General features: G+C 65.1%; 55 protein-coding genes and 4 tRNA genes (2 of these 59 only partly in view). 39 read left to right on the top strand and 20 right to left on the bottom strand.

Annotated features, from left to right (window positions below; all coding sequences use genetic code 11):
- Positions 1-617: the 5' end (the start) of a multicopper oxidase family protein gene (locus ABLE91_RS19905; protein ID WP_348933636.1), read on the bottom strand. 652 nt of this gene lie to the left of the window's left edge; only the first 617 of its 1,269 coding nucleotides appear in the window; it begins with the start codon at positions 615-617; its stop codon lies off the left edge, out of view.
- A gap of 278 nt (positions 618-895) precedes the next feature.
- On the opposite strand from ABLE91_RS19905, the gene ABLE91_RS19910 reads away from it, so the two are divergent.
- The 9 genes from ABLE91_RS19910 (at position 896) to ABLE91_RS19950 (ending at position 9,479) form a co-directional block, all read left to right on the top strand.
- Positions 896-980, top strand: a tRNA-Leu gene (locus tag ABLE91_RS19910).
- A gap of 99 nt (positions 981-1,079) precedes the next feature.
- Positions 1,080-2,429 (top strand): trigger factor, encoded by a 1,350-nt coding sequence (tig, locus tag ABLE91_RS19915; RefSeq protein ID WP_348933637.1) that lies wholly within the window; start codon positions 1,080-1,082, stop codon positions 2,427-2,429.
- A gap of 74 nt (positions 2,430-2,503) precedes the next feature.
- Positions 2,504-3,136, top strand: a complete 633-nt coding sequence (locus ABLE91_RS19920; RefSeq protein WP_348933638.1) for an ATP-dependent Clp protease proteolytic subunit — start codon at positions 2,504-2,506, stop codon at positions 3,134-3,136.
- A gap of 411 nt (positions 3,137-3,547) precedes the next feature.
- Complete coding sequence (gene clpX / locus ABLE91_RS19925; RefSeq protein ID WP_348933639.1) at positions 3,548-4,816, top strand: ATP-dependent Clp protease ATP-binding subunit ClpX; 1,269 nt, start codon at positions 3,548-3,550, stop codon at positions 4,814-4,816.
- 309 nt (positions 4,817-5,125) lie between these two features.
- On the top strand, positions 5,126-7,543 hold the full coding sequence (lon, locus tag ABLE91_RS19930; RefSeq protein ID WP_348933641.1) for an endopeptidase La: 2,418 nt from the start codon (positions 5,126-5,128) through the stop codon (positions 7,541-7,543).
- 209 nt (positions 7,544-7,752) lie between these two features.
- On the top strand, positions 7,753-8,031 hold the full coding sequence (locus ABLE91_RS19935; RefSeq protein WP_348933643.1) for an HU family DNA-binding protein: 279 nt from the start codon (positions 7,753-7,755) through the stop codon (positions 8,029-8,031).
- A gap of 222 nt (positions 8,032-8,253) precedes the next feature.
- A tRNA-Val gene (locus ABLE91_RS19940) sits at positions 8,254-8,329 on the top strand.
- A 149-nt stretch (positions 8,330-8,478) separates the two neighbouring features.
- A tRNA-Asp gene (locus ABLE91_RS19945) sits at positions 8,479-8,555 on the top strand.
- Between the two features lie 510 nt (positions 8,556-9,065).
- On the top strand, positions 9,066-9,479 hold the full coding sequence (locus ABLE91_RS19950) for a DUF3597 domain-containing protein (protein WP_348933644.1): 414 nt from the start codon (positions 9,066-9,068) through the stop codon (positions 9,477-9,479).
- Between the two features lie 248 nt (positions 9,480-9,727).
- Here ABLE91_RS19950 and ABLE91_RS19955 read toward each other — a convergent pair whose 3' ends face one another.
- From ABLE91_RS19955 to ABLE91_RS19980, 6 genes are all read right to left on the bottom strand, one after another.
- Positions 9,728-10,123 carry an RcnB family protein gene (locus ABLE91_RS19955; RefSeq protein ID WP_348933646.1) on the bottom strand — a complete coding sequence of 132 codons (396 nt, stop codon included), beginning with the start codon at positions 10,121-10,123 and terminating at the stop codon, positions 9,728-9,730.
- A gap of 148 nt (positions 10,124-10,271) precedes the next feature.
- Positions 10,272-11,357, bottom strand: a complete 1,086-nt coding sequence (gene goxB / locus ABLE91_RS19960; protein ID WP_348933648.1) for a glycine oxidase maturase GoxB — start codon at positions 11,355-11,357, stop codon at positions 10,272-10,274.
- Between the two features lie 6 nt (positions 11,358-11,363).
- Positions 11,364-13,361, bottom strand: a complete 1,998-nt coding sequence (goxA, locus tag ABLE91_RS19965) for a CTQ-dependent glycine oxidase GoxA (RefSeq protein ID WP_348933649.1) — start codon at positions 13,359-13,361, stop codon at positions 11,364-11,366.
- A gap of 147 nt (positions 13,362-13,508) precedes the next feature.
- On the bottom strand, positions 13,509-13,811 hold the full coding sequence (locus ABLE91_RS19970; protein WP_348933650.1) for a con-10 family general stress protein: 303 nt from the start codon (positions 13,809-13,811) through the stop codon (positions 13,509-13,511).
- 135 nt (positions 13,812-13,946) lie between these two features.
- A complete protein-coding gene (locus ABLE91_RS19975) occupies positions 13,947-14,093 on the bottom strand; it encodes a hypothetical protein (protein WP_348933652.1) in 147 nt (48 codons plus the stop codon).
- A gap of 60 nt (positions 14,094-14,153) precedes the next feature.
- Positions 14,154-15,245 carry an alpha-hydroxy acid oxidase gene (locus ABLE91_RS19980; RefSeq protein ID WP_348933654.1) on the bottom strand — a complete coding sequence of 364 codons (1,092 nt, stop codon included), beginning with the start codon at positions 15,243-15,245 and terminating at the stop codon, positions 14,154-14,156.
- 456 nt (positions 15,246-15,701) lie between these two features.
- Between ABLE91_RS19980 and ABLE91_RS19985 the strand changes: the two genes are divergently transcribed.
- Positions 15,702-16,412 (top strand): UdgX family uracil-DNA binding protein, encoded by a 711-nt coding sequence (locus tag ABLE91_RS19985; protein WP_348933656.1) that lies wholly within the window; start codon positions 15,702-15,704, stop codon positions 16,410-16,412.
- A gap of 18 nt (positions 16,413-16,430) precedes the next feature.
- Here ABLE91_RS19985 and ABLE91_RS19990 read toward each other — a convergent pair.
- Both ABLE91_RS19990 and ABLE91_RS19995 read right to left on the bottom strand, forming a co-directional pair.
- Positions 16,431-16,507: transfer RNA gene (locus ABLE91_RS19990), tRNA-His, on the bottom strand.
- Positions 16,508-16,620: 113 nt separating this feature from the next.
- Entirely contained in the window at positions 16,621-17,076 is a 456-nt protein-coding gene (locus ABLE91_RS19995; RefSeq protein WP_348933658.1) for a GNAT family N-acetyltransferase, read from the bottom strand.
- Positions 17,077-17,177: 101 nt separating this feature from the next.
- Between ABLE91_RS19995 and ABLE91_RS20000 the strand changes: the two genes are divergently transcribed.
- The gene (locus ABLE91_RS20000; RefSeq protein ID WP_348933659.1) at positions 17,178-18,137 is read left to right on the top strand and encodes an AEC family transporter; all 960 of its coding nucleotides are present in this window, start codon (positions 17,178-17,180) and stop codon (positions 18,135-18,137) included.
- A gap of 4 nt (positions 18,138-18,141) precedes the next feature.
- Here the strand turns inward: ABLE91_RS20000 and ABLE91_RS20005 are convergent, their stop codons facing one another.
- Entirely contained in the window at positions 18,142-19,320 is a 1,179-nt protein-coding gene (locus tag ABLE91_RS20005; RefSeq protein ID WP_348933661.1) for a UbiH/UbiF family hydroxylase, read from the bottom strand.
- A 179-nt stretch (positions 19,321-19,499) separates the two neighbouring features.
- Between ABLE91_RS20005 and ABLE91_RS20010 the strand changes: the two genes are divergently transcribed.
- From ABLE91_RS20010 to recO, 9 genes are all read left to right on the top strand, one after another.
- A complete protein-coding gene (locus ABLE91_RS20010; protein ID WP_348933663.1) occupies positions 19,500-20,474 on the top strand; it encodes a quinone oxidoreductase family protein in 975 nt (324 codons plus the stop codon).
- Between the two features lie 128 nt (positions 20,475-20,602).
- Complete coding sequence (locus ABLE91_RS20015; protein ID WP_348933664.1) at positions 20,603-22,813, top strand: RelA/SpoT family protein; 2,211 nt, start codon at positions 20,603-20,605, stop codon at positions 22,811-22,813.
- 18 nt (positions 22,814-22,831) lie between these two features.
- Positions 22,832-23,605, top strand: coding sequence for a pyridoxine 5'-phosphate synthase (locus ABLE91_RS20020; RefSeq protein WP_348933666.1), 774 nt, complete (start codon positions 22,832-22,834; stop codon positions 23,603-23,605).
- Positions 23,602-24,048, top strand: coding sequence for a holo-ACP synthase (gene acpS, locus ABLE91_RS20025; protein WP_348933668.1), 447 nt, complete (start codon positions 23,602-23,604; stop codon positions 24,046-24,048). The genes ABLE91_RS20020 and acpS overlap by 4 nt, the downstream gene beginning before the upstream one ends.
- Complete coding sequence (locus ABLE91_RS20030; protein WP_348933669.1) at positions 24,035-24,910, top strand: hypothetical protein; 876 nt, start codon at positions 24,035-24,037, stop codon at positions 24,908-24,910. Before acpS ends, ABLE91_RS20030 begins: the two co-directional genes overlap by 14 nt.
- A 198-nt stretch (positions 24,911-25,108) precedes the next feature.
- Complete coding sequence (gene lepB / locus ABLE91_RS20035) at positions 25,109-25,861, top strand: signal peptidase I (protein WP_348933670.1); 753 nt, start codon at positions 25,109-25,111, stop codon at positions 25,859-25,861.
- Complete coding sequence (rnc, locus tag ABLE91_RS20040) at positions 25,858-26,568, top strand: ribonuclease III (protein ID WP_348933672.1); 711 nt, start codon at positions 25,858-25,860, stop codon at positions 26,566-26,568. Before lepB ends, rnc begins: the two co-directional genes overlap by 4 nt.
- Entirely contained in the window at positions 26,565-27,683 is a 1,119-nt protein-coding gene (gene era, locus ABLE91_RS20045) for a GTPase Era (RefSeq protein ID WP_348933674.1), read from the top strand. Before rnc ends, era begins: the two co-directional genes overlap by 4 nt.
- A 7-nt stretch (positions 27,684-27,690) precedes the next feature.
- A complete protein-coding gene (gene recO / locus ABLE91_RS20050; RefSeq protein ID WP_348933675.1) occupies positions 27,691-28,416 on the top strand; it encodes a DNA repair protein RecO in 726 nt (241 codons plus the stop codon).
- Here recO and ABLE91_RS20055 read toward each other — a convergent pair.
- Complete coding sequence (locus tag ABLE91_RS20055) at positions 28,410-28,697, bottom strand: hypothetical protein (RefSeq protein WP_348933677.1); 288 nt, start codon at positions 28,695-28,697, stop codon at positions 28,410-28,412. The genes recO and ABLE91_RS20055 overlap by 7 nt on opposite strands.
- Before the next feature lie 376 nt (positions 28,698-29,073).
- Between ABLE91_RS20055 and parC the strand changes: the two genes are divergently transcribed.
- On the top strand, positions 29,074-31,311 hold the full coding sequence (parC, locus tag ABLE91_RS20060; protein WP_348933678.1) for a DNA topoisomerase IV subunit A: 2,238 nt from the start codon (positions 29,074-29,076) through the stop codon (positions 31,309-31,311).
- Positions 31,312-31,320: 9 nt separating this feature from the next.
- Positions 31,321-33,114: a chloride channel protein gene (locus tag ABLE91_RS20065; protein ID WP_348933680.1), complete on the top strand. Its 1,794-nt coding sequence runs from the start codon at positions 31,321-31,323 to the stop codon at positions 33,112-33,114.
- 5 nt (positions 33,115-33,119) lie between these two features.
- Here ABLE91_RS20065 and ABLE91_RS20070 read toward each other — a convergent pair whose 3' ends face one another.
- A complete protein-coding gene (locus ABLE91_RS20070) occupies positions 33,120-34,004 on the bottom strand; it encodes a DMT family transporter (RefSeq protein WP_348933682.1) in 885 nt (294 codons plus the stop codon).
- A gap of 120 nt (positions 34,005-34,124) precedes the next feature.
- On the opposite strand from ABLE91_RS20070, the gene ABLE91_RS20075 reads away from it, so the two are divergent.
- A complete protein-coding gene (locus ABLE91_RS20075; RefSeq protein ID WP_348933683.1) occupies positions 34,125-34,883 on the top strand; it encodes an ArsR/SmtB family transcription factor in 759 nt (252 codons plus the stop codon).
- Here ABLE91_RS20075 and ABLE91_RS20080 read toward each other — a convergent pair.
- The 6 genes from ABLE91_RS20080 to tolA form a co-directional block, all read right to left on the bottom strand.
- Positions 34,831-35,499, bottom strand: a complete 669-nt coding sequence (locus tag ABLE91_RS20080) for a MarC family protein (RefSeq protein ID WP_348933684.1) — start codon at positions 35,497-35,499, stop codon at positions 34,831-34,833. The genes ABLE91_RS20075 and ABLE91_RS20080 overlap by 53 nt on opposite strands.
- Entirely contained in the window at positions 35,496-36,287 is a 792-nt protein-coding gene (locus tag ABLE91_RS20085) for an arginyltransferase (RefSeq protein WP_348933686.1), read from the bottom strand. Before ABLE91_RS20085 ends, ABLE91_RS20080 begins: the two co-directional genes overlap by 4 nt.
- A gap of 91 nt (positions 36,288-36,378) precedes the next feature.
- Positions 36,379-36,918 (bottom strand): RDD family protein, encoded by a 540-nt coding sequence (locus ABLE91_RS20090; RefSeq protein WP_348933688.1) that lies wholly within the window; start codon positions 36,916-36,918, stop codon positions 36,379-36,381.
- 64 nt (positions 36,919-36,982) lie between these two features.
- Positions 36,983-38,227 carry a threonine ammonia-lyase gene (locus ABLE91_RS20095; RefSeq protein WP_348933689.1) on the bottom strand — a complete coding sequence of 415 codons (1,245 nt, stop codon included), beginning with the start codon at positions 38,225-38,227 and terminating at the stop codon, positions 36,983-36,985.
- Positions 38,224-39,276 (bottom strand): porphobilinogen synthase, encoded by a 1,053-nt coding sequence (gene hemB, locus ABLE91_RS20100; RefSeq protein ID WP_348933691.1) that lies wholly within the window; start codon positions 39,274-39,276, stop codon positions 38,224-38,226. Before hemB ends, ABLE91_RS20095 begins: the two co-directional genes overlap by 4 nt.
- Before the next feature lie 217 nt (positions 39,277-39,493).
- A complete protein-coding gene (gene tolA / locus ABLE91_RS20105; RefSeq protein WP_348933693.1) occupies positions 39,494-40,045 on the bottom strand; it encodes a cell envelope integrity protein TolA in 552 nt (183 codons plus the stop codon).
- A 113-nt stretch (positions 40,046-40,158) separates the two neighbouring features.
- On the opposite strand from tolA, the gene ABLE91_RS20110 reads away from it, so the two are divergent.
- The 7 genes from ABLE91_RS20110 to ABLE91_RS20140 all read left to right on the top strand — a co-directional run bounded on the left by ABLE91_RS20110 (position 40,159) and on the right by ABLE91_RS20140 (position 45,076).
- On the top strand, positions 40,159-41,268 hold the full coding sequence (locus ABLE91_RS20110; protein WP_348933694.1) for a trypsin-like serine protease: 1,110 nt from the start codon (positions 40,159-40,161) through the stop codon (positions 41,266-41,268).
- 141 nt (positions 41,269-41,409) lie between these two features.
- Positions 41,410-41,595, top strand: a complete 186-nt coding sequence (locus ABLE91_RS20115) for a hypothetical protein (RefSeq protein WP_348933696.1) — start codon at positions 41,410-41,412, stop codon at positions 41,593-41,595.
- Positions 41,596-41,717: 122 nt separating this feature from the next.
- Positions 41,718-42,080, top strand: coding sequence for a hypothetical protein (locus tag ABLE91_RS20120; RefSeq protein ID WP_348933697.1), 363 nt, complete (start codon positions 41,718-41,720; stop codon positions 42,078-42,080).
- Positions 42,081-42,232: 152 nt separating this feature from the next.
- Positions 42,233-43,315, top strand: coding sequence for an enoyl-CoA hydratase/isomerase family protein (locus tag ABLE91_RS20125; RefSeq protein ID WP_348933699.1), 1,083 nt, complete (start codon positions 42,233-42,235; stop codon positions 43,313-43,315).
- A complete protein-coding gene (locus tag ABLE91_RS20130; RefSeq protein ID WP_348933701.1) occupies positions 43,312-43,743 on the top strand; it encodes a DUF6163 family protein in 432 nt (143 codons plus the stop codon). Before ABLE91_RS20125 ends, ABLE91_RS20130 begins: the two co-directional genes overlap by 4 nt.
- A gap of 28 nt (positions 43,744-43,771) precedes the next feature.
- The gene (locus tag ABLE91_RS20135) at positions 43,772-44,440 is read left to right on the top strand and encodes an O-methyltransferase (protein WP_348933702.1); all 669 of its coding nucleotides are present in this window, start codon (positions 43,772-43,774) and stop codon (positions 44,438-44,440) included.
- Between the two features lie 81 nt (positions 44,441-44,521).
- Positions 44,522-45,076, top strand: a complete 555-nt coding sequence (locus ABLE91_RS20140; protein WP_348933703.1) for a DUF4142 domain-containing protein — start codon at positions 44,522-44,524, stop codon at positions 45,074-45,076.
- Between the two features lie 12 nt (positions 45,077-45,088).
- Here ABLE91_RS20140 and ABLE91_RS20145 read toward each other — a convergent pair whose 3' ends face one another.
- Together ABLE91_RS20145 and ABLE91_RS20150 are read right to left on the bottom strand one after the other, a co-directional pair.
- Entirely contained in the window at positions 45,089-45,304 is a 216-nt protein-coding gene (locus ABLE91_RS20145) for a hypothetical protein (protein ID WP_348933705.1), read from the bottom strand.
- A gap of 126 nt (positions 45,305-45,430) precedes the next feature.
- Positions 45,431-45,703, bottom strand: a complete 273-nt coding sequence (locus ABLE91_RS20150) for a transcriptional regulator (protein ID WP_348933706.1) — start codon at positions 45,701-45,703, stop codon at positions 45,431-45,433.
- A 146-nt stretch (positions 45,704-45,849) separates the two neighbouring features.
- On the opposite strand from ABLE91_RS20150, the gene ABLE91_RS20155 reads away from it, so the two are divergent.
- The 9 genes from ABLE91_RS20155 to ABLE91_RS20195 all read left to right on the top strand — a co-directional run.
- Entirely contained in the window at positions 45,850-46,380 is a 531-nt protein-coding gene (locus ABLE91_RS20155; RefSeq protein WP_348933708.1) for a D-glycero-alpha-D-manno-heptose-1,7-bisphosphate 7-phosphatase, read from the top strand.
- A complete protein-coding gene (locus tag ABLE91_RS20160) occupies positions 46,370-47,545 on the top strand; it encodes an AGE family epimerase/isomerase (RefSeq protein WP_348933709.1) in 1,176 nt (391 codons plus the stop codon). Before ABLE91_RS20155 ends, ABLE91_RS20160 begins: the two co-directional genes overlap by 11 nt.
- Positions 47,546-48,299: 754 nt before the next feature.
- Positions 48,300-50,489 (top strand): class I SAM-dependent methyltransferase, encoded by a 2,190-nt coding sequence (locus tag ABLE91_RS20165; RefSeq protein WP_348933710.1) that lies wholly within the window; start codon positions 48,300-48,302, stop codon positions 50,487-50,489.
- A gap of 115 nt (positions 50,490-50,604) precedes the next feature.
- Positions 50,605-51,792, top strand: coding sequence for a glycosyltransferase family 2 protein (locus ABLE91_RS20170; RefSeq protein ID WP_348933712.1), 1,188 nt, complete (start codon positions 50,605-50,607; stop codon positions 51,790-51,792).
- A 324-nt stretch (positions 51,793-52,116) separates the two neighbouring features.
- A complete protein-coding gene (locus tag ABLE91_RS20175) occupies positions 52,117-53,076 on the top strand; it encodes an NAD-dependent epimerase/dehydratase family protein (RefSeq protein ID WP_348933713.1) in 960 nt (319 codons plus the stop codon).
- Positions 53,077-54,375, top strand: a complete 1,299-nt coding sequence (locus ABLE91_RS20180; RefSeq protein WP_348933715.1) for a UDP-glucose dehydrogenase family protein — start codon at positions 53,077-53,079, stop codon at positions 54,373-54,375.
- A gap of 1 nt (position 54,376) precedes the next feature.
- A complete protein-coding gene (locus ABLE91_RS20185; RefSeq protein WP_348933716.1) occupies positions 54,377-55,249 on the top strand; it encodes an SDR family NAD(P)-dependent oxidoreductase in 873 nt (290 codons plus the stop codon).
- Positions 55,246-56,238, top strand: a complete 993-nt coding sequence (locus ABLE91_RS20190) for a Gfo/Idh/MocA family protein (RefSeq protein WP_348933718.1) — start codon at positions 55,246-55,248, stop codon at positions 56,236-56,238. The genes ABLE91_RS20185 and ABLE91_RS20190 overlap by 4 nt, the downstream gene beginning before the upstream one ends.
- Positions 56,222-56,510, top strand: the start of a protein-coding gene (locus ABLE91_RS20195; RefSeq protein WP_348933720.1) for a GHMP family kinase ATP-binding protein. Its footprint extends 695 nt past the window's final position; the window shows 289 of its 984 coding nt (coding positions 1-289); the start codon lies at positions 56,222-56,224; the stop codon falls past the right edge of the window. Before ABLE91_RS20190 ends, ABLE91_RS20195 begins: the two co-directional genes overlap by 17 nt.

Raw genomic sequence — 56,510 nt, forward strand, 5'->3', positions numbered from 1 at the left:
CTGAGCCGCGAGCGGCCGCCGGCCGGGGCCTCGAAGGTGGGGGACACGGCGCCGTTCACGGTGAGCAGCGGCACCTTCATGGTGGGGTCCGGCGCCCAGGACTGGATCAGCAGCACATGGTCAGAGGCATAAGGCGAGGTGCCCGGCTCCTCCACCACCAGCGCGCCGGCGAGCGCCCGCTGGGCCAGCTCGGGCTGGAAGGCGCGGTAGAGATAGGTGCCGGCATCCGGCGGGGCGAAGGAGATGTCCGTGCTCGCGCCCTTGGCGATGGCCTCTCCGGTGAGGCCCGGCACGCCGTCGAGTGCGTTCGGCACGCGCACGCCCTGCCAGTTGATGGAGAGCGGCGTCTCCAGCGTGTTCTCCACCGTCACCGCCAGCTTGTCGCCGTGCTTCACTCGCAGCACCGGGCCGGGCAGGAGGTTCTGGAACAGAGCGAGAGGCGTCGAGCCGCCAAGCTCGATGCGCTCCATGGTCGCCACGCGCAGGCGCGTCACCTGGGCGGTGGCGGGCGCGGCGGGGGTCGCCTGGGCAAAGGCAAGGCGCGGCAGCACGCTGCCGAACGCGAGGGCGGCGGTTCCGGTGAGGACCGAACGGCGGGAGGGGCCACGAACGCGCAAGAGTGCTCTCCTCGGCATGACTGGAGCGTGGCGACCTTGTCCCGCCGACGCGCAAAGGGCAAGACGCATTTACCTCTTTACCCCTGCGACCCTAAGCGGCCTGCTTCCTTCTCTTGCAAACCCGCAGGGAAGCAGAATTCCCCAAGGAAATGGATGCCGGCTCTTTAACCCGCTTTTTCTTGCTGCGCGCCAAACCCGGCGTGATATAAGCCCCAACCCGGTCGGTGCCGATTCAAATGAAGCGCGCACCCGGTGAGCCGTGCCTAGAGCCGGACGGCGCGGGCGTGGCGGAACTGGTAGACGCGCGGGATTTAGGTTCCCGTGACGAAAGTCGTGGGGGTTCGAAACCCTCCGCCCGCACCATGCAGCCCGATTCGAGGCGGCGTCCCGCGTCTCCCGACGAGGCGTGCCCTATTTTTACGTCAAAGAGCCGCCCCGGCGGAGATGAACGAAGGCAAGACGATGCAGGTGACTGAAACGCAGGTGGACGGCCTCAAGCACGCGTATCGCGTGGTGCTCCCGGCCTCCGAGCTCGACGCCAAGGCCAATGACCGGCTGATCGAGCTGAAGGATCGCGTCCAGCTCAAGGGTTTCCGTCCCGGCAAGGTTCCGGTGGCCCATCTGAAGCGGGTCTACGGCAAGTCGGTGATGGCGGAAGTCATCGAGCAGGCCGTGACCGAGGCCAACGGCAAGATCGTCGAGGAGCGCGGTCTGCGCCTCGCGCTCCAGCCGCGCGTCGAGCTGCCGCAGGACGAGACCGAGGTGCTCCGCATCATCGAGGGCTCCGGCGATCTCACCTACACGGTCGAGCTGGAAGTGCTGCCGAAGATCGAGCTCGGCAACTTCAAGGACATCTCCATCGAGAAGCAGGTGGTTGAGGTGGCCGACGCGGAGGTCGAGGAGACCCTGACCCGCCTCGCCGACGCCAACCGTCCCTTCGCGGTCAAGGACGCTGCGGCCGAGAGCGGCGACCGCGTCACCGTGGACTTCGTGGGCTCCATCGACGGCGTGGCCTTCGAAGGCGGCACGGGCGAGAACATCCAGGTGGTGCTCGGCTCCAACAGCTTCATTCCCGGCTTCGAGGATCAGCTTGCCGGCGTCACGGCCGGCGACAAGCGCACCGTGAAGGTGACGTTCCCCGAGGCCTATGCCGCCCGTGAGCTGGCCGGCAAGGATGCCTCCTTCGAGGTGGCCGTCTCGCTGGTGGAGGCCCCCGGCGCCTTCACGCCCGATGACGAGTTCGCCAAGTCCCTCGGCCAGGAGAGCCTGGAGAAGCTCAAGGAGCAGATCCGCACCCGCCTGTCCCAGGAGCACAGCGGCGTGAGCCGCCAGAAGGTGAAGCGCGCGCTTCTCGACGCGCTCGACGGCATGCACAAGTTCGACGTGCCCCCGACCCTGGTGTCCCAGGAGTTCGACGGCGTGTGGGGCCAGGTGCAGCAGGATCTCACCGCGCAGAACCGCACCTTCGCTGACGAAGGCACCACCGAGGACGAAGCGCGCGCCGATTACCAGAAGATCGCCGAGCGCCGCGTGCGCCTCGGGCTGGTGCTTGCGGAGATCGGGGAGCGCAACAATATACAGGTCAGCGACGACGAAGTGACGCGCGCGGTGGTGGAGCGGGCGCGGCAATTCCCGGGTCAAGAGCAGCAGGTTTGGGACTATTATCGCCGTAACCCCCAGGCGATGGCGTCCGTCCGGGCCCCTCTCTTCGAAGAGAAGGTCGTCGACTTCCTCCTGGAGCTTGCGAGCGTGACCGAAAAGCCGGTCTCGCGCGAGGAGCTCTACAAGGAGGATGAGGAAAAGGCGGCCTGATCCCAGGCCGCTTGCCTCCACTGTGACGAAAAGCGCGCGGCGTGCCTTCGGGGCGTCCGCGCCGAGGACCCAAGATGCGCGATCCCGTTGATACCTACATGAACTACCTCGTGCCCATGGTGGTCGAGCAGACCAACCGGGGCGAGCGCGCGTACGACATCTATTCGCGCCTGCTGAAGGAGCGCATCATCTTCCTCACCGGGCCGGTGGAGGATGGCATGTCCACGCTGGCGGTGGCCCAGCTTCTGTTTCTTGAGGCGGAGAACCCCAAGAAAGAGATTTCGATGTACATCAACTCCCCCGGGGGCGTGGTGACGTCGGGCCTCGCCATCTACGACACCATGCAGTTCATCCGTCCCCCGGTGTCCACGCTCTGCATCGGCCAGGCGGCCTCCATGGGCTCGCTTCTGCTGACCGCTGGCGAAAAGGGACTGCGTTTCGCGCTTCCGAATGCGCGAATCATGGTCCATCAGCCCTCCGGCGGGTTCCAGGGCCAGGTCACGGACATCATGCTCCATGCCAAGGAGATCATGAGCCTGAAGCAGCGGCTGAATGAAATTTATGTGAAGCACACCGGCCAGCCGATCGGTAAGATCGAGGAAGCCCTTGAGCGCGATAATTTCATGACTGCCAGCGCTGCGCAGGACTTTGGTCTCCTCGATTCCGTGATCGATCAGCGTCCTGTCGAGGAGGCAGCGAAGGTCTGACCTTCCGATTTTGCACGGCGGGAATGCCGCAGGGCCCTTGCGTGCAGTGCAAGATCGCGCTTGCATGGAAACATGAGCCGGCTTGCACTGCATTCCGCTCGGCGGATACGTCCGCTTCATCACGAAGCTGCGCGGTCTTTTGAACCCGCGCAGGGGTTTCCCGCGTTGCTTATGCAGGGACCGGGCGCATCTTGCGGCGGTCTCGGCATTGAGCGGAGTGCGATCCTCGGGTAAGCCGGATGGGCATAATCCATGCATATGCCTTGATTGGAGTGTCGGAGGATGATTGGCTGAGTTCCGGCCGTGGGGTCGGACCGGGAGGATGAGACGGTAACGCCGTCGCACCTTTCGCATTGGGTTCCTCGGTTCGGGCACGTCCGGTGCGCGGAGGGGGGCCGGAGGAAAATGAAGATGAGCAAGACCGGCGGCAGCGACAGCAAGAACACGCTCTACTGCTCGTTCTGCGGCAAAAGCCAGCATGAGGTCCGCAAGCTCATCGCGGGACCTACGGTCTTTATTTGCGACGAGTGCGTCGAGCTGTGCATGGATATCATCCGTGAGGAATCCAAGTCCTCGCTGGTGAAGTCGCGGGACGGCATCCCGACCCCGAAGGAGATCCGCAAGGTCCTCGATGACTATGTCATCGGCCAGGACCACGCGAAAAAAGTGCTCTCGGTGGCGGTGCACAACCATTACAAGCGCCTTAACCACGCCAGCAAGCACGGCGACGTGGAACTGGCGAAGTCCAACATCATGCTGATCGGGCCTACCGGCTCGGGCAAGACGCTGCTGGCCCAGACGCTGGCGCGCATCCTTGATGTGCCCTTCACCATGGCCGACGCCACGACGCTCACGGAAGCGGGCTATGTGGGCGAGGACGTGGAGAACATCATCCTCAAGCTGCTCCAGGCGGCCGACTACAATGTCGAGCGGGCGCAGCGCGGGATCGTGTACATCGACGAGATCGACAAGATCAGCCGCAAGTCGGACAACCCCTCCATCACCCGCGACGTGTCGGGCGAGGGCGTCCAGCAGGCGCTGCTGAAGATCATGGAAGGCACCGTGGCGTCCGTGCCGCCCCAGGGCGGCCGCAAGCACCCCCAGCAGGAATTCCTGCAGGTGGACACCACGAATATCCTGTTCATCTGCGGCGGCGCCTTCGCCGGCCTCGACAAGATCATCGCGGCCCGTGGCAAGGGCGGCACCTCCATCGGCTTCGCCGCCAAGGTGGCGTCCGTCGAGGACCGCCGGCCGGGCGAGGTGTTCCGCGAAGTGGAGCCCGAGGATCTGTTGAAATACGGCCTGATCCCCGAATTCATCGGCCGCCTGCCGGTGCTGGCGACGCTGGGCGACCTCGACGAGGCCGCGCTCAAGCAGATCCTCTCCGAACCGAAGAACGCGCTGGTGAAGCAGTATCAGCGCCTGTTCGAGATGGAGAGCGTGGACCTCACCATCCACGAGGAGGCGCTGGGCGCCATTGCCCGCAAGGCCATCGAGCGCAAGACCGGCGCCCGCGGCCTGCGCTCCATCATGGAAGGCATCCTGCTGGACACCATGTTCGACCTTCCCGGCCTGGAAGGCGTCGAAGAGGTGGTGATCAGCAAGGAAGTGGTCGAGCAGAACGCCCGGCCGCTCTATATCTACGCCGATCGGGTCGGCGACGCGGGCGCCAGTGCGTGACCCCGCGCGCCCCACACCCCGTCTCAGCGCGGCAAGCGCTGAAGCGGGGGTGGGGCTCGTCCGCACGGCCAAGACGACCATCGCCAAGACGGCCGGCGGCATTGCCCCGTGGACAGCGCTGCAGCGCACCTTGAAACCCGCCCCGGCGCTTTCCATTTATGTTTTGAAGAATCCGGTCTCCGGGCTCGGTGCTCGTGCCTCTCGCGGCCGTCCAGCCGCTCCAGCATTGAAATCCCGCTCCCGTCCCGGCTGCGCTCCGCAGGCGGACATGCGTTCGCCTGCGCCTGCGCCAATAGAAAGGATTGGGTCATGACGAGCCAGAAGCCGCGCCCACCGCTGGTCCCGGGTGTCTCCCAGACGTTCCCGGTTCTGCCTTTGCGGGACATCGTCGTCTTCCCGCATATGATCGTTCCCCTGTTCGTGGGTCGCGAGAAGTCCATTCGCGCCCTTGAAGAGGTGATGCGCGGCGACACGTACATCCTCCTGGCGACCCAGGAGAACGCCTCGGACGATGATCCGGCTCCCGACGCTATCTACCGCGTCGGCACGCTGGCGACCGTCCTGCAGCTCCTGAAGCTGCCCGACGGCACCGTGAAGGTGCTGGTGGAAGGCGTCACCCGTGCCCAGGTGGTCCAGTACACCGACCGCTCGGACCTCTACGAGGCCGAGGCGATCACGCTCGATGACGAGGTCGGCGACCGGGTCGAGGCGGAAGCCATGGCTCGCTCGGTGGTCAACGAGTTCGAGAATTATGTGAAGCTCAACAAGAAGGTGTCCCCCGAGGTGGTGGGTGTCGTCGGCCAGATCGACGACCATTCCAAGCTCGCGGACACCATCGCCTCGCACCTCGCCGTGAAGATCCCGGACAAGCAGGGCGTGCTGGAGACCATCAAGGTCGCCGACCGGCTCGAGAAGGTGCTGGGCCTCATGGAGAGCGAGATCTCCGTGCTCCAAGTGGAGAAGCGCATCCGCACGCGGGTGAAGCGCCAGATGGAGAAGACCCAGCGCGAGTACTATCTCAACGAGCAGATGAAGGCGATCCAGAAGGAGTTGGGCGACGAGGACGGTCGCGACGATCTCCAGGAGCTGGAAGACCGCATCAAGCGCACCAAGCTGTCGAAGGAAGCGCGGGAGAAGGCGACGCACGAGCTGAAGAAGCTCCGCCAGATGTCGCCCATGTCCGCCGAGGCGACGGTGGTGCGCAACTATCTGGACTGGCTGCTCTCCATCCCGTGGGGTGTGAAGAGCAAGGTCAAGAAGGACCTCGACTTCGCCCAGTCGATCCTCGACAGCGACCACTATGGCCTCGACAAGGTCAAGGAGCGCATCGTCGAGTATCTGGCCGTGCAGAGCCGCGCCAACAAGCTCACGGGCCCGATCCTGTGCCTCGTCGGCCCTCCGGGCGTCGGCAAGACCTCGCTCGGCAAGTCCATCGCCAAGGCGACGGGCCGCGAGTTCGTGCGCGTGTCGCTGGGCGGCGTCCGGGATGAGGCCGAGATCCGTGGTCACAGGCGGACCTATATCGGCTCCATGCCGGGCAAGGTCATCCAGTCCATGCGCAAGGCGAAGAAGGCCAACCCCCTCTTCCTCCTGGACGAGATCGACAAGATGGGCGCGGACTTCCGGGGCGACCCCTCGGCGGCGCTGCTGGAGGTGCTGGACCCGGAGCAGAACGGGACCTTCAACGACCACTATCTGGAGGTCGACTATGACCTCTCGAGCGTGATGTTCGTGACCACCGCCAATACGCTGAACGTTCCGCCGGCGCTTCTCGACCGCATGGAAGTGATCCGCATCGCCGGATACACCGAGGACGAGAAGGCGGAGATCGCGCGCAAGCACCTCATCCCCAATGCGGTGCAGAAGCACGGTTTGCAGCCGAAGGAGTGGTCCATCGACGATGGCGCGCTCATGACGCTGATCCGCCGCTACACCCGCGAGGCGGGCGTGCGCAACCTGGAGCGCGAGATCTCCAACCTCGTCCGCAAGGCGGTGAAGGAGCTTGTGGTTTCCAAGCGCAAGTCCGTGAAGGTCACCGAGAAGAATCTCGAGGACTTCCTCGGTGTGCCGCGCTTCCGCTATGGCGAGATCGAGGGCGAGGACCTGGTCGGCGTCGTCACGGGCCTTGCCTGGACCGAGGTGGGCGGCGAGCTGCTGACCATCGAAGGCGTCATGATGCCCGGCAAGGGCAAGATGACCGTCACCGGCAACCTGCGGGACGTGATGAAGGAGAGCATCTCCGCGGCGGCGTCCTACGTCCGCTCGCGGGCGGTGGACTTCGGCATCGAGCCGCCCCTGTTCGAGCGGCGCGACATCCACGTCCACGTTCCCGAGGGGGCGACCCCGAAGGACGGGCCGTCGGCGGGTGTCGCCATGGCCACCACCATCGTCTCCGTGCTCACGGGCATCCCCGTGCGCCGCGACGTGGCGATGACCGGCGAGATCACCCTGCGCGGGCGTGTGCTGCCCATCGGCGGCCTCAAGGAGAAGCTCCTTGCGGCCCTGCGCGGCGGCATCAAGCTCGTCCTCATTCCCGAGGAGAACGCCAAGGACCTGGCGGACATCCCGGCGAATGTGAAGAACGCGCTGGAGATCGTTCCGGTGTCTCGCATGGATGAGGTTCTCGCCCATGCGCTGGTGCGGCGTCCCGAACCCATCGAATGGGTCGAAAGACCTGTGGAAGCCGTGGTTCCGGGCGACGATGCGGCAGGTATGGTCGCACACTGAGCTTTTTCAACGGCTTAACGCTCGCAAGGGCGGCGCGAAACCCGCGCCGCCCTTTTTCTTGGGTTAAAGTCAAGCGCCCGAAATCGTGTATTTATGCGGGTTTGGAGCGGATCTCGCTTGCAAAAGCCGCATTTTCCGTAAATTTTCCCGCCGATCGTTTTGGGCGACGCCTTTTACGATTCGAGGACAACAACGGAAGGAACGGTCACATGACCACCAAGAACGAACTGATCGCCGCGGTGGCCGACGAGGCCAAGCTCACGAAGGCGGCTGCGCAGGCCGCGGTGGACGCGACGTTCGAGATCATCGCCGACGCCCTGAAGAAGGGCCAGGAAGTGAAGCTCATCGGCTTCGGCAGCTTCTCCGTGGTCACCCGCGCCGCTCGTGAGGGCCGCAATCCCCGCACCGGCAAGCCGGTGAAGATCAGCGCGTCCAAGGCGCCGAAGTTCACGCCCGGCAAGGGCCTGAAGGAAGCCGTCAACGGCTGATGTGACTTTCCCGTAAGGGCGCGCGCGGCCGCATCGGCCTGCGGCGCCCCCGGGTTCCGGCGAGGCCGGGTCTGTATGGCCCGCGCCCGCCGCGCCGCCCTTCTGGGCGGCTTTCTCTTATCTGGCGCCTAGTTGCCCGCTCTGCGTCGCCGCGCTGTCTGGCGGGCGGTCGCGGGCTCGCGTCTTGCGTCGACGCAGCACGACGCTTATTGCTCCGCGGATGGGCGGTTAGCTCAGTTGGTAGAGCATCTCGTTTACACCGAGAGGGTCGGCGGTTCGAGCCCGTCACCGCCCACCATTTTCCTCCGACAGCCCTGCAATCTACGCCTTTTGACGCGATGTTTTGCACAGGGCATGTCAATGCGGCGACGGTCGCTTGACTTGCAGGGAAGTGGCCTTTATCACCCGCCATCTCGACGCGCCGCCTCACCGGGCACAGCGCGCTTCGGGGGTGTAGCTCAGTTGGTTAGAGCGCCGGCCTGTCACGCCGGAGGTCGCGGGTTCGAGCCCCGTCACTCCCGCCACTTTCCCTGATTTCCTCAGCATTGCGATGGCGCCGCCCAGGGCGTGCAGCGTCTCCGGCAGGTCTCCTGGCGAGGCCGCGGTGCGGGACAGCGCGCCCCTGATGCAGCTGAGGGATCGGGAGAGACTATCCGCCATTCTGCGGAGCATTTCGGCAATCACCATGACTGGATGCCGGTAGGCGCGTCCTGGCGGGGGCTCAGAGGCCGAACCGATTGGGGAAGCTATTGCTCAGCCCGAAAAGGAAAGGGGGCTGAGCGACACGCAATTGTCACTCTGCCCCCCACCCATCGGGCGAATGTCGGATAGTCCCCACGGGTGTACCGATCATCCATGTTTTCTGACGCATGGGCATCCCCCAGATGGGGGATACGACGACGCGCGATCGAGCATCCGTCCTTTGCGTCGAATCACGCGGCGCGCGGAGTGTCCGCCGAGCGCTGACGGTCATGAGACCGAACTTTTTCCACGCGCGCGGGTTCCTGCTCCGTCACAGATCGTGGGAGGACAGGATGAGTGTGTTCGGACGGATCATGTCGACCATATTCGGCCAAAGTGCCAACGCCGCGACGCCGGCAGCCGGGACCGAGGCACAGGCGCCTGCGGGCGGGGCCACAGCGGGCGCGGCATCGTCAGCGCCTTCCGCACCGGCCGGCGGAAAGGCGGACGCTGTGGACGTCGCGGCGGTCCTGGATGGCCTTGCCGCGAAGAACAAGGAGAAGCTCGACTGGAAGCACTCCATCGTCGACCTAATGAAGCTCCTCGACATTGATTCCTCGCTGGCCGCCCGCAAGGAGCTGGCGAAGGAGCTCAACTATTCCGGCGACACCGGCGACAGCGCCACGATGAACGTATGGCTCCACAAGCAGGTGCTGCGGAAGTTGGCGGAGAATGGCGGGAAGGTACCGGCGGATCTCAAGGATTAACCGCCGCCGCCGGGATGCCGAAGCGTCGCTCCACGGCACAATGCGGTGGGGCGGCTGATCCTCGGGCTTTGAAGAGGGGGGTGGGCTGAGCGGCGTTGCAGAACCGCTCAGCCCGGTGCCCGGGGGCGGGGGGCTGGTGCCTCGGGCTGGCTAAATCATCGCAAGATTCGGCGCACAGCATAGAGGGCCATAGGGAGCGTGCTCTAAAGCGGGATCGGTCATACCGCTTTAGAGGTAACCGCCGGCCTTCAGTGAATGCCGCTCAGGATGCTGGAGATGATGCCGCTGGTGATGCCCACCATCATGTAGTTGTCGCCGTCGCGCACCCAGTGATAGCCGCGTGGCGGCGGCTTGAGCTTGTAGCGACGGTAATCATTGACGACTTGCCCGCGCCCGTGCGGCAGGTGCCCACCCTTCTTGCGCCAGGCATAGGGATTGGCCTGCGCACCCGGCGGGCGCGGCTGGACATACCCGTTGGGGCCGCGGGGGCCGGGCGGATTGTATTGGCCTGGCGGGTTGTGTGGGCCGGGTTGATTGTACTGACCGGGATGCCCGTATGGCGTTTGCGCCTGTGCGCTCGACAGGGATGCAAGGGGCGAAGCGGCCAGGAGAAGGGCCGCGATAACAACGCTACGACACCGCATCAAATGCCTTTCAAAGGGGGAAGGTGCCGGATTCATGGTTCCGGCCTAGGTGCAACACCCCCGCGCGCGTGCGGTTCCGTCCCCGGCAATAAGAGGGTTGAGAAAGCGTAGCGGAACCTTGGCCTTTGCGGCGGGCCCGGCCGTATCGTCAGCGCTGCCGGCGGGCCCAGAAGGGTGCCTGAGGCCAGCGGCGCTCGGCACCGTAGATGCGGGCGCGCTGGAGGAGGAAGTCGGTGACGGCGCCGGCAAGGGTTTCGGAATAGGTTCGCAATGGAGCCTCATCTCCGCCCAGCGCCGCGATGGCGCCCAGAGCGGCCTTGCGGCCGGTCCAGAGGGCGGTCGCGATGCCATGGGAGGAGAGGGGGTCGAAGGCGCAGGCGGCGTCTCCTGCCGCGGCCCAGGCCTCTCCTGCCGCGGGCGCGAGCCACGTGGTCGCCGCACTGGCGAGGCGGGGCGGGGCCGCCATCTCGAACGTGGCGCTCTCCAGCCAGCGGCGGATGAAACGCGTCTCGTCCGCCAGCTCTTGCCACAGGCCGACGTCGCGCGAGAGCCCACGCGGCAGCAGATCGGGGTCTGAGAAGAAGGCAAGGCTCAGCCGCTCGTCCGGGAGGAGGGAGGCATACCACCATCCATTCTCTACGGCTTCGATGAGCGTCGCGGCCGTGGGCTCCACCTCGGAATCGCTGCGGGACAGGAACCCATAGGCGGCGACCAGCCGGTCGGCGCGGAACGGGCGCGCATGGCGGCGGGCGATGATGGCAGCGCGGCCAGTGCAGCCGATCACGAAATCCGCTGCGAGGCGGGTGCCATCGGAGAGCGTCATCGCCCAGCCGTTTCCCGAGGCGGGCACGGCGGATACGACACTGGCGCGGAGCCAGGGAATGCCGGCGTCTTCCACGCGCCCGGCGAGCCCTTTCTCAAAGGCGGGGCGATCAAGGACGAACCCGCCGCCCTCCGGATGCATCATGGCGTGGCGCTGGGCGAGGACGGGGAGGCCCCAGGCCGCATGGGTGACGAGGTTCGGGCGATGCGGCCCTGCCTTCACCAGCTCAGTGAGGCCGAGTTCGGCCATGACGCCGCCCGCCGAGACGGACAGGGATTCGCCCGGCCTGTCCCCGCCCGTGGGCGGAGGGCCGAGCAGCACCACGGATGCGCCGGCCTGCGCGGCCGTGAGGGCCGCGGCAGTCCCGGCGATGCCTGCGCCTGCGATGGCGAGGCGCACGCGCTCCACCATCGCCGATCAGGGCTTGGGCGGCGGGATGATGCCGAGGAAGGGCGGGGAGTTGAGGGTGAGGTCCATGGAGCCCCGGCCGACCTCCACATAGAGCTTGGCGGGGATTTCCTTCGGCTTCCCGGCATCCTTGGGGCCGGGGCGGCTCACCACGAAGCCCATGCGCTCCCAGAGATAGATCATGCGGTTGAGGCCGTCCGTATAGCTGGCATTGGCGTGATAGCCGATGCCCGCCGCGCCGCGCGACCACGCAACCCTGGCGCCGAAGAACTTGATGCGCTCCGCCGGGTCGAGGCTCGCATCCATGAGGGCGTTGTAGTTCATCTCCGGCAGCACATCGATGGGCAGCAGAGCCGGCCACCAGGTGGCGTTCAGGAAGTCGTGGGCGAACAGCACCTGCTGGCAGCTGAAGGCGTCGCATTGCCAGGGCAGGCCCATCCAGCGGGTGAGGTCGCCGGGCATCTGCGGGCCGACTGCAGCGGGCGTCTTTTCGAAGCCGCCGAACGCCTTTTCGGGCGTGAGCAGCAGCCCCATATCCTGCACGAGGGTGGGGTCCCGGTCCTCGGCCTTGCGGATGCGGTAGGCGCCGCGGAACAGCTCCTTGTGGCGGAGCGTCCAGGTGAGTTCGACGCCGGGATGGAAGGCGCCGCCGGAGCAGGCCGAAAGCGCCGCCCGGTTGAGGGCCTCAGGCTGCTGGGCCAGCGGGATCTCCTCGAAGCCGATGGCCGGCTCGGGCGCTTCGGGGTTGAGATCGGCGATGAACGCGCCGTCCGCCCACGCCTTCAGGATCGCATACTGGTGCTTGGGAATGCGGAACCAGCGCAAGGGCGAGGCGGTATAATTGATGCCGTCGCCCAGCATGAGCGGCACCTTGAATTGCTGGTCCTGGTCCGTGGCGGGATTCTTGTCGGGGTCGCGGAAGGCGGCGAACACCTTCTGGCGAAGCGCCTTGTTGGCCGGGGAGGGGTCCGCGAGCTTCGCCATATAAGCGGGATTGCTGAGGTCGCCCATATCCGCATATTGCCGGCTCATGGCGGAGGCGGCCGCCACCCAGTCCATCAGATCGAGGCTGCGGAAGAGGGGATAGACGTCGCGCCGGAACGAATAAGGCGGCTTCACCTCGGGAAGCCAGCCCGCATCGATCGCCACGTCGGTCATCACGTCGTAGAGCGTGATGAAGGCGGGAATCTCCGGCGCGAAGTCGGGGCCGCAGCAGGCGACCCAGGCATTCTCGGCCTCCACCGTCCGGCCGTCCTTGAAGGTGATGCGCGCATCCACCGGGCCGTCGCACCAATCGTCGTGCCAGCCATCATTGTCGGAGAAATTGGTGATGGGATTGTTCGGGATGGCGGACTTCGCCACGCCGTCGCCGGGGAATACGACAAGGCGCCCGGCATCGTCCGTTCCGAGGGCGGCGAGCTTCACCCGCTCGCGCTTCCAGAACTGCCCCACCATGGCATAAGCGGGATTGTTGCCGCTGAGATTGATGCCGCGCCCGGAAACCTTATGGACGCCGGTGTCGATCACCAGCATCTCCCCGCGTGCCTTCCAGTCGCTGATGGCCTGGTTGCGCAGCGTCCCGGGAAGGCCGGGGGCAAGCTCGCCATTGTCGAGGGGATTGTTGAACCCGTACCAGGCGCCCTTGGTGTTCGCCACGCGCACGGACCATTCGATGTTGGCCTCCGCGCTCGTCACCTCGCGCAGCACCTCGCCGGCGGCGTTGAACGCATAGACGCGGAAGCGCTGCGCCTGCTTCTTGATGTGCTCGTCGCTGCCCTTGTAACTGCCGTCGGGAATCGGCGGCAGGCCAGGCACTTCCGGCGCGTAGAAGAATTCCGGGCTGCCGCCGACGCGGCAGATGCCGAGTGCGGGATAGATGGCGAGGCGGGCGACGGTCTGGTCGGTTGGGGGCTTTGCCGGTGCCCCCTGGGCGAAGGCGGCGCGCGCCATGAGAGGAGCAGCAAGGCCAAGTGCGCCAACCCCGGCCAGAAAATCCCGACGACGCATCAGACAATCCCCCAATTAAAAAACGGGGGGACCCTATCCCACCTGCGCGCGGGGTGTCATCCGCGCGCGAAAGCGCAGCGCATGAAAAAAAGCCCCTCTCCGAGGAGAGGGGCTTCCCGTGCCGGTTAAGCACCAGTTTGGTGGGCCTTAGCGCTGGCCGCCTTTGCGGCCGGCGTCCGAGGCCAAGTTATGGTCCTGCGAGAAGGAGCGCTTCTCATCCGGGGTGCTACGCCCGCCCTCACGGCCGGATTCCGCGGCGCGCTGGGGGTTCTGGGCGAAATTTCCGCCGCCCTGCTGGCGGTTGTCGGTACCGGACTGGCCCTGCTGGCCCTGGGTGCCCTGTTGGCTGCCGTGCTGCTGCTGGCCACCCTTGCGGCCGGCTTCAGATGCACGCTCACGATCCTGGGCAAAATTCCCAGATCCACCACGATTGTTATCGGGGTTGGCCATGGGTTTCTCCTTGGTAGGTGTTGCCGTCCCAGCCATATGAACAGAACGACAGCCTGCGAAGGCCGTTCCAACTTAGCCATTAATTAGTTGATGACGCAGGGGAATCTGGCGCGGCTGAATGGTGCGTGGGTGCCCTCAGCGACCTGGCGGGTCCACTTTCATGCCATTGGGGCCGACTTCGATCTGGAGCGTGTTCCGGTCCCGCTCCAGGGCCTGATAGGCAAGGACGCCGCCGCCCACGAGGAGCACGGCGATGATGGTGTAGAGAGCGGCCTTGGGCATGCTGAAGCCTCCGTTTGCTGTCCTGAGAACGCAAGCGTGGCTGAAAGGGTTCCGCTAAGGTCAGGGACGCCAGAGGACGGTGTCGTCGATCTCCTCGAGCTGTGCCCGCCCGGTGATGGCCATGGCCACCTCCAGTTCCGCCCGCAGCAGATGGATCGCATGGGCGACGCCCGCCGCGCCCGCCACCGCCAGCGCGTGCATGTAGGGCCGGCCGACCATGACGGCGGACGCGCCGAGCGCGAGCGCCTTGAGGATGTCGGTGCCCCGGCGGATGCCGCCGTCCAGGAGGATGGGCACCTGTCCTTCCACGGTGTCAGCGATGCGGGGGAGCGCCTCGATGGTGGCGGGCAGGGTGTCCAGCACCCGGCCGCCATGGTTGGAGACCACGAGGCCCCGCACGCCTTCCGCCACCGCCTTGTGCGCATCAGTGGGCGAGAGGACGCCCTTCAGAATGATGGGGAGGTCGCAGATGCCGCGTAGCCATTCGATGTCCGCCCAGGTGGCGATGCCGGCGAGGAAGCCGGAAAAAAGCGGGCTCTCGCCGATGGCCCCGGCAGCGACATTCGGTGATGCCATGCCCTTCAGGTTCACCGCCTCGACGCCGTGCGGCAGACGGAAGCCGGCCCGCTGCTCGCGGTTGCGCAGGCTCGCCGGGGCATCGACGGTGACCACCAGCGCGCTGTAGCCGGCGGCCTTGGCGCGGGCCACGAGCTCGGCAGTGAAGCCCCGGTCCGGCTGGATATAGAGCTGGAACCAGAGCGGCGACTTGGCCGCGCGGGCGATGTCTTCCAGGGCAACGCTCGCCTGGGTGCTCACCACCATTGCGGCGCGGGCGGCGCCTGCGCCGTGCACGGTGGCCAGCTCGCCGTCGGGATGGGCCAGCTTGTGGTACGCCACCGGCGCCAGGAGGATGGGATGGTCGAGCTCAAGACCCAGAAGGTGGGTGCGGGTGCTGGCCTCGCTCATGTCCCGGAGCACCGCGCTTGAAAGGCGCAGCCGGTCGAAGGCGGCCCTGTTCTCGGTCAGCGTGATCTCGTCTGCGGCAGCGCCCTCCAGATAGGCGCGGGCGTTGGGCGACAGGCGCTGTTCTGCGAGGTGCTCATAGTCACACAGGGCGACGGGGGGCGGGGGAGAAGAAACAGGGTGGGTCACGCTATCACCAATGGCAATTCTGCCGGCCAGCTCAGCAGGAATGGAGAGCTAAAGCGGCGGTTGAACAAACTCCAAGAGGCAATGCCTGCCGTCGTCAAATTCCGAACGGCTCCAAGACCATTCGTCGCAGAGAATATAGCCGTGTGGGCTGCTTCCACCACCGCCCCCGCGGGTATGTGGTCAAACGTTGGGCAGCGCAACTTCCAAAGCTGGCGCAGCCCTCAGGAATCAAACGGGCGGTCCCTCCCTCCTGCAGGACCGGCCTGCGAGGAACATCGGTGAGGGCAGGACGTTCGGAGAAGGTGGGGCTCAAGGCACGGAGAAACCCGACCATGACTGACATCCGCAATGCCCGCGTCCTGATCCTCGCCGCGAACGGCTTCGAGCAGAAGGAGCCGGAGTTGCCGCGCGGCGAACTGCGCAAGGCCGGCGCGTGGGTTGTGGTCGCCTGAACCCGTGGCAAAGGCAGCGCGCTTTTCTCAGCAACTCTCCGGCCCGCTCCGCGCGGTGGCGGCCGAGGCGGCGGGGTGCGAGCGCTGCCCGCTCTACAGGGATGCGACCCAGACGGTGTTCGGGGAGGGACCTTCGGACGCCCGGATCATGCTCGTGGGCGAGCAGCCGGGCGATAAGGAAGACCTTGAAGGTCGCCCGTTCGTCGGCCCGGCCGGCCGCCTCCTGGACCAAGCGCTGGCGGAAGCCGGCCTCGACCGACAGCAGGCCTATGTCACCAATGCGGTGAAGCACTTCAAGCACCAGCCGCGCGGCAAGCGGCGCATCCATAAACGGCCCGACCGGGGGGAGATTCAGGCCTGCCACTGGTGGCTCGATCAGGAGCTGGCTTTGGTGCGGCCCTCTCTGGTGATCGCGCTCGGAGCAACGGCGGCGCAGGCGCTGGCGGGGCGCAAGGTGGTCTTGTCGCGGGAGCGGGGGCTGGAGGTGGAATATCCGGGCGGCCTGAGAGGCATGTCCACGGTCCATCCCTCCTCCATCCTGCGGGTGCCGGACGCGGAGGCGCGCCATGCGGCCTTCTCTGCCCTGGTGGAAGACCTGCGCACGGCAGTGCGTCCGGCGCAGGAGGCGCCGCGCGTGACGCCGATTCCCATGACCGCGGCGTCGCCTCGTGGAGCTGCGCGCACCAAGGCAAAGCGTGGCACGAAAGCGGCATGACCATCAGGCTGTGTGGAATGGTACAGCTGGGTGGGCTCGAACCACCGACCTCCGGTTCCACAGACCGGCGCTCTAACCAACTGAGCTACAGCTGCATAGGCTTGCGGGCGCCAAGGCGCCGAAGCGAGGCGCGGAACCTACGCTGATGGGGTTTGCGATTCAAGGGCGTGTTGTGGATTTCCGTAAAGGTGGCCGAGCACCGTGCCCGCTACCGCAGAAAATGGCGGTATTGAACAAAGCCGGAGCGCTGCGCCACCTGATCATAGAGCCCCATGGCGGATGTGTTCGTCTCGTGCGTCAGCCAGTAGACCCGTGAGCAGCCATTTCGCTCCGCCGCCTCATACACATGGCCGATGAGCGCGCGCCCGATGCCGGCGCCGCGAATGGCGGGGTCCACGAACAGATCCTGGAGATAGCAATAATCGCCAACGGTCCAGCAGGACCGATGCTGGATCGCATGCACGAGGCCCACGGCCTTCGCGCCACTCCACGCCAGCGCGCCCCACATGGGCTCAGCAGCGTCCAGCAGGCGCGCCCACATCACCTCGGACACCGCGGCGGGAATGTCCACTTCGTAAAAGGCCTGGTATCCCCGCCAGAGCGGCAGCCAGGCTTCATGCTGGCCGGCCTCCAAAGGGCGAATCTCGATCTCGGCGGCGGTCATGGGAAATCCTTGCGGTTCCTAGTGCTGCGGGCAGCTTCCAAGGAGGTGGTGAAAACTTTTCCGTTCACTTAATGAGGGGGCATACATCCCCGCGGTTCTTCATGTCCGACCTCATTGGCCTCGCCTTTCCCTTTTTCGGCCTCATCTTCCTCGGCTACGGCTGCGGGCGCTTCGTGCACCTGCCGGAGGCGGGGCTTTCCTGGCTGTCCTTCTTCATCATCTATCTGGCGCTGCCGGCGCTGTTCTACCGCATCGTGGCGCAGACGCCGTTCTCGGAACTGGTCAATCCCGGCTTCATCCTGGCGGCGGTGGTTTCCACCTTCTGCACGGCCATGCTGGCGCTTGCCCTGAGCCTGTGGCTGCGGCGGGGGAATCTCAGCGAGGCGGCCATCGCCACCACGGTCGGGGCCTATGCGAATGTCGGCTATATGGGGCCGGGCCTGACGCTGGCGGCCCTTGGCCAGGAGGCGGCGACGCCGGCGGCGCTCATCTTCGCCTGCGACAGCATCTTCTTCTTCACCCTCGTGCCGCTGCTGGTGGCGGTGCATTCGGGCAAGGGGTCGCTCCGCGCGACGCTGCATCTGGTGGTGAAGCGGGTGCTGACCCACCCTTTCAATATCGCGACCCTGCTGGGCATCCTTTCGGCCTGGCTCGAATTCCGCGCGCCCGGCGCGGTGGAGCGCATGCTGGATTTCCTGAAGAACGCCGCCGCGCCCTGCGCCCTGTTCGCGCTGGGGGTCACGGTGGCGCTGCGGCCACTGGGCAAGGCGCCGCCGGAACTGGCGCCGCTGCTGGCGCTGAAGCTCCTGGCCCACCCCGTGATCGCACTCATCTGCCTCACCACCCTCGCCAGCGTCTCGCGCAGCTGGGTGGAGACGGGGGTGCTGATGGCCTCGCTGCCGCCGGCGCTGAACTGCTTCGTTCTGGCGCGGCAATACAATGTCTATGTGGAACAGGCCTCGGCCGCCGTGCTGCTCGGCACGACCGCCTCGGTGGTGACGGTGACAGGCGTGCTCTATCTGCTCCAGCAGCACATGCTGCCGCTGGGCGGCCTCTGGTGAAGGCTCACGCCGCCCTCAGGCCCGCCCCCAGCCGCATGAGCCCCCGGCGCAAGGGGCCGACGCGGTCCATCAGATAGAGGCCGAGGCCGCGCAGGCTCTGCACCGGCACGAGGTCGGAGAGCAGCGAGCGGTTCAGCACGTCCACGGCCGCCATGCGGGTGTCGATGTCGCGCCGGCGATCGGAGGCGTAGCGCGACAGCAGGCTCTCGCTGCCGGGATCCTCCCCGAGGCTCACCGCGTCGCCCGCAAGGTTCAGGATCGCCGCCGCATCCCGCAGGCCGAGATTGAGCCCCTGTGCGCCGATGGGCGGCATCACATGGGCCGCCTCCGCCACCAGCGCCAGACGAGGGGCGACAAGGTGTTCCGCCGTCTCCGCCGCCAACGGGAAGGCGCCGCGTCCTTCCTCCAGCTCGAAAGCGCCGAGGAGGGAGAAGGCGCGCCGTTCCAGCTCGCGGGCGAGGGCAGGCGGGTCGAGGCCCAGAAGCCGCACTGCGTCGCGCTCGCTCACCACGCAGACGATGGAGGCGCGCTTGCCGGGCAGGGGAACGAGGGTGAAGGGGCCGGTCTCGGTGTGGAATTCGGTGGAGATGTCCTCATGCGGCCGGGTGTGGCGCACGGTGAAGGTGAGGGCCACCTGCGGATAGGCGCGCGAGCGCATGCGGATGCCCGCCGCCTCGCGCATGCGGGAGTTGCGCCCGTCGGCTGCGATGGCGAGCCGTGCCGTGACGGCGGCGCCATCATCCAAAGAGAGGGTGAGGTGCCCGGCATCGGCCGAATGGCCCGTCACCGAGGCGCGGGCCACATGGAGGCTGGGCAAAGCGAGGGCCGCGTCCATCAGCTCGCCGCGCAGGGCCTCATTCTCGATATTGTAGCCGAAGGCGTCGAGGCAGATCTCGCTGGCGCGGAACTTGACCTCGGGTGCGCGCACCAGGCGGTGGGTGGCATCGACGATGCGCAGGTCGCGCAGCGGCGCCGTATGTGGCGCGAGGCGCTCCCACACATCGAGGCTTGCGAGGAAGCGGACGGAGCCTTCCATCAAGGCGGTGGTGCGGTGGTCGCGCGCCCGCTCAGGGCCAGTGATGAGGGTGGTCCGCACCCCGCGCCGCGCCAGCCCCAATGCAACCGCAAGGCCGGCGGGACCCGCGCCCACCACGGCGACGTCGCATTCGATAGACTCACCCACGCGCGTCTCTCCGCCATTCTCCATCGACGCACCTATCATAAGGCCATGCGTCGAGGGCGAAAACTCCTGACGGCTTTTTGTACCGCCGCCGCTTGCCGGCCCGCTGCCAGCCCCTATCATCCCGGCCCAGCGAGCGGCTGTCCTGAGGGTGGCGCCGCAAAGGGCGGGAGGCGATGCACATGGTGGGAATGGTCCGCATTCACAAATACGGGGGACCGGAGGTCCTGACCTATGAGGACGTGGACCTTCCCCCGCCGGGGCATGGCGAAGTGCAGATCCGGCATACCGCCATCGGGCTCAACTTCGTCGACACCTATTTCCGCTCCGGCCTCTACAAGGGGCCGGTGCTTCCCTTCGTGCCGGGCAATGAGGGCGCGGGCGTCGTGGTGGCCGTGGGCGACCATGTGAACGACTTCCACGTGGGCGACCGCATCGCCTACGCCACCATCACCGGCTCCTATTGCGAGGCGCGCAACATTCCGGTGGGCGGGCTGGTGCACCTGCCGGCCTCCATCGACGACCGCACGGCGGCGGCGATGATGCTGAAGGGCATGACCGCGCAATATCTGGTGCGCAAGACTTATGAGGTGAAGCCCGGCGACACGGTGCTGATCCAGGCGGCGGCCGGCGGGGTGGGGCTCCTGCTCTCCCAATGGTGTCATGCGCTCGGTGCGAAGGTCATCGGCACGGCCGGCAGCAAGGACAAGGCCGAGCTCGCCTATGCCAATGGCTGCGACGAGGTGATCCTCTATCGCGAGGAGGATTTCGTGCACCGGGTGAAGGAGATCACCAAGGGCAAGGGGTGCGACGTGGTCTATGACGGCGTCGGGCAGGACACTTATCCCGGCTCGCTGGATTGCCTGAAGCCGCGTGGACTCTGGGTCTCGTTCGGCAACGCCTCGGGCGCCATCAAGGATTTCAACCTGCTCCTGCTGTCGCAGAAGGGCTCGCTCTACGCCACGCGCCCGACGCTCAACACCCACATCGCCACCAAGGAAGACCTCTACGCCACCGCCAACGATCTGTTCGAGGCGGTGCTGAAAGGGGCGCTGAAAATCCCCATCCACCAGACCTACGCCTTGAGGGATGTGCAGAAGGCCCATCGCGACCTGGAAGGCCGGGCCACAACGGGCTCCACCCTGCTTCTTCCTTGAGGCAGCTATGCATTTGGGCGTGAAGGCAATTTCAGCCTTGCGCCCATGCGGCAGGCGGGCGATATCCTGGGAATGGAATTTCCCAGGAGGCGCCATGCCTCCGCCTGTTTGCGACGGTCCGTTCGGCCATGATGCGCCAGTACGAGCTCGTCGACCGCGTCCGCCGGTACAATCCTGAGACCGACGAGGCGCTGCTCGACCGCGCTTATGTCTACGCCATGAGGGCGCACGGCACGCAATTGCGCGCGTCCGGCGACCCCTATTTCTCGCACCCACTCGAAGTCGCGGCCATCCTCACGGACCTGGAGCTGGACGACGCCACCATCGTGGCGGCCCTGCTGCACGACACCATCGAGGATACGGGCGCCACCAAGGCCGAGATCGAGCGCCTGTTCGGCAAGCAGATCGCCGAGCTGGTGGAGGGCCTCACCAAGATCAAGAAGCTGGACCTCGTCTCCAAGCAGGCGAAGCAGGCGGAAAACCTCCGCAAGCTGCTGCTCGCCATCGCCGACGATGTCCGCGTGCTGTTGGTGAAGCTCGCCGACCGCCTCCACAACATGCGCACGCTGAAATACGTGCCGCAGGAGAAGCGGGACCGGGTCGCCCAGGAAACCCTGGATATCTATTCCCCGCTGGCCGCCCGCATGGGCATGCAGGACATGCGCGAGGAACTGGAGGACCTGTCCTTCCGCCAGCTCTCCCCGGAAGCCTATGCCTCCATCACCACCCGCGTGGCGGAGCTGCGGGAGCGCAACGGGCCGCTGGTGGAGGAGATCGAGCACGAACTCCAGGCGGAACTGAATTCGCGGGACATCAAGGCCATCGTGAAGGGGCGCGAGAAGCGGCCTTATTCCATCTGGGGCAAGATGGAGCGCAAGGCCATCGGCTTCGAGCAGCTCTCCGACCTCTACGGTTTCCGCGTGATCGTGAAATCGGTGGAGGACTGCTACCGGGCGCTCGGCATCGTCCATACCAAGTGGCCCATCGTGCCGGGCCGCTTCAAGGACTATATCTCGACCCCCAAGCCCAACGATTACCGCTCCCTGCACACCACCGTCATCGGCCCCCGGCGCCAGCGGGTGGAATTGCAGATCCGCACCCAGGACATGGACGATATCGCCGAGTTCGGCATCGCCGCCCATGCGCTCTACAAGGACGCCTCGGGCGAGCAGACCATCGTCCTTTCCAATGAGAGCCGCGCCTATGGCTGGCTGCGCAAGACCATCGAGAACCTCTCCCAGGGGCTCAGCCCCGAGGAGTTCCTGGAGCACACCAAGCTCGAACTGTTCCACGACCAGGTCTTCTGCTTCACCCCCAAGGGCCGGCTGATCGCCCTGCCGCGGCGGGCCACGCCCATCGACTTCGCCTATGCGGTCCATACGGACGTCGGCAACACGGCGGTGGGCTGCAAGATCAACGGCACCATCGCGCCCCTCGTCTCCGAGCTGAAGAATGGCGACGAGGTGGAGATCATCACCTCCAAGGCCCAGACTCCGCCCGGCGCCTGGGAGACCATCGCGGTCACCGGCAAGGCGCGGGCGGCGGTGCGGCGCGCGACGCGGGCGGCGGTCCGGGCGCAATATGCCGGCCTCGGGCGCAAGATCGCCGAGCGGGCCTTCGCGCGCGCCGGCAAGCTGTTCTCAGAGGAGGCCCTCGCCAAGGGCATACCGCGCCTTGCGCGCTCGACCCTGGACGATGTCTTCTCCGCCGTGGGGCGGGGCGAGATCAAGGCGGACGACCTCGTGCGCGCGGTCCATCCCGACTGGACCGCCCAGCGGGCGGACGAGCGGGGCAGCTCCAACAAGGCGCCCAACGGGGAAGGCTGGTTCGAGCTGAAGAAGGGGCAGAACCTCAAGTTCAAGATCCCCGACATCCCCGACGATGCCAGCGCCATTCCCATCCGGGGCATCAAGGGCGATCTGCCGGTGCGCTTCGCCCCGAAGGGCGGCGCCGTGCCGGGCGACCGCATCGTCGGCATTTTGACGCCGGGGGAGGGGATCACCATCTATCCCATCCAGTCCCGCGATCTCCAGAAGTTCGAGGAGACGCCCGAGCGCTGGCTGGACGTGCGGTGGGATGTGGATGAGCTGAGCGAGGGCCGGTTCCCCGCCCAGATCGTGGTGACGGCGGTGAACGAGCCGGGCTCGCTGGCCCAGGTCGCCGCCGCCATTGCCGAGCGGAACGGCAATATCGAGGGCCTGGAGATGCGTTCGCGCTCCCCGGACTTCACGGAAATGGTCATCGATCTCGGCGTGTTCGACTTGCGCCACCTGAACGGCATTCTTTCGGACCTGAGGGCCCGCGCGGTGGTATCCAGCGTCGAGCGGTCGAACGGCTAAGACAAGAGGAGAGCGATCATGCGCAGCGCGGCGCCGGTGCGGCTCGGAGTGAACATCGATCACGTGGCCACCGTGCGCAACGCACGCGGCGGCGTGCATCCCGATCCGGTGCGCGCGGCGCTCCTTGCCATGGCGGCGGGAGCGGACGGCATCACCGCCCATCTGCGCGAGGACCGGCGCCACATCCGCGATGCCGACATGGCGCGGATCAAGGCGGAAGTGGCCCTGCCGCTCAATTTCGAGATGGCGGCCACCGACGAGATGGTGGCCATCGCCCTGAAGACGCAGCCCCATGCCTGCTGCCTCGTGCCGGAGCGGCGCGAGGAGCGCACCACCGAGGGTGGGCTCGATGCGGCTGGTCAGGCCGCCGAACTCGGTCCGAAGATCGCCATCTTGCGGGACGCCGGCATCCGCGTCTCCCTCTTCATCGCGCCGGACCTGCGCCAGATCGAGGCGGCGCAGGCGCTCTCCGCCGATATCGTGGAACTGCATACGGGGGCCTGGTGCGACCACCGCGCGGCGGGCGAGGCAGCGGAGGCAGAGGCGGAATTCCTGCGGCTCCAGGCGGGTGCGACGCTGGCGGCGACCCTCGGCCTTGAGGTCCATGCCGGCCATGGCCTCGACTACGCCACAGCCGAGATGATCGCCGGGTTCGAGGAGATCGCGGAGCTCAATATCGGCCACTTCATGATCGGCGAGGCGATCTTCTCTGGCCTCGATGCGGTGGTTCAGCGGATGCGCGCATGCATCGCCAAGGGCCGCGCCGATCCCCGCCTGGAGCATGTGGCGTGATCGTCGGGCTGGGCACCGATTTCTGCGATGCGCGCCGAATCGCCAAGTCCATCGAGCGGTTCGGCGACCGCTTCCTCGAGCGTGTCTTCACCCCCGGCGAGCGGGCCAAGGCGGACCGGCGCATGCGCCGGGCCGAGACCTATGCCAAGCGCTTCGCCGCCAAGGAAGCCTGCTCCAAGGCTCTGGGCACGGGGCTGAGCCACGGTGTGTTCTGGCGCGACATGGAGGTGGTGAACCTGCCTTCGGGGAAGCCGACATTGCAGCTCACAGGCGGCGCTGCGGCGCGGCTCAAGGCCATGGTTCCGCCTGGATATCAGGCGTATATCGAGCTCAGCCTCACCGACGAGGGACCGCTTTGCGCCGCCTATGTGATCATCAGCGCGGAGCCGGGTCCCCGGGAATCGGGGCTGCCCATGGGAGCCAGTACGGGTGAGTCGACCTAAATTTCGCGACGTGCTTCTTGCCGGTTCGGTCCAGCAAAGCCTTTTCCATATGCGCTACAAGCTGCTGGATGCCGTCCATTACCGGCGCCGCAGCCCCGATCAGGCACGCGTGGTCAAGGAGATCCGCGGGCTGAATGCGCCGCTTGTGGCCTTCACCGTGGCCTTCAACGTGCCGTCCGCCATCGCTTTGCTGTCCGATGCCATGGCGAGGTTCTTGCCCGACACACCGCTGGTGGTCTGCGACAATTCCGACGATCCGGACGCCCCTGCGAAGATCAGGGCCTTCTGCGAGCAGGCGGGCCGCATCTATTGCCGCCTGCCGCGCGCGCCGCTGGTGAAGCGCTTCTCCTCGCGCTCCCACGCCACCGCGCTCAACTGGATCCTGCGCAATTTGGTCCTGCCGTCGGGCGTCCGGCGTTTCGCGACGCTCGATCACGACCTCATTCCTCTGGCGCCGGACGACATGATGGCGCGCCTCGCCGGCCAGCCCTGCTACGGTTACGTCCAGCGGCACGACCGGTCGCGGGCATGGTATCTCTGGCCGGGCTATTCGCTGTTCGACCTCGACCGCATTCCCGTGTCGAAGGTGAATTTCGGCACCGACCGCATGCTCGGCCTCGACACTGGCGGGCGCATGTGGACCACCCTTTACCGCCACATGGATGAGGCGGCCTTCATCCCCGCCGAGGTCCGCTCCGGTTTCGTGCCGGGCTATGAGCATGTGCGGGCGCACCTGATCTTGGACAAATGGTTCCATGTGGGCCAGGTGAGCTATCGTGACGGCAATCTCAACGCCCTCGGCGTCATGCGTGCGCGTTTCGACGTGGACCCGGACGGGCTGCTCGAAGCGACACGGGTGTAACGCGGGAATGCCGGAAGGGCAGGTTATCGCCGTGGTGGGCAAGGTGGGCCTTGCGTTGCCGGGGCAGCGTGAAGCGTCTATAGAAACCCGGCTGCACGGACTGAATTGGCACGTTGTCCTTGGGGCGCGATGCGGCGGTGCGGCCGTCTGTGGCGACAAGACTCAGGCATCGACGCCTGGACACTTACCGGAAACTCAATGACAGCGACCAGCGACTCCAAGAAGGAAGGCGGTTTTATTGAAACCGTTCGCGTGATCGTCCATGCGCTCCTCATCGCGCTGGTGATCCGCACCCTCCTGTTCCAGCCCTTCAACATTCCCTCCGGGTCCATGAAGGACACGCTGCTGATCGGCGACTACCTGTTCGTCTCCAAATTCAGCTACGGCTATTCGCGCTATTCCATTCCCTTCTCGCCGAACCTGTTCACCGGCCGCATCTTCGGCTCCGAGCCGACGCGCGGCGACGTGGTGGTGTTCAAGCTGCCGAAGGACAACGAGACCGATTACATCAAGCGCGTGGTCGGCATGCCCGGCGACAAGATCCAGATGATCGAGGGCGTGCTCAACATCAACGGCGTTCCGGTGAAGCGCGAGCGCCTCTCCGACGTGACCGAGGATGACGGCTCGGGCCGCATGGTGCCAGTGAAGCGCTGGAAGGAGACCTTGCCCAACGGCGTCTCCTACGAGACGCTCGATATCGTCGACAACGGCTTCTACGACAACACCCAGGTGTATAACGTCCCCCCCGGCCATTATTTCATGATGGGCGACAACCGGGACAATTCAGCCGACAGCCGCGTGCTGAGCCAGGTGGGCTATGTTCCCTTTGAGAATTTGATCGGCAAGGCGCAGATCATCTTCTTCTCGGTGGATGAGCACGCCGCCGCCTGGCAGGTGTGGATGTGGCCCTGGACCGTGCGCTGGGCCCGCCTGTTCACGATGGTCCGATGAGCCTTGAGGGTGACGATCTGGCCGGGCTCGAAGCGCGCATCGGCTATGTTTTCGCGGACAAGGCGCTGATCGATCTGGCGCTGACCCATATCAGCGCGGTGAAGGGCGAGGCGCCGCGCCTGCGCTCCTACCAGCGTCTGGAATTCCTTGGCGACCACGTGCTCGGCAGCATCGTCTCGCACATGCTGTTCGACGCCTTCCCGCAGGCGGAAGAGGGTGAGCTGTCCCGCCGCCTTGCCGATCTCGTGCGCGAGGAAGCGTGCGCGGAGGTGGCGGAGGATATGGGGCTCGGCGCCTGCATGCGCCTTGGTCCCGGCGAGGCCCAATCCGGCGCGCGCAAGCGGCGCGCCATTCTGGCCGATGTCGCAGAGGCCGTGGTGGCGGCGGCCTATCTCGATGGCGGTTACGAGGCGGCGCACAAGCTCGTGGACCGGTTCTGGCGCGCCCGGCTGGAAGCGCCCCGGCGGCCTTTGCGGGACCCCAAGACCGTGCTCCAGGAATGGGCGCAGGCGCGCGGGCTGCCCCCGCCGGCCTATCGGGAGGTGTCGCGCAGCGGCCCCGACCATGCGCCCCGCTTCCTTGTTGCTGTAGAATTGCCCGGGCTTCAGACGGCGGAGGCGCCCGGCGCCTCCAAGCAGGAAGCCCAGAAGGCGGCGGCCGCCGCATTTCTCGCTCGCGAGGGCGTTGCGGAAGGGAGCGAGGCATGAGCGAGGATCAAGAGATCGAGGACCTGAAAATCGAAGACGTGAACAGCGAGGATCTGGAGATCGACGGACGGAAGGACGAGGACGTCGACGGGCGGGAGCCCGAGGATGACGCGTTCGACGACGAAGACCTCGATGATGATGATTCCGACGAGGACGATGCGGAAGACGACGACGCGGAAGAGGATGCGCCCCAGGCGCTGACGCCCGCCGTGCCGCAGGAAACCCGCTGCGGCTTCGTCGCGCTCCTCGGCGCGCCCAATGCGGGCAAGTCCACGCTGACCAATGCGCTGGTGGGCACCAAGGTCTCCATCGTCTCCCACAAAGTGCAGACCACGCGTGCCATCGTGCGCGGCATCCTCATCGACGGCGCCGCGCAGATCATCCTGGTGGACACGCCCGGCATCTTCTCGCCGCGCCGGCGGCTGGAGCGGGCCATGGTCTCCACCGCCTGGACCAGTGCCTCGGACGCCGACCTCGTCGCTTTGTTGGTGGACGCTAAGCGCGGCATCGACCCCGACATCGAGGCCCTGCTGGGGCCGCTCGCCCAGGTGAAGCGCCCGCGCGCGCTCATCCTCAACAAGATCGATCTGATCCGCCGCGATACCCTCCTCGCCCTGACCACCGAGCTGACGACCCGGCTGCCCTTCGAGCAGGTGTTCATGGTCTCGGCCCTCACCGGGGACGGCGTGGACGATTTGAAGGGCTGGCTCGCCGAGAACATGCCCGCCGGCCCCTGGCTCTATCCCGAGGACCAGATCACCGATGCCCCCATGCGCATGCTGGCGGCGGAGGTAACGCGGGAGAAGCTGTTCGTGCGCCTGCACGACGAGCTGCCCTACCGTTCCACCGTCGAGACGGACTCCTGGAAGGAGCTGCGCGACGGCTCGGTGCGCATCGAGCAGACCATCTATGTGGAACGCGAGAGCCAGAGGAAGATCGTGCTCGGCAAGGCGGGCTCCACCATCAAGGCCATCTCCACGGAGGCCCGGGCGGAAATCGCCGAGATCACCGAGCAGAAAATCCATCTGTTCCTGTTCGTGAAGGTGCGCGAGAACTGGGCGGACGACCCGGAGCGCTATCGCGAGATGGGCCTGGAATTCCCGAAGGGGGGCTGACGCCACCGTGGAATGGACCGACGAAGGCATCGTCACCGGCGTGCGGCGGCACGGCGAGGGCAGCGCCATCGTCGAGGTGATGACCTATGCGCGGGGGCGGCATCAGGGCCTGGTCCGCGGCGGACAATCCCGTCGGCAGGCCCCCATCCTCCAGCCCGGCAACAAGCTGCTTGTCACGTGGCGGGCGCGGCTGGACGACCATCTCGGCAATTTCACCGTGGAGCCGCTGAAGCTGCGGGCTGAGGCGCTCATGCGCCTGTCCCATGGCGCCTATGGCATGAGCCACATCACCAGCCTGATCCATCTTCTGCCCGAGCGTGATCCCCATCCCGGCCTGTTCGGCATTCTCGACGCCATCCTCGAGGCGTTCGAGGAGCCCACGTCCGCCGCCATCCTGCTGGCGCGGTTCGAGGTGGCGATGCTGGCGGAACTGGGATTCGGGCTGGAACTGGATTCATGCGCCTCGACCGGCCGGCGGGATGACCTGATCTATGTCTCGCCCAAGAGCGGGCGGGCGGTCTCGGCCTCGGCGGGAGCGCCTTTTGCGGAGCGGCTTTTGCCGCTGCCGACCTTCCTTCTGGCCAGTCAGGTGACGCCCACCATGGCGGAGGTCGAACAGGCCTTCGGGCTGACGGGCTATTTCCTCACCCGCCGTATCCTGGAACCGCGCGGGCTGGTCCTTTCGGATGCCCGCGCGGCCTTCATCGCTTCTATGCGACGCTGGGATCAGTAGAAACCGATGCCAACGCGCGGGGGACCGCCGTAACCATACCGCGGGCCGGGAGCGCCATAACCGTAGCGGGGGCCAGGAGCGCCATAACCATAGCCCGGACCGGGACGCGGGCCGTTGCCGTAATAGCCGCGGCCGCGCGGCGGGCCGACCCAGACATTGTTACACCGGGTCACCACCACCGGCCCGCGTCGCACCGGCCCGCACACGCGGCGCCAGGCCACGTCCTGCGCCTGCGTCGAAACTTCCGAGCCCTTCAGCGGGTTGGTAGTGGAAAGGGGCATGGCGCTCGCCTGCGTCGCCAAGGACGCAACGCCAAGCGCAGCCGCACCGCACATAGCAACAACAAGTCGTTTCATATCGCCTACTCCTAGAGAGCCTGCATTGGCGCCGTTCAGCACCTGGCTGTAAGGTGAAACGTCCGAATGTCGCTGTTGTGTTCCATGAAAAATCAAAACATGAATTCGCGGTATGGTTACAGGTGTTGAATTACTGCACGATTGAACGTGCATTCATACTCTTAAACGAATCACTGCATTTTCTTCATTCTTGCGGCAGAGGTGCGGCCGATCCGGGACAAAGCTGTGCAAGATATGCTCGAGCCGCTGCGTCATCCGCACTGCGCCTTGTGCCGCGCGGTGCATCGCGCTACTGCGAACCATGGCCGCACGCACGATTCCGCCCGGCGACGGTGCCATTGAGCCCGTCGAGCTGAAGACCGCGCTCGAAGAGCGCTATCTGGCCTATGCCTTGTCCACCATCACGCAACGGGCGCTCCCCGATGCGCGCGACGGGCTGAAGCCGGTGCATCGCCGCATCCTGCACGCCATGCGGCAGTTGCGGCTCGATCCGGGACAGGGCTTCAAGAAATGCGCCCGCGTGGTGGGCGACGTCATCGGCAAGTTCCACCCCCATGGCGACCAGGCGGTCTATGACGCGCTGGTGCGCCTCGCCCAGGATTTCGCCCAGCGTTATCCGCTGGTGGACGGGCAGGGCAATTTCGGCAATGTGGACGGCGATAACGCCGCCGCCATGCGCTACACCGAGGCGCGCCTGACCGCGACCGCGAGCCTCCTTCTGGACGGCATCGATGAGGACGCGGTGGACTTCCGGCCCACCTATGACGGCTCGGAAGACGAGCCGTCCGTGCTGCCGGCGGCCTTTCCGAACCTGCTGGCCAACGGCTCGCAGGGCATTGCCGTGGGCATGGCGACCTCCATCCCGCCCCACAATGCCGCCGAGCTTCTGGACGCGGCGCTGCACCTGCTCGATCACCCGGCGGCGCCGGCCTCCGATCTCCTCCAGTTCGTGCCCGGCCCGGATTTTCCCACCGGCGGCATCCTGGTCGAGGATCCGGTGGGCATCGCGGAAGCCTATGCCACCGGGCGCGGCTCGTTCCGGGTGCGCGCGCGCTGGCACAAGGAAGAAAGCGGGCGCGGCACCTATCTCGTGGTGATCACCGAAATTCCCTATGGCGTGCCCAAATCGCGCCTCGTGGAGAAGATCGCCGAGCTTCTGACCGACAAGAAGCTGCCGCTGCTCGCCGATGTGCGCGATGAGAGCGCCGAGGACATCCGCCTTGTTCTGGAGCCCCGTGCCCGCACGGTGGACCCCGAAGTGCTCATGGAGAGCCTGTTCAAGCTCACCGAGCTTGAGGCGCGCGTCTCGCTGAACATGAATGTGCTGGTGCGCGGGCAAATCCCCAGAGTGCTGTCGCTGGCCGACGCGCTCCGGGAATGGCTGGCCCATCGCCGCGACGTGCTGCTGCGCCGCTCCCGGTTCCGCCTCGCTGAGATCGCGCGGCGGCTGGAGATCCTGGCCGGATATCTCATCGCCTATCTCAATCTCGATGAGGTGATCCGCATCATCCGCGAGGAGGACGAGCCCAAGGCGACGCTCATCGCGACCTTCAAGCTCACCGACACCCAGGCGGAAGCCATCCTCAACATGCGCCTGCGCTCTTTGCGCCGCCTGGAGGAGATGGAGATCCGCAAGGAGCACGACGCGCTTTCGAAGGAGCAGGACCAGCTCAACAAGCTGGTCGCTTCCGAGCCGGCCCAGTGGCGGACCATCGCCAAGGAGATCCGCGAGACCCGCAAGGCCTACGGCCCCGATACCGAACTGGGCCGCCGCCGCACCAGCTTCGCGCTGGCGCCCGAAATCCATGAGGATGCCTTCACCGAGGCGCTGGTGGAGCGCGAGCCCATCACAGTGGTGGTCTCCGACAAGGGCTGGATCCGGGCGCTGAAGGGCCACGTGCAGGACCTGTCCGGCCTCCAGTTCAAGGGCGACGACACCCTTGCCCATGCCTTCTTTGCCGAGACCACCTCGCGCATCATGGTGTTCGCCTCGAACGGGCGCTTCTACACGCTGGATGCCTCCAAGCTGCCCGGCGGGCGCGGCCATGGGGAGCCCATCCGCCTGATGATCGAGATGGAGCAGGAGGCGGAGATCGTCCGCGTCTTCGCCTATCAGGCCGGCGGCAAGCTCCTGGTCACCACCCGGGAAGGCCGCGGCTTCGTGGTGGGCGAGGACGATTGCCTCGCCAATACCCGCAAGGGCAAGCAGGTGCTCACCGTAGACCCGCCGGAGAAGGCCTACGCGGCCGTGCCCGTTGTGGGCGACACGGTTGCGGTCATCGGCGACAATCGCAAGCTGCTCCTCTTCCCGCTCAACCAGGTGCCGGAAATGGCACGCGGCCGGGGCGTCCGGCTCCAGCGCTACAAGGAGGGCGGCGTATCCGACCTCAAGGTGTTCGCCCGCGCGGACGGCCTTACCTGGGAAGATTCCTCCGGCCGCACCTGGACGGTGAACGAACTGCTCGACTGGCAGGGCGAGCGCGCTACTTCCGGCCGCCTGCCGCCCAAGGGTTTCCCTCGGAACAACAAGTTCGCATAGGGCGGCGGCATGAGCGGGGAGGCGCAGGAGCAGGTCTTCAAGGTCGCTCCGCGCGAAACCGGCCGTGCCGCCATTGCCCGCCTGCTGGGCCGGTTTTCGCTCCAGCGGGAAGTGACCATGGTCCTCCTCGCCTGCGTGGTGGGGACGCTTGCGGGCGCCGGCGCCACCCTCATGAGCATCGCCGCCCATGAGATGCACGAGCTTCTGTTCAACACCGGGCCGGGCGGTTTGCTGAGCATCGTGCCGTCGCTCACCTCGCCCTACATGTACTTCATGCCCGCCGCCGGCGGCCTTCTGCTCGGCCTCTACGCGCTCGTAGTGAAGCGCCTGCGGCCGGGGCAGGTGGTGGACCCCATCGAGGCGAATGCCCTGGAAGGCGGGAAGATGTCGCTCCGGGACAGCGTCATCCTCTCCAGCCAGACGGTGCTGGGCAATAGCTTCGGCGCCTCGGTGGGCATGGAGGCGGGCTATACCCAATGGGGCTCGGGCATCGCCTCCACCATCGGGCAGAAGCTCAACCTCAAGCGCAGCGATCTGCGCATCCTGGTGGGCTGCGGCGCAGCGGGGGGCATCGCGGCGGCGTTCCATGCGCCGCTGGCGGGCGCTTTCTATGCCTTCGAGCTGATCATCGGCGTCTATGCCATCCCGACCGTCGCGCCGATCATGGCGGCGGCGCTGCTGGGCTATCTCTCGGCGCGCGAGCTCGGGGTGGTGGGCACGCCCATCATCATCCCCGAGGTACCGGACATTCTGCCGGCGGACTATCTGCTCTTCATCCTGCTGGGGCTGGTGGGGGCCATGGTCGCCATCGGCATCATGCGGCTCATGACGCTGGTGGAGCAGGGTTTTTCCAAGAGCGGCATCCCGCAGCCGCTGCGGCCCATGGTGGGCGGGCTGGGCGTCGGCGCGCTGGCGGTGATCTCGCCGCAGGTGCTCTCCAGCGGCGAGGCGGCGCTGCACATCCAAGTGGGCGCCGGGGTGACCCTGGCGGTGGCGGGCATCCTGGTGCTGAAGATCCTCGCCGCCGCCTGCTCGCTCGGCTCGGGGTTTCGCGGCGGCCTGTTCTCAGCGGCCCTGTTCATGGGGGCCATGCTCGGCAAGCTGTTCGCGGGCGTGGCGCTACTGGTGGCGCCGTCGCTGAACGTGGACCCGGTGATCTCCTCGGTGGTGGGCATGGCGGCCCTGGCGGTGGGGATCGTCGGCGGCCCCGTCACCATGACCTTCCTCGTGCTGGAGGCCACCAGCAACCTCGCCATTGCAGGGGTGGTGCTCACGGCCGCCATCGTCTGCTCGCTCACCGTGCGCCTGTGCTTCGGCTATTCCTTCTCCACCTGGCGCATGCATCTGCGGGGCGAGAGCATCCGCGGAGCCCATGACGTGGGCATCCTGCGGGAGCTGACCGTGGGGCGGGTGATGCGCCGGGACCCGCCGGTCTTCCCTGCCGACGGCCCCATCGGCGACCTGCACGCCAAATTCACCAATGTGGCCAACCGCGTGGTGGCGCTGGAAGACGGGGCAGGGCGCTATGCCGGCCTGATCCGCCTCATCACCACCTACGGCGCCAGCAACGACACACCGGCCGAGGCGCTCGCCCTGTGCCGCGACAGGGTGCTGGCGGCGGACATGAACGTGCAGGATGCGATCCATCTGTTCGAGGGGGCCGGAACGCCGGTGCTCGCGGTGGTGGATACGGCTTCCGGCAAGGTGATAGGGCTGCTGGACGAGGCGGACGCCCTCCATACCTATGCGGATGCCCTGGAGGACCAGCGGCGGGGGCTCGCAGGCGAGGACCCGGTACGGTAGTGGCGTCAGGGCCGCTCCGTCATCGCCGCCACGCCGGCCATGACGCAGGCAAGGCCGATCCATGCCGTCCAGGGCAAGGCTTCCCCGAGCACGAGCGCTCCGATGGCGACGCCGATGGGCACGCGCAGGTAGGCCTGGGCCGTGGTGCCGATGGAGCCGAGCGTCCGCACCAGCCGGAAATAGATGACGAACGCCAAGGCGGTCGAGAACACCGACAACGCCATCAGGGCAAGGATCGAATCCTGCGATGGCCGGAGCGTCCACGGCCGGTCGAGGAGGAGGCTCAACGGCACGAGGATCGCCGCGCCGCAGAGGAGCGAGCCGGCGGCGGGCAGGATCGGGTCCAGCCCCCTGAAATTCTTTCCGAAGATCGCCGCCCCCGCATAGCAAACGCTGGCAGCGACAATGGCGAGCTGCGCCCACACGGAGTGCCCGAGCCCCCCGAGCGCCTGCACCCCGACGATGAGGCACGTGCCCGCCAGCCCCACGGCGACGCCCAGAAGCTTGCGCCCGCTCACGGGCTCGTGGCGGGTGACGAGAGCGGTGATGAGGAAGGCGAAAAGGGGCGTTGTGGAATTGAGGATGGTGGCGAGCCCCGCTGATATCGTCTGCTCCGCCCAGGCGATGAGGGTGAAGGGGACGACGCTGTTGAGGCCGGCCTGGAACAGGAAGCGCCCCCACATGGCCCGGTCCCGTGGCAGCCGCAGCCCGCGCCAATGGAGCAGGGCAAGGAGAAGGGAGCCGGCGATGATCGTCCGTGCGGCGATCAGCGTGACCGGCGGGATGGTCTCGACCCCCACGCGGATGAAGGTGTAGGACGCCCCCCAGAGGATCGAGAGCGCGAGAAGCAGAGCCAGCTCTGGCGCGAGGCTGGCGGGACGCTCTGTCATGTTTGGTCCTGATGGTCGGTGGGTGGAGGCCTCCTCATAGCAAAGGCACCGCCGCGATGTTTCGGCCGGTGCCGAAGCATGGGCGCGAACTTCGGGGCGCGAGGCCGCTATCCTGGCCCCATGGCGAATACGGTCTCGGGAAACACCATTGCTGAGGTCGCGGCGCTCATGGGCGATCCCGCGCGGGCCAATATCCTGTCCGCGCTCATGGGCGGGCAGGCGCTGACAGCGGGCGAGCTGGCATATCATGCCGGCGTCACCGCACAGACCACCAGCGGGCACCTTGCGAAGTTACTGGACGCTCGTCTCATCGCGTTGGAGAGGCAGGGGCGCCACCGATACTACCATCTCGCGACGTTCGAGGTGGCCGAGGCCCTGCAGGCTCTCATGGCGGTGGCGGCTGCGGGGCCGGCGCGGCACCATCCCGTGGGCCCGCGCGACGCAGCGCTGCGCATTGCCCGCACCTGTTACGACCATCTGGCCGGCCGCCTCGCTTTGGCGCTGGCGGATCGCTTGTGCGAACAGGGCTACATCGTGCTGGCGGACGGCGCGGGTCTCGTGACCGAGGACGGGCGGCGTTTCCTGGCGGATTTCGGCATTAGCCTCGATGATGCGCCGGGGAGGCGCCCTTTGTGCCGCACGTGCCTCGACTGGAGCGAGCGGCGCCCGCATCTGGCAGGCCGTCTCGGCGCGGCCCTGCTGACGCGGCTATTGGAACTGGGATGGCTGGTGCGGACCCCGGACAGCCGGGCGCTCCGCATCACGCCTGCCGGTCATCGCGGCCTTGCCGCAACGTTCGATCTACCGCCCCATTGGGACGAGCCCGTTACGCCGGATGCACCACGCTTCCAAGAAGTGCGCTCAGCCCCGTCCACATGATCTGCATGCCGATGCAGAGCAGGATGAAGGCGAACAGGCGCACCAGGATGTTGGTGCCGTGCGGACCGAGCACCCGCTCCATGTCCCCGGCATAGCGATAGGCTACATAGATGCTTGCCGCCACGGCGATAAGGCCGCACAGGGCGGCGATAATGACCAACGCCATCTCCGCAGGTGTGCCGCCGTGGAGATCGGCCTGCGCCCCCAGGGCGACGGCCGTCGCGATCGAACCGGGACCCGTGGTGAGAGGCATGGTGATTGGGTAGAAGGTTTGATCTTCCACCTGGGCGGCATCGACAGTGTGCGAGGCATCGCGCTCGGGCGTGGGGTTTCCCTGATGGAGGAGCTGCCAGCCCACGAACGTCACCACCAGCCCGCCGGCGACCCGGAGCACTGGCAGGCTGATGCCGAAGAAGCTCAGGATGTGCGAGCCGAGCGCCATCGAGACCACCAGCAGGACGAACCCGTAAAGGGCCACCCTGCGCGCCATGCGGGCCTGCGTCTCCGCAGGGACATACCGCGTCATCTGGTAGAAGATCGGCGCGCCGCCGAGCGGGTTCACCACGGGGAACAGCGCTGCGAACACCGCGAGAAAGATATTGAACGCTTGGGTCATTCGGCCGCCGGTTTCTCCGAAACCGGCTTTTCCTGGCCGGGTGCATCGATCCGTTCCCAGCCGTGGGGCGAGAGCCGCTCCTGGGGCAGGAAGCGCCGCTTATAATCCATCTTCCGCGACCCTTGCACCCAATAGCCGAGATAGACGTAAGGGAGGCCCATCTGCTTAGCGCGGGCGATGTGGTCGAGGATCAGGAAGGTGCCGAGCGAGCGCTGGGGGATGTTGGGATTGTAGAAGGAATAGACCATGGACAGGCCGTCCGCGAGCACGTCCGTGAGGGCGACGGCGAACAGGTCGCCGGTGCCCTTGCCGTTGATGCGCGTGTCCGGCCCACGCTTGCGGTATTCCACGAGGCGGGTCTCGACGTGGGTGTCCTCCACCATCATGGCATAGTCGAGCACGCTCATGTCCGCCATGCCGCCCGAGCCGTGGCGGGCGGTGACGTAGGAGCGGAACAGTCCATATTGCTCGGACGTCGGTGCCGGCTGGCGCATGGTGCCCACGAGGTCGGCATTCTCCGACAGGACCCGGCGGAAGCCGCGGGTCTCCTCGAAATCCGCCGCGCAGATGCGCACGGAAACGCAGGCGCGGCAGCCCTCGCAGGCCGGGCGGTAGGCGATGGACTGGCTGCGGCGGAAGCCGCCCTGGGTCAGGACGTCGTTGAGGGAGGTCGCCCGCTCGCCCACCAAATGAGTGAACACCTTCCGCTCCTCGCGGCCGGGCAGATACGGGCACGGCGAGGGGGCCGTCAGATAGAATTGCGGCGTGTCGCGCGGATGCTCGGTCACGGCACTTGAACCCCGGCGCCTCTCACTGGGGGCGTCCCTCCAGCATCGCTCCCGCTGACGAGTCGGTCAAAGGTTTCCGTGGCGCCCTCGCTTAAAAAGCGGAACGCCGCAGGGAGGCGACGCGCGCCTCGTTGTTGACGAGCACCGTTCCCACGAGGAAATCGTGCAGCAGCCGGCGCCGGCCGTTGAACAGGGCGACCAGCAGCACGAAGGGTGTGAAGACGCTCATGGAGACCCAGAACGCCACCGCATGCACGGCGCCGAGCAACGAATAGCACGGTGCGCCGTACCAGGTGCGCATCTCAAGATCCATGGCGCGCATGCCCAGCGTCGCCGACGCCGGCGAGCCGAGGGTGACCGCATTGTACCAGATGGCCCAGATCACGAAGGCCGGGCCGAGAACCGGGAACAGCATCCAGCCGAGGCTCAGCGTGACGATGCCGAACACGAAGATGAACAGCGCCAGCAGCACGATGGGCGCGATGATGATCACCGCATCGATGCAGAAAGCCACGAGCCGGCGCGACAGCACGCCCTCGAAATATTCCGGCTGGGTTACCGGATCATAGGCATGGGGCCGGTCCTGCGTGGACTGCCCGATGCGGCCGTTCTCCGGCGACGAGTAGCTCATCTGAAGTCATCTCCTCGCACGTAAAGTGGTGTGCGAGTGCGGCGCGCGCAAGGCAGAAAAGGGCCTACCACTCCGCCCCGCCGGCCCCCAGCCGCTGCACCGGGAGCCCTTCCGCCTCAAGGGCCGCCTCGATGGCCTGGGCATGGGCCTGGTCGCGGGTCTCGACGGTGAGATCGAGCCGGGTGCCCTTGGCGGGAACGTCGAGGAAGGTGCGGCGGTGGTGCACCTCCAGAATGTTGGCGCCGAGCTTGCCGAGAAGGGTCGAGATGCGCCCCAGCATGCCGGGCCGGTCGAGGATGGTCAGGCGGAAGGAGACGATGCGGTGGTCGCGCTCCAGCTCGCGCACCATAATGCCGGCGAGCACCCGCGGGTCGATATTGCCGCCGCACAGGACGAGGCCCACCTTCTTGCCGCGGAAGCGCTCCGGCTCGGTGAGCAGCGCGGCGAGCCCCGCCGCGCCCGCGCCTTCCGCCACGGTCTTCTGGAGCGTGAGGAAGGCGTTCACCGCCCGTTCCAGGGCGCTCTCCTCCACCAGCACGATCTGCGGCACCAGCCGGGCGATAATCTCGGCCGTGATGCGCCCCACGTTCCGCACGGCGATGCCTTCGGCCAGGGTCGGCCCGCCCGACGGGCGCTCCGTGCCGTCCAGCATGCTGCGCATGGCCGGGTAGAGCGCCGCCTCGACGCCCACCACCTCGGTGCGGGGCGCGCGGCCCTTCACCGCCACGGCGATGCCGGAGATGAGCCCGCCGCCGCCCACGGGAACAACGATGGAATCGAAATCCGTGCCGTCCTCGATCATTTCCAGGCCGATGCTGCCCTGGCCCGCGATCACGTCCACATCGTCATAGGGATGGACGAAGACCCGCTTCTCCTCCTCGGCGATGCGCCGCGCCTCCAGCTCCGCATCCGCGACGGTGTCGCCGTGGAGCACGACCCGGGCGCCGAACGCCTCGGTGGCCAGCACCTTCACCTGGGGCGTCGTCTCCGGCATGACGATGGTGGTGGAGATGCCGAGCCGCGTGCCGTGATAGGCCACCGCCTGCGCGTGGTTGCCCGCCGACATGGCGATGACGCCGCGCCGGGCCTCTTCAGCCGAGAGGCGCGCGAGCTTTGCCACCGCGCCGCGCTCCTTGAAGGAGGCGGTGAGCTGGAAATTCTCGAACTTCACCCACACTTCGGCGCCGGTGAGCGCGGAGAGGCGCGGCGCCTTGAGCGTGGGCGTGCGCAGCACCGCCGCTTCGACGATGGGGCGGGCGGCTTCGATATCGGCGAGGGTGACGGGGAGGGGGCGCTCCGCCTTGTTCACCTGCGGGCCTTGAGCAATTCGGCCACGCGCGGGGCGAAGTATGTGAGGATGCCGTCGGCCCCGGCGCGCTTGAAGGCCATGAGGCTCTCCAGCATGATCCGCTCGCCGTCCACCCAGCCGTTGCGGGCCGCGCCTTCGAGCATCGCGTACTCGCCGGACACCTGGTAGGCGTAAGTGGGAAGGCCGAACGCCTCCTTCACCCGGAACACGATGTCGAGATAGGGCAAGCCGGGCTTCACCATGAGCATGTCCGCGCCTTCCTCCACGTCGAGGGCGGCTTCCCGCAGCGCTTCCAGGCCGTTGGCGGGGTCCATCTGGTAGGTGCGCTTGTCGCCGGACAGCGTCTTCGCCGTGCCGATGGCGTCGCGGAACGGGCCGTAGAAGGCGGAGGCGTATTTCGCAGCATAGGACATGATCTGCACGTCCTCGAAGCCGGCGGCATCCAGCCCCTCGCGGATGGCGCCCACCCGGCCGTCCATCATGTCGGAGGGGGCGATCACATCCGCGCCCGCTTCGGCCTGGACGATGGCCTGCCGCACCAGGACGGCCACGGTCTCGTCATTGAGGATGCGGCCGTCTTCCAGCAGTCCGTCATGGCCGTGGCTGGTATAGGGGTCGAGCGCCACGTCGGTGATGAGGCCGAGTTCGGGCACTTCCTTCTTCACTGCGCGCAGGGTGCGGCAGACGAGGTTCGCATGGTTCAGCGCCTCGCTGCCCTCGGGATCGCGCAGGCCAGGCTCGGTATAGGGAAACAGCGCCAGCGCCGGTATGCCGAGCCGCGCAGCTTCCGCCGCCGCCTTCACCGCCTCGTCCACGGTCAGCCGCTCGACACCGGGCATGGAAGGGATGGCTTCGCGCCGCGCCTCGCCTTCCATGACGAAGATCGGCCAGATCAGGTCATCGACGGTCAGCGTGTTCTCCCGCACCAGCCGCCGCGACCAGTCGCTCTTGCGGTTGCGCCGCATGCGGGTGGTGAGGCCGAGGCTGTGTTCCGTCGGCACGGTTTCGGTCTCGAGGTTCGAGCGGAAACGGGCGTGGCTGACGGGCATGGTACGGCTCGCGATTTTGAAACGCAGGGATTACCGCAACTTATAACGCCTTGAGAGTATCGGCGCGAGCGGTCCCGGGGGTGGGCGGTGTCGCAGATGGTGGGCGCGAGGGCAATCGCGAGGATGCTGAGCTGCCCAGCGCGGTACACGCGCTCAATGGCACCCCAGTCCGTCCAGAACTTGTTGGGCAGTCAACTTCTAGACGGGCACCCGCTCCTCATTGACGGGTTTGCGGTTCGTAGTAAGGAACGAACCTGGGCTCCAATTCCTTCCAGGATTCATAATTGTCGGGATTGAACATTGTGTAGGGCTGACAATTTTTCAGCGCCATGATTGCGCTCGCAACAAGACTTTGGAACAGGGTTTCTTTTGTTGGGTCCTTCGCTCCGGAAGTTACTATTGGCTGGTCTGATAGCGTGCCGTCACGGTTTAATTTTACAAGAATGTAAACATAGATTTCTTTGCTTTTAGTTATTGGGCCACGCCAGCATTTCGATACTTTTTGACCAAACGCTTCCATTTCTGCCTGAGAGATGGCGAGGGCAGCTGTCGAGTTCGGCGGGCTGACAGCCTCAGCGCCGTCATTCTTTGTTTGGCCGAATGATTGCTCGGTGAGAGCTGAGGCCAACATCACTCCGATCAAGCATCCGGCCGTAAGGTGCCGCATAATCCCGAGCCCCGCCACCGATTGGCTGACGATGTAGTACGTTTGTACCTCAATTTTGAGACCGGGCCACGCCGCATCGCTAAAAAGCGAAGTGCACGTCATCTGCCGGCCAGCGTCTCATCGGGCGCACAAATCACCTGAATCTAAGCAGCGCCATATTCGCGGTAGCATAGGGCCGCTAGACTGCCCAGCGACGCAACATCCTTGGGACTGCCATGCGACGTGGAGCAGTTGTCGTTCTGCTGCTGGGGCTGCTTTCCGGGCAGGCCGGAGCGGTGGTGGTGCTGGACAGCACCTGGAAGGCCGAGGGCGGTGGAGCGGGGCACGAGGCCGCTGGCTTCAGCGCGCATATCCGGCTGGCGCACAAGCCGCAGTTCCGGGCGCTGATGGCCATGTCGGAGAGCCGCGGCAAGGCCGTCTGGGGCGTGGGCTCAGCGACCTGGATCGGCAACGATGCCGACCATGGCTACGTGCTGACCGCCGCCCACGTCTTCACCGGGAGCCCAAAGGACGTGAGAGGCTACATCTACCGGGCCGACGACGGCACCATCTACCGCGCGGCCTCGATCACGACGCCGCCCGGCTGGAACAGCGATCTGGAGGCACGGACCGGATACGACTTCGCGATCGTTCAGCTCACCCGGCCGGTCACCGGCATCGGTCCGGCGCCCGCGCTCTATGCCGGCCGGCTGGAGGCCGGCAAGGTCCTGACATTCATGGGCTATGGCGAGCGCGGCATCGGCTCGGTCGGCCAGCACGAGCGCTTCTACGAGGGATCGGACAAGGCGGCCGCTCAAGGGCTGATCGAGGAGGTGGTGCCGCTGCGCCACCCTATGCCGAAGTCCGGCGACGCCGGCGGCTATCTCGGCATCTTCCTGCCCAAGGAGGACGGCAGCGTGGCCGGACCCTACAAGGGACCGCGCAAGCCCGTGTCGCGTCTGGCCGGCCTCCTGGGCTCAGGCGACAGCGGCGGCTCGGCCTGGGTGGAAATCGGAGGCATCTGGGCGATCGCCGGCATCAACAGCAGCGGCAGCGGCGGGGATGCGACCGGCTATGGCAACCAGGCTTGGTTCGCCCGCGTTTCGGATCAACAGGATTGGATCAAGGCCCAGGCGCCGATGGCGCGCTGGGTGGGCGACACGGCGTCGGCCTCCGCACCGGCCTGCACGCTTGGGGTTGCTGTCAGCGTGCTGTGGGAGGGAGACTGGTATCCCGCCCATGTGCGCGGCCCGATGGCGCGGGGCCTGTGCCCCATCCGCTATGACGATTTCGATTCCGAATGGGACGAGGCCGTCGGCCCCGACAGGATGCGGCAGCCTCGCTAGGCGATGGCATAGAAGCAAAGGATGGGAGCCGGCTTCTGCTGGAAAGACAGGATTTCCAATGCCCTTCCTGCGAAGCTTGGGAACCGCGTTCGCTGAAGGTACGTTCACTACCTTAGTAGGCTAAATATCGAGCGGCGAGCCATGACTGGAAGCTTGGACGGCGGGGAGTGGAATAAACTGAGTATCCACGAGAAGCTTGACCAGATCCGCATTCGGCTGGACCAGCTCACACATGCCCAGAACGGCGTGCGCATGACCCTTCGGGAGACCAATGAGCGCATGGAGGCCCTGCGCGGCGCCGTCGCCGAGATGAGTGGGCGCCGATAACCCCGCCACGCTGAAAGGGCCGATGCGCGTCACCCCGCTGGCGCCCGCATGCCGACGTACCACCTCACATCCACTGAAAGGTGGAATTGCCATTCGAACGAGACAGACCTCCTCATGGCGAGATGAGGCCTTCAATTCTGCGACTTCTCGCTTGGTGCCTGATTGCGGCGATCTTCCTGGCAACAGATGGGCCCATTGCCCTTCGCCCGATCTCCGGCGTTTCTCCGGACCTGGAGCGGCTTTCCGCCTTCGCCGCGGCGGGCCTGCTCTTCACCCTCGCTTATCCGCGCCGCCTCCATTTCATCCTGCCAGGTCTTCTGATCGCGGCTGGATGTTTCGAAATCCTGCAGGTGGTGGTCGCGAGCCGGCATGCCGCTCTGTCTGACGTTGCCATTAAAGCAACAGGCGTTGGTGTCGGGGTTTTGCTCGGATTGGGCGCCAGCCAGTGCCGCCGGTTGGCTCGGCAATCGCGCGACGACACCTGATTTGCGGGTGGTGCACCTTCCGGCAGGGCGCTTCCATCCGGGCCAATGGACCCATGACGCGGCGGCGCTGGATGGCCCGGCGCCCGTTGACGGTCGGGGGCCGCGCGTCTAACCCTCGCCCGGTCCGCATCACGTCAGCCCGAGGAGCCCCAGTGACCAACGAGCCCGAGGTCCTGTTCGAGCGCCGGGGCGAAGCGGGGGTCATCACCCTCAACCGGCCGAAGGCGCTCAATGCCCTGACGCACCATATGGTGCGGCTCATCCACCCCCAGATGCTGGAATGGGCGGCGGACCCCGCCATCACCCGTGTGGTGCTGAAAGCGGCCGCCGAGCGTGCCTTCTGCGCGGGCGGCGACATCCGACACATCTACGATCTCGGCCGGGCTGGCCGCTATGACGAGGCGCTGGCCTTCTGGCGCGAGGAATATCTCCTCAATCATTATATCGGCATCTATCCCAAGCCTTACGTCTCCCTCATCGACGGCATCTGCATGGGCGGCGGCTTCGGACTTTCCGCCCACGGCGCCTACCGCGTGGCGGGTGACCGCTACCTCTTCGCCATGCCGGAAGTGAATATCGGCCTGTTCCCGGATGTGGGCGGCACGTATGTGCTGCCGCGTCTGAAGGCGGCGCGGGGCGTCTATCTCGCCTTGACCGGAGCGCGCATCAAGGCGGCCGACGCGAAGGCGGTGGGCCTTGCGACCCATGTGGTGCCTTCCGCGCGCTTTGCGGAGCTGGAAGACGCGCTCTGCCAGGGCGGTGACGTGGCATCCACCCTTTCCGCGCACGCCGCCGCGCCGGAACCCGCGCCGCTGGACGCCCATGGCGACCTCATCGCCGACGCCTTCGGGCGCGCGGATCTTGGTGCCATCCTGGCGCGGCTCGATGTGCTGGCAGCGGCTGAGGACGAGGCAGGCGCTTTCGCGCGAAAGGCCGCCGACGCCATGCGCGCGGCCTGCCCCACCAGCCTCGCCATCACCATGGAGCAGATGCGGCGGGGGCCTTCTCTCGACCTTGCCGGCTGTCTTGCCCTGGAATTCCGGGTGGTGAACCGCGTGGCACGGGGGCACGATTTCTACGAAGGCGTGCGCGCCATCCTCGTGGACAAGGACAATACGCCCCGCTGGGAGCCCGCACGGCTTCAGGACGTGGACCCCGCCATGATCGCCGCGCATTTCGCGCCCATCCCCCATGAACTGCCGCTGGGGGCGGAGATGGTCCAGGCGCCGGCATGAGCCACTACGATCCCATCGACGCCAGCGCCAAGGCGCACATGGAGCGGCTGACGCCGTGGCGTCGCCGGCTGGTGCTGTTCCTGCGCGCGGTGGCGCTCTTCCTGCTGCTGGAGGCGGTCTATCACTGGGCCATTATCTGCGGCGTGGGGGAGGGGCAGTTCGGCGGGTTCGAGGATCTGCCCACCGTGGTCCAGGTGGGGATCATCTGGGCCGCCATCATCAATCCCATCGCCGGCGTCGGCCTCTGGCTCGGGGCAGGGTGGGGCGTGGTGCTCTGGCTGCTGGCCACCCTCAGCCAGGTGGCACTCGGCTTCTGGGCGCCGGAGGGCATGTCCCGCCTGCTGGTGCTCTCCTTGTTCGAGGTGGCCCTGGTGGTCGCCTATGCGGTCCTCTCCATCCGCGCGGCGCGGGAGAGCGACGAGGAATAGTCAGCACGGAAGGGAGCGGCGTTCGGCCATGGGCATCGATCAATGGACCCGCGTGGACGATTACATCGCCGACACCCTGCTCGGCCGCGATCCCATTCTCGATCAGGTGCTCGCCGCGAGCGCCGATGCTGGTCTGCCGGCCATCAACGTTTCCCCCGCCCAGGGGCAGATGCTGGCGCTGTTCGCGCGCATGGTTGGGGCCAAGCGCATCCTGGAGATTGGCACGCTCGGCGGCTACAGCACCATCTGGATGGCGCGGGCGCTAGGGGAGGGCGGCCGGCTCGTCACCCTGGAGGCGGACCCTGCTTATGCCGAGGTGGCACGGGCAAACTTCGTCCGCGCCGGGCTCGACGGCCGCATCGAGGTGCGCGTGGGGCTGGCGCGCGACACCTTGCCCGGAGTGGAGGCCGGCGGGATCGGCCCGTTCGACATGATCTTCATCGACGCCGACAAGCCTAGCAATCCGGACTATCTCGCTTGGTCGCTGCGCCTCTCGCGGCCCGGCACGCTCATCGTATGGGACAATGTCATCCGCGATGGGGCGGTGGCGGATGCGGTGAGCGATGATGCCCGCGTCCAGGGCGTGCGGCGCGCCTTCGAGCTGGCGGCGGCCGATCCGCGCCTCACCAGCACCGCGGTCCAGACCGTGGGCTGCAAGGGCTACGATGGCTTCGCCTTGACCCTGGTCGGCGCCTAAGCCGGGACTGCGTATCCGGCCACCTCCCGGAACCCGCGCGCCATCTTGGCGGTTTCAGCACGGGGACAGAAGGAGGCCGAGATGCCACGCATTCTCCCGCGCGCCGCTGTGCTTGCGACGCTGGTTTTCCCGTTGCCGCTCTTTGCGCCGGTCGCCCCCTTCGCGCTGTGGCCGAGCCCTGCCAACGCCCAGCTCGCCGGCACCCTATCGGGCCCGAAATTCGTCGAGGCGGCGGGCTTGTCCGGCCTGTTCGAGATGGAAGCGAGCACGCTCGCTCTGAAGAAAAGCCAGAATCCGCAAGTGCGCGCCTTCGCCGAGCGCATGATCCACGATCATGAGATCATCATGAAGGACCTCAAGGCGGCGACCGAAAGCGCGGATGGGCAGATCACGATCCCCGGTACCCTGGACGCCAAGCACGAAACCACGATCGAGCGGCTAAACGCGGCCACCGGCGCGGATTTCGACACACTCTATGTGCAGGTCCAGACCCGGGAGCATGACGCCGCCGTGGGCATCTTCGCCGCTTTCGAGAAGGATGGCGACCAGACCACACTGAAGGCATTCGCCGCCAAGACGCTGCCCATGCTGAAGCAGCATCTCGACGCCATCAAGCAGCTTCAGATAAAGACTTGAAGGCCAGGACGCTCAGCTGCTGGTGGCGCTGATGCTGGACAAGAGCGCCTTCGCCACTTCCTTGGTGACGCGCTTCTTGTACTTGGAATGCACGAGCTGCCCGTTGTGGTAGATATCGTGCTCCACATAAACCATGGTGCCATCCCAGCGCAGGATGTTGTCGCTTTCACTGGTCTCGATGACGCCGAGCCCTTCGATGAACTGCCCTTCCAGCGGGTGCTTCAGCATTCGTATCCTCCGGGAGGGGTTCAGCGCCGCCTCTTCGCTCGCCGCCGCCTCGCTGCGAAGCGGGCGGTTTTTCTCCGTCAGGATAGCCCAAGGCGTCGCGGGGACAAGGCGGTTTCGGCCCCGCCCTCAGTCGTCGTTCGAGGCGTTGAGCTGATCTGCGCGCAGACCCTGCGCGGTCGGGCGAAGGCGGACGCCGGGAGCTCCGCCGTCGATGAACTCGATCCCCGCCGCCTCCAGCGCCGCCCGCAGCGCCGTGGTCGCGGCACCGTCCACGCCCGCCTCCGCCTTGGCCACGTCTTCTACCGCAACCCTTGCCGCCGCAGCCACTTGGCCCGGCGACAGGCCCAGTAGTGCACGCGCGGCGGCGATTTGCCGGCCCGACGGGGGACTTATGGTCATGAGCTTCATCTCCCACGGATATTTCGTGAAAGCCTGACATGCGGCCGCAGGCCGGTAAAGGCCGCGGCATATTGGGGTTCGCCCTCGGCCCGTTTTGCTGTAGCACCGCTCCCGACGGTGCCAAGGGGCGGCACGGAGCGAGGGCCATGCAAGTGAGGCGACCCGCCGTTTTTCTGGACCGGGACGGTGTCCTCAACATCGACCGCGGTTATATCGGGAAGGTCGAGCAGTTCGAGTGGATCGACGGCGCGCGCGCGGCAGTGCGGCGCATCAACGAGGCGGGCTATTACGCCTTCGTGGTCACCAACCAGTCAGGCATCGCCCGGGGGCTCTACACCGAGGCGGACTATCGCACGGTGAAGGCTCACATGGAGCGGGGCCTTGCTGAAGCTGGCGCCCATATCGACGACGAGCGCTTCTGTCCCTATCACCCGGAAGGAACGGTGGAAGCCTATCGGCGCGTCTCCGACTGGCGTAAGCCCGGTCCCGGAATGTTGTTTGATTTGATGTGCCATTGGCCCGTGGACAAGACGGCGAGCTTCATGGTGGGCGACAAGCAGAGCGACATGGAGGCGGCGGAGGCGGCCGGGATCGCGGGGTATCGTTTTGAGGGCGGTGATCTCGACGGCTTCCTCGCCCCCCTGCTCCGCGCTGTGGAGGTGCGTCATGAGCGTTGAAGATGAGTTCGAGGCGGCGCGCGCGGAGCTGTTGCGCTGGCTGTTCGAGGATGCACTGCCGCTCTGGTCTACGGTGGGCGTGGATTTCGAGGCGGGCGGCTTTTTCGAGAAGCTTTCCCCCGAAGGCGTGCCCATCGATGAGCCCCGGCGGGCCCGCGTGGTGGCCCGCCAGATCTACAGCTTCGCCACCGCGGAACGGCTCGGTTGGAAGGGCCCCGCGCGCGACATCGTCCGGCATGGCATCAATGCCCTATTCAAGCATCATCTCGGCCCGACGGGGTTGGTGATTCCGAGCGTGGACCGGGCTGGCCGCGTGGTGCGGTCGGAATTCGACCTCTATGACCATGCCTTCGTGCTGTTTGGCCTTGCGGCTGCCGCGAAGATCGGCGAACGGCCGGACGAGATGGCGGCGCGGGCGCGCCTTCTGCTTCAGGACATGCGGGCCGGCTTCGCGCATCCCCTCGGCGGTTTCGAGGAGGCGCGCCCGCGCACGCTGCCGCTGAAAGCTAATCCTCACATGCATCTGCTTGAAGCGGCGCTGGCCTGGGAGGAGCTTGAGCCGGACGGCGTCTGGAGCGCCCTGGCGGACGAGATGGTGGACCTGTGCCTCACGCACTTCATCAATCCCGAGACGGGTGCGGTGCACGAATATTTCGACGGCGATTGGCAGCGGCTAACGGATTATGAGGGCAGTGTGGTGGAGCCGGGGCATCAGTTTGAGTGGGCGTGGCTGCTGATGCGATGGGGCCTTGGCAGGAGTGATCGCGGTGCGCTTGTCACCGCGAATCGTCTTACCAGTCTCGCGGAAGCTAGAGGTGTGCAGCACGGTATGGCTCTTAATGTGCTCTCCTCAGATTTAACGGTGCGAGATTCGCGAAAGCGTTTATGGTCTCAAACCGAACGTATGAAGGCAATTAGTCTGCGTGTGCAATCATCAGAGTCTTTAGAAGTCAAACTCAGGGGAATTAAATACGGTGCTTTGAGTGCGCTCGCACTCTTTATTGAACATCCAGTGAGGGGGTGTTGGTGGGAGTACGTCGATATTGACTGCGTCCCGGTTGTTGAGCCAGCGAGGACGAGCAGCCTTTATCATATAGTCGGTGCAATCCTCTGCGCAGAAGAGGCACAAGAAGAGATCGTCGGGAGGCGCCGCAGGCTAAGTTGACGATCTGGTGCCGCAAGGCTGGCCGGTTGCCAAGGCGATCCGGACGATCGGATGACGGCGTTGACCTATTATCGGTGGTGCGACGAGTTCAGCGGTCTGAAGAATGATCGGGTCAAGTGACTGGTGATCTGAACAGCCCCACGTTCGTTGGAGACTGCTTAGTTTAAGCCACGCTACTCATTTCTGCTCGTCGAGCACGGCGTGGAGCGCGCCTTGGCTTTGGCTGGCGGGATGTTGGCGGTTGGCGTCAGCAGCTAGCGGTTATCATGCCGATCTACCCCGAGGCAGTGTAGCGAGCTTGACAGCTTCGAAGGATCGCTAAGGCCCACGCCGATGAATGACTTTAGCCTTGTGGAGGCCGTTGTTGTCGCTGCCGCCCCCGCCGCTGATCGGGGGCTCGACGCCCGCGTCGAGCGTAGCTCAGTGTAGCATATGCTGGCGTATTGGGATCTGCGGTTCCAATGGTGCGCGAGACCGGTTCCGCGAATCGCGCCGTCGTCTGTACAGAGCCTGCGTGAGGGCGTCGAGCACGAAGCTCGCCTATACCCGTCCGGGAGAGGCGCCAGTCGACGACCGCCGCCCTCAGGCTCAGCCGCGCTCCCCACGGGACATGATTTGGGTCAATCCGTGTTGTGTTGTCATTGACTTCAAGGAGGCTCTCAACTAGTCGTCAGCCATCGTAGCCGTAAAAGCTCTGCGGACCCAAGCGCTGTTATTGTGGTTGGTTGGTCGTGCGTTCGGTGGGGAGGATGATTTGAATATTCTTGACGAGCTGCAGGCCAATTCCACGCACGTGTCACAGTTGACCATCCACGGTTTTTCCATGGTGCGCAACGACGCTGACGTCATGGAGGTTTTTGTTCGCCAAGCCGCGCATCTTTTCGATCATTTCACCTTCGTTGATGTGTCTAGTACGGACGGTACGCAGGAGATACTGGCGAAGGCCAAAGAAGAGCACAAAAACATCACTGTGCTCAATTGCGCAGTCAAGGAGAAGTACCAGGCTGCGATGATGAACGCGTTGGCCCGAAACGCATTGCGGGCAGGCGTGGACTGGATGTTCTTCCTTGATGCAGATGAGTTTCTTCCGGTCGAGAGTCGGCAGGAGCTCGACGCCTATCTAAGCGGCTTTGGCGGTGAAATTCTCTCGATGCCGTGGATTAACCTCGTTCCGTCGTCATACTCGGATTTCCAGTCTTTCGATCTAGGCCAGGATTTCCGCTGGAACGGCCGTGTGTCTACTTTCTGCAAGATCGCGGTGTCCAGCCTTTACTTCCACAACAATCCCGACGCTGTCATCGCCGAAGGCAATCACACCATTAGTCCATACCGTGATGCGCAACCGGCGGCGGCGATCCTCGGCATGCCTCTGTTGCACGTGCCGCTGCGGTCACGCGAGCGGTTGAAGTATAAGATGACGAATGGCCTGCGCTTCCTGCGCACCAAGCACAACACGGGTGTCGGCGAAGGCAGCCACGTCGTCAGCATCCTCAGTCTGATCGAGAACTTGGATGCCTCGGCGGGTTATCTCAACGCGATCGCTGCCGACTACGGACAGAGCAATGCCAGCATCGAAGCCGTCGATCCGGTGGCACTAGCCTGGCCGACGAAAATTCTCCCCGCTTATCTGCGGATCAAGTCGGCTGTTTGCGGCCAGGAAGCTCGTACCAGTGGCGTGACACTGGCCGCGGACGCGCAAGTCAAGTGGCGGAATCCCGGCTTTGTCAGGAATGCCCCGGTAGGGGTTGCCGTCGAGGGCGACGAATTGCGCATCGTCGCTCAGCCGATTTCCGGCCGCATGCAGCCGCGTTACGAACCCTTCAAGTCGCTGCCGCCCGTTAACAACGGGATCGTCCCGCAACTCGGATCCAATTCCATCCCGCAGTTGTTGTCGAATACGCTCGCGACCACGCTGCTGCCGGTCAATTTCGCGGCCTTTTCCGCGTGGTCGCGGCTGATCCCGATCCTGTTCGCGCTGTTCGCCATCGCCCGCCCGAGGCGCTTCGTCGAGCTCGGCGTTCACAATGGCATGAGTTTCTTCGCGGGATGCCAGGTCGCCAAGCATCTTCAGACGGGGACCGATTGTATCGCAGTCGACTCCTGGGTCGGCGACCCCCATGCATCCTTCCACGACTCCAGCGTTTTTGACGAGTTTAAGAGGAACTTGGTGCGTGATTATCCAGACGCGCATTTCATTCAGGGTATGTTCTCGCATGCGCGGGACTGTTTTGAAGATGAATCTATCGATTTGCTCCATATCGACGGCTATCACACTTACGAAGCCGTCAAGGACGATTTTGACACGTGGCTGAGTAAGATGTCCGATACTGGCATCATCATTTTCCACGATATCAATGTTCATGAACGCAATTTCGGCGTTTGGCAGTTCTGGCGGGAATTAGAGAAGCGTTATCTGGGCCTGTCCTTCATGCATTCGCACGGACTTGGCGTGCTCTATGTCGGTCGGCAAGAGAATGCCATCTCCGCGATCTTCCGGTGGATGATTGACAATCCCGCTTACTTCGCCGCCGCGCAGAAGTATTTCGAGGTCCTTGGTGAGGTCTCGATCGATTCCAGGCTCAAGACCGACGAAGCGCGCCGTGTACAGGAGGCGTTCGAGGAGAAAGACCGCAAGATCGGCGAGTTCGCGGAGTATCTGGCGCATCGGGACGAGACAATCCGCCGTCTTGATGAAGCCGTTCTCGGCTGCGACAGGACTATCCGTCAAATCGAATCGCAACTGCCTGTTCCCTTCAATCCAGAACTCGGCGAGCGCAGGGAACAGCTCGTCGTGATCGTTAAGGCGCTCCGGCTGCTGACGCGAAACATCCGGATCAAACAGCTATTCTCGTGGCCGTTCAAGTCCAAGCGCAGGCGCTATCGCAAGCAGATCAAGATCGCGAAATTTCTCCGCGGGGCGCTCTACGGCCGACCTGGTGGGTGAACCGTTCGCACGAAGCGCGCGGGACGCCCGACGGCCTCAGCCCGCCGCCCGGGATACCCTAACGGAGATTTCGGTTTCAGCGGGAGTTCACGCTCCGATTCGTGTGCGAGGGGCCATGGAACACGAAGCGCAACGCCAGTCGGGTTTGCCAGTCGACATCATTGTGCCGGTTTTCAATCAGGCGCCCTTTGTCGAGACATTGCTGGACTCAATCAAGTTTGCGCGTAGCGCGACTGCGGCCGAAATTATCGTCATCGATGATGGGTCGAGCGAGCCGGAAACGCTTGAGCTCCTCAGAACGCGCGCTGCAACCGGTGAAATCACGTTGCTGCGCAACCCGCAAAACATGGGCTTCACTCGGACTGTTAATCGCGGCATGGCCCTGCACAGGGATCGCGATGTGCTGCTGCTTAACAGCGACACGATGGTCCATGGCGATTGGCTTGATCGTATGACGACTTGTGCTTACAGCGCACCGCGAATCGCGACAGTCAATCCCCTCACCAGCCAGTTTGGCAGCCATATCGGCTGCTATCCGGGGCTGGCGATGAAGTTCGACGACGCATTGGAAGTGGACGGAGCGGAACTCGCCGCGATCTGCGCTGAGGCCAATCGCGGCCAAGTGGCCGATGTTCACACGACCGTGGGCTTCTGCATGTATATCCGACGTGCGGCGCTGGACGAGGTTGGTTTATTCGACGAGAAACACTTCCCCATTGGCTACGGCGAAGAAAGCGATTTCTGCTATCGCGCCCGGAAGGTCGGTTGGCTACACCGGATCGCAGGCGACGCTTATGTCGATCACTTTGAGGGTAAGTCGTTCGGTGACCGAAAGAAGAAATTGGTTGACAACATGTTGGCGAGTTTCTCCCGGTTGCATCCCGACCTTGCTCAGTGTGACCGCAACTTTGCCATGCGGGATCCCGTTCGTCCGCTGCGCCGTCAGATCGACATCGGGCGCTTAAAGCGGCTATTGGCCGGCGCCACGCAAATCCCGGCGCGTATGACACCGAATTCACCCGCAGACGGCATTGCCTTGCAACTCGACGCGAGCAGGAAATCAGCGCACTTTGTCAGCCCGCTGCCAGGGGGCAGTCTTCCGAACATCGGTGAATTCAAGCTGCCGCGCGATATTCTCGCTTTTAACCAGACAATCGCTGCCCTGGGGGTTACACGGATCGTCTGCGCGGATCAGGCGGCGTGGAATGCGCTCGATTTGATGGTTAGCGGCCTACCTTACGAAGTCGGGCTCGCAGCCAAAAGCTTTCTCGTGGGGCAACCAGAGATGGCTAAGGCAAACTGAAGCGAACGGCCTCGCCAGCGGATGGACCAGACACAGATCATGATGCTCCCGGCAGGCGGCGGGCGCCTGTCAAACTGGAGTTTTGGGCTCGATTTGATGCGAGCTAACGCAGCTTTTCTCGTTTGATCGAGCAGGCGGCCGATCAGGCCGGGCCTCAGTGGCTGAAACAATGCCCCATGACATGAACACGTTGAGAGTTTTACAAAGTTTGGGCGCAGCTCTTGTCCGTTGCCCTTAAACTCGGTATACGCGCTCTGGCTCGCTCCGAAGGCTCTTTTAAGAAAAGCTAGCATTTACTTCTACGTCTCGCATATAGAGGTCTGGATGTCTACTTATGTAGTCACGGGTTGTGCAGGGTTTATCGGCAGCAATCTTGTGGATCGCCTGCTGGCGGTCGGGCATAACGTGATCGGGATCGACGATTTTTCGACCGGGCAACGCCGTTTCCTTGAAAGTTCTTTGAAGTCCGAGAGATTTAGGCTCGTAGAACTCGACTTACTCGATATCGACGCACTTCAGAGGGCGATTAAGGGTGGCGAATTCGTGTTGCATCTGGCAGCCAATGCCGATGTCCGCTTTGGCACGCTGCATCCGCGCCGGGATCTCGAGCAGAACACTATCGCGACCTACAACGTGCTCGAGGCGATGCGCGCCAACGGCATCAACCAGATCGGCTTTTCCTCCACGGGCTCTGTCTATGGGGAGGCCAAGGTCATTCCCACGCCGGAGGACGCGCCTTTCCCAATTCAGACGTCGCTCTATGGCGCTTCCAAATGCGCGGGCGAAGGGCTGATCTCGGCCTATTGCGAGGGGTTCGGCTTCCGCGCCTGTGTGTTCCGTTTCGTCTCTATTCTTGGCGAGCGCTACACCCACGGCCATGTGTTCGACTTCTACCGGAGCCTGCGCGCCAACCCCAACGAACTTCCGGTGCTCGGCAATGGCAAGCAGCGCAAGTCCTACCTTTACGTGCAGGATTGCATCGACGCCATCTTGTTGGCCATGGAAAAGGCGCCCGAGAAGTTCAACGTCTATAACCTTGGCGTCGACTCCTATTGTGAGGTCAATGATTCCATTGGCTGGATCTGCGAGGCGCTGAAAGTCAGTCCTCGACTGGCTTATTCAGGGGGCGATCGTGGCTGGATCGGCGATAATCCCTTCATCTTCCTCGACACCGCGCGCATTCGCGCGCTCGGCTGGACGCCGAAACTGACGATCAAGGAGGGTGTACTGAAGACCGTCGAATTCCTGCAGGCCAACGAATGGGTGTTCGGAGCTCGCGACTAGATGAAGATAGCTGTTCTCGGTCTATGGCATCTCGGTGCGGTTACGGCTGCCTGTGCGGCGTCTGTAGGGCATGACGTGTTCGGGATCGACTTCGCGGAGGAGACGGTTGCTGCACTCAATGCTGGCAAAGCGCCATTGTTCGAGCCCGGCCTCGACGACTTGCTGCGGGACGGACTTGCGGCTGCGCGGCTGCGGTTCTCGACCAGTGTAAGCGATGCAGCGGATGCTGATGTGCTCTGGGTAACCTACGATACGCCGGTTGATGACAACGACGATGCGGACGTCGACTTCGTACTAGACATGATTGAGCGTGTCCTGCCGGAGTTGAGAGAGGGGGCAACAATCCTCATTTCGTCGCAAATGCCGGTCGGTTCCGTTCGGCGTCTGGAGGCATTTGCCAAGGCAATCCTGCCGGATCGTCAGCTAAGCTTCGCCTATTCTCCTGAAAACCTGCGACTCGGTAAGGCAATTGATGTCTTTCTGAATCCCGACCGCATCGTCGTAGGCGTACGTCACGAGGCCGATCGCGACCGGCTAAGCGAAATGTTCGGCCGGATAACGGAACGCATAGAATGGATGTCGGTCGAATCGGCGGAAATGACGAAACATGCCATCAACGCTTTTTTGGCGGTATCAGTGACGTTCGTCAACGAGATCGCTGCAATCTGCGAGCGAGTAGGGGCAGACGCAAAGGATGTCGAGCGTGGCCTGAAGACGGAACAGCGCATCGGACCTAAGGCCTACCTCTCTCCAGGTGGCCCGATCGCCGGCGGCACGTTGGCGCGCGATATTCAGTTCCTGAACAAAACAGCAGCTGCACATTCGCTTGTCTCGCCCCTCCTGTCGGCAGTAAAGTTAAGCAACGATGAACACAAGAACTGGGCCTGCCGCAGACTGCTTTCAAAGTTTTCTGACTTATCGGGCCAGACAATCGCAATTTGGGGTCTGACATACAAACCGGGTACCAACACGCTGCGCCGTTCATCGGCCATAGAGTTATGTAGGTGGCTGCTGGCGCGGGGGGCTGTGCTGAGACTGCATGATCCAGCAGTCGACAGCCTCCCCGGGGAGTTCGAGGGTCTGGCCCGGCGTTGGGAAACGCCGCTTGATGCCGCAACTGGCGCAGTTGCGCTCGTCGTTGCAACAGAATGGCCGCTCTACCGGGAGGTCGACGCAGCCGACCTGACGAGCGTCAGCCCAGGCATCTTTGTCGTCGACGCAAGTCGCTTTGCGCGCCAATTGGCCAACGCGCCGGATATCGACTATGTCGCGGTCGGCACGCCTATGCGGGAGATTTAGGGTGGCCCAGCTTCAAGGCAAGAGCGCGATCATTACTGGCGCCAACCAAGGTTTGGGCAAGGCGATCGCAATCGGATTCGCACAAGCGGGCGCCAATATTGCACTTTGCGCTAGAAATGAAGCGCTACTTCAGGCTGTTGCAGCCGAGATTGCCCCAACGTTGCAGTCAGGGCAAAAGATGACAGTCATGACGGTGGATGTATCCAGCGTAGACGCAGTCCATGACTTTGTCGATATCGCCATGCGGGAGATCGGACCGATCGAAATCCTGGTCAACAACGCTGGGACCTACGGACCGATAGGTCCCATCGAGACCCTCGACTGGGCCGAATGGGTCCGTGCCATCGAGATCAACATGCTCGGCTCAATCATCATGTGTCGAGCACTGTTGCCCTACCTCAAGGAACGCCGCCGGGGCAAGATCATCCAATTGTCAGGTGGCGGAGCAACCAACCCGATGCCGAATTTCACTGCCTATGCGGTATCGAAGGTTGCAGTCGTTCGGTTTGCCGAATCGCTCGCGGAGGAAGTCCGTAACTTCGGGATCGACGTGAATTCGATAGCGCCGGGAGCACTCAACACGCGCCTGCTCGATGATGTGCTCGCTGCGGGTCCGGAGCGGGTCGGGGCAGCTCAATATGCTCGGGCGCTTTCGCAGAAGGAAAATGGCGGTGCTCCGCTCGATGCAGGGGTCAAACTCGCGCTGTTCCTCGCTTCGCCGGCGAGCGATGGCATCACCGGCCGCTTGATCAGCGCGATTTGGGACAGGTGGGAGGATTGGCCCGATAACCTGGATGCACTGAAAGCCACAGACGCCTATACGTTGCGGCGCATCGTCGGGCGTGACCGCAGCCTCACATGGGGTGACAAGTGACGAATATAGCGATTATCGGCTGCGGTCTCATCGGCCAGAAGCGGGCCAAGGCGATCGGAGGTGACAATCGGGTCGTGGCTTGCGCCGACTTGGAGGCGGCCCGCGCCGAGGCACTGGCCGCCTCGACCGGGGCAGCGGCCACTACGGACTGGCGCGCCGTGATCGAACGCAGCGACGTCGATGTGGTTGTCGTCGCAACACCGCACAATTCACTTGCAGAGATCACGTTAGCGGCAGTTAAATCCGGTAAGCATGTGCTTGTGGAGAAGCCAGCGGCGCGTCGCTCGCGTGAACTGGACGCGGTGATCGAGGCGCGCGATCGCGCCGGCGTCAAGGTGCATGTCGGCTTCAATCACCGCTACCATCGCTCGCTGCAGAAGGCGCATGAACTCATCACAAGCAAGGCGTTGGGCGAGCTCATGTTCATCCGTGGGCGTTACGGCCATGGTGGGCGCGTTGGCTATGAAAAGGAATGGCGCGCCGATCCGAAGTTGTCCGGGGGCGGCGAACTCATCGATCAGGGTCCGCACCTGATCGACCTGTCGCGCTGGTTGATGGGCGATTTCACGAAAGTGGAAGGTTTCGCCCACACCTATTTCTGGAACATGCCGGTCGACGACAACGCCTTCCTGACTCTGCGCACGGCGCACGAGCAGACGGCTTTCTTGCATGTATCCTGCAGCGAATGGAAAAACCTGTTTTCAATGGAGATCTATGGGCGCGAGGGCAAGATTGAGCTGAACGGCCTCGGAGGCAGCTACGGTGTAGAGCGCACCACATGGTACAAAATGCTGCCTGAAATGGGCCCTCCGGAGACCTTCGCCTGGGAATATCCCATGAGCGACAATTCCTGGTCCGTCGAGATGCAAGCGTTCCTCCAGCAGATCCAGTCCGATTTGCCCTGTGATTGCGGGCTGGAGGACGCCAAGGCGGCGCTAGAGATCGTCGAAAAGATTTACGAGGTTTCAGGTTATGATTATCGCACGTAGCCCTCTGCGAATCACTCTCGGCGGTGGTGGAACCGATCTCCCTTCCTATTATCGAGACCACGGGGGCTTTCTCATTGCGGCGGCGATAGACAAATATGTCTACGTCACGATCATGCGACCGTTCACGACCGGTGTTTACCTTAAGTACTCCAAGCTCGAGCATGTCGAGACCATCAATGAGGTAGAGCATCCCATCCTACGGGAAACGCTCAATCTGATGGATTTCGAGCGACCGCAGATCGAAATAACCACTTTGGCCGATATTCCGTCGG

Source organism: Aquabacter albus (genome assembly GCF_040049275.1).
Classification (GTDB): Bacteria; Pseudomonadota; Alphaproteobacteria; order Rhizobiales; family Xanthobacteraceae; genus Aquabacter.

Bases quoted from the DNA above. Each gene is read 5' to 3' on its own strand.
- tig (WP_348933637.1), top strand. From the start codon at position 1,080: ATGCAGGTGACTGAAACGCAGGTGGACGGCCTCAAGCACGCGTATCGC.
- ABLE91_RS19920 (WP_348933638.1), top strand. From the start codon at position 2,504: ATGCGCGATCCCGTTGATACCTACATGAACTACCTCGTGCCCATGGTG.
- clpX (WP_348933639.1), top strand. From the start codon at position 3,548: ATGAGCAAGACCGGCGGCAGCGACAGCAAGAACACGCTCTACTGCTCG.
- lon (WP_348933641.1), top strand. From the start codon at position 5,126: ATGACGAGCCAGAAGCCGCGCCCACCGCTGGTCCCGGGTGTCTCCCAG.
- ABLE91_RS19935 (WP_348933643.1), top strand. From the start codon at position 7,753: ATGACCACCAAGAACGAACTGATCGCCGCGGTGGCCGACGAGGCCAAG.
- ABLE91_RS19950 (WP_348933644.1), top strand. From the start codon at position 9,066: ATGAGTGTGTTCGGACGGATCATGTCGACCATATTCGGCCAAAGTGCC.
- ABLE91_RS19955 (WP_348933646.1), bottom strand. From the start codon at position 10,123: ATGCGGTGTCGTAGCGTTGTTATCGCGGCCCTTCTCCTGGCCGCTTCG.
- goxB (WP_348933648.1), bottom strand. From the start codon at position 11,357: ATGGTGGAGCGCGTGCGCCTCGCCATCGCAGGCGCAGGCATCGCCGGG.
- goxA (WP_348933649.1), bottom strand. From the start codon at position 13,361: ATGCGTCGTCGGGATTTTCTGGCCGGGGTTGGCGCACTTGGCCTTGCT.
- ABLE91_RS19970 (WP_348933650.1), bottom strand. From the start codon at position 13,811: ATGGCCAACCCCGATAACAATCGTGGTGGATCTGGGAATTTTGCCCAG.
- ABLE91_RS19975 (WP_348933652.1), bottom strand. From the start codon at position 14,093: ATGCCCAAGGCCGCTCTCTACACCATCATCGCCGTGCTCCTCGTGGGC.
- ABLE91_RS19995 (WP_348933658.1), bottom strand. From the start codon at position 17,076: ATGACCGCCGCCGAGATCGAGATTCGCCCTTTGGAGGCCGGCCAGCAT.
- ABLE91_RS20000 (WP_348933659.1), top strand. From the start codon at position 17,178: ATGTCCGACCTCATTGGCCTCGCCTTTCCCTTTTTCGGCCTCATCTTC.
- ABLE91_RS20010 (WP_348933663.1), top strand. From the start codon at position 19,500: ATGGTGGGAATGGTCCGCATTCACAAATACGGGGGACCGGAGGTCCTG.
- ABLE91_RS20015 (WP_348933664.1), top strand. From the start codon at position 20,603: ATGATGCGCCAGTACGAGCTCGTCGACCGCGTCCGCCGGTACAATCCT.
- ABLE91_RS20020 (WP_348933666.1), top strand. From the start codon at position 22,832: ATGCGCAGCGCGGCGCCGGTGCGGCTCGGAGTGAACATCGATCACGTG.
- lepB (WP_348933670.1), top strand. From the start codon at position 25,109: ATGACAGCGACCAGCGACTCCAAGAAGGAAGGCGGTTTTATTGAAACC.
- rnc (WP_348933672.1), top strand. From the start codon at position 25,858: ATGAGCCTTGAGGGTGACGATCTGGCCGGGCTCGAAGCGCGCATCGGC.
- era (WP_348933674.1), top strand. From the start codon at position 26,565: ATGAGCGAGGATCAAGAGATCGAGGACCTGAAAATCGAAGACGTGAAC.
- ABLE91_RS20055 (WP_348933677.1), bottom strand. From the start codon at position 28,697: ATGCCCCTTTCCACTACCAACCCGCTGAAGGGCTCGGAAGTTTCGACG.
- parC (WP_348933678.1), top strand. From the start codon at position 29,074: ATGGCCGCACGCACGATTCCGCCCGGCGACGGTGCCATTGAGCCCGTC.
- ABLE91_RS20065 (WP_348933680.1), top strand. From the start codon at position 31,321: ATGAGCGGGGAGGCGCAGGAGCAGGTCTTCAAGGTCGCTCCGCGCGAA.
- ABLE91_RS20070 (WP_348933682.1), bottom strand. From the start codon at position 34,004: ATGACAGAGCGTCCCGCCAGCCTCGCGCCAGAGCTGGCTCTGCTTCTC.
- ABLE91_RS20075 (WP_348933683.1), top strand. From the start codon at position 34,125: ATGGCGAATACGGTCTCGGGAAACACCATTGCTGAGGTCGCGGCGCTC.
- ABLE91_RS20080 (WP_348933684.1), bottom strand. From the start codon at position 35,499: ATGACCCAAGCGTTCAATATCTTTCTCGCGGTGTTCGCAGCGCTGTTC.
- ABLE91_RS20090 (WP_348933688.1), bottom strand. From the start codon at position 36,918: ATGAGCTACTCGTCGCCGGAGAACGGCCGCATCGGGCAGTCCACGCAG.
- hemB (WP_348933691.1), bottom strand. From the start codon at position 39,276: ATGCCCGTCAGCCACGCCCGTTTCCGCTCGAACCTCGAGACCGAAACC.
- tolA (WP_348933693.1), bottom strand. From the start codon at position 40,045: ATGACGTGCACTTCGCTTTTTAGCGATGCGGCGTGGCCCGGTCTCAAA.
- ABLE91_RS20110 (WP_348933694.1), top strand. From the start codon at position 40,159: ATGCGACGTGGAGCAGTTGTCGTTCTGCTGCTGGGGCTGCTTTCCGGG.
- ABLE91_RS20115 (WP_348933696.1), top strand. From the start codon at position 41,410: ATGACTGGAAGCTTGGACGGCGGGGAGTGGAATAAACTGAGTATCCAC.
- ABLE91_RS20120 (WP_348933697.1), top strand. From the start codon at position 41,718: ATGAGGCCTTCAATTCTGCGACTTCTCGCTTGGTGCCTGATTGCGGCG.
- ABLE91_RS20130 (WP_348933701.1), top strand. From the start codon at position 43,312: ATGAGCCACTACGATCCCATCGACGCCAGCGCCAAGGCGCACATGGAG.
- ABLE91_RS20135 (WP_348933702.1), top strand. From the start codon at position 43,772: ATGGGCATCGATCAATGGACCCGCGTGGACGATTACATCGCCGACACC.
- ABLE91_RS20140 (WP_348933703.1), top strand. From the start codon at position 44,522: ATGCCACGCATTCTCCCGCGCGCCGCTGTGCTTGCGACGCTGGTTTTC.
- ABLE91_RS20145 (WP_348933705.1), bottom strand. From the start codon at position 45,304: ATGCTGAAGCACCCGCTGGAAGGGCAGTTCATCGAAGGGCTCGGCGTC.
- ABLE91_RS20150 (WP_348933706.1), bottom strand. From the start codon at position 45,703: ATGACCATAAGTCCCCCGTCGGGCCGGCAAATCGCCGCCGCGCGTGCA.
- ABLE91_RS20155 (WP_348933708.1), top strand. From the start codon at position 45,850: ATGCAAGTGAGGCGACCCGCCGTTTTTCTGGACCGGGACGGTGTCCTC.
- ABLE91_RS20160 (WP_348933709.1), top strand. From the start codon at position 46,370: ATGAGCGTTGAAGATGAGTTCGAGGCGGCGCGCGCGGAGCTGTTGCGC.
- ABLE91_RS20170 (WP_348933712.1), top strand. From the start codon at position 50,605: ATGGAACACGAAGCGCAACGCCAGTCGGGTTTGCCAGTCGACATCATT.
- ABLE91_RS20175 (WP_348933713.1), top strand. From the start codon at position 52,117: ATGTCTACTTATGTAGTCACGGGTTGTGCAGGGTTTATCGGCAGCAAT.
- ABLE91_RS20180 (WP_348933715.1), top strand. From the start codon at position 53,077: ATGAAGATAGCTGTTCTCGGTCTATGGCATCTCGGTGCGGTTACGGCT.